The 45,194-nt window shown below is 75.3% G+C and carries 34 protein-coding genes and 1 pseudogene; 16 read left to right on the top strand and 19 right to left on the bottom strand.

The features are described from left to right. Positions 1 to 155: 155 nt before the first annotated feature. Both ACI79V_RS20365 and ACI79V_RS20360 read left to right on the top strand, forming a co-directional pair. Entirely contained in the window at positions 156 to 845 is a 690-nt protein-coding gene (locus ACI79V_RS20365; RefSeq protein ID WP_456892184.1) for an RNA polymerase sigma factor, read from the top strand. Between the two features lie 60 nt (positions 846 to 905). Further along, entirely contained in the window at positions 906 to 1,631 is a 726-nt protein-coding gene (locus ACI79V_RS20360) for an SDR family NAD(P)-dependent oxidoreductase (RefSeq protein WP_456892182.1), read from the top strand. Positions 1,632 to 1,668: 37 nt separating this feature from the next. Here the strand turns inward: ACI79V_RS20360 and ACI79V_RS20355 are convergent, their stop codons facing one another. Continuing rightward, positions 1,669 to 3,936, bottom strand: a complete 2,268-nt coding sequence (locus tag ACI79V_RS20355; protein ID WP_456892180.1) for a LuxR C-terminal-related transcriptional regulator — start codon at positions 3,934 to 3,936, stop codon at positions 1,669 to 1,671. A 163-nt stretch (positions 3,937 to 4,099) separates the two neighbouring features. Here ACI79V_RS20355 and ACI79V_RS20350 point away from each other — a divergent pair, with 163 nt between their 5' ends. Genes ACI79V_RS20350 through ACI79V_RS20335 form a run of 4 tightly spaced genes read left to right on the top strand, consistent with a single transcriptional unit; the run spans position 4,100 to position 8,145 of the window. Then, positions 4,100 to 4,771: a hypothetical protein gene (locus ACI79V_RS20350; protein WP_456892178.1), complete on the top strand. Its 672-nt coding sequence runs from the start codon at positions 4,100 to 4,102 to the stop codon at positions 4,769 to 4,771. Further along, on the top strand, positions 4,768 to 5,589 hold the full coding sequence (locus ACI79V_RS20345; RefSeq protein ID WP_456876932.1) for a glucose 1-dehydrogenase: 822 nt from the start codon (positions 4,768 to 4,770) through the stop codon (positions 5,587 to 5,589). The genes ACI79V_RS20350 and ACI79V_RS20345 overlap by 4 nt, the downstream gene beginning before the upstream one ends. Beyond that, complete coding sequence (locus ACI79V_RS20340; protein WP_456876933.1) at positions 5,586 to 6,518, top strand: cyclase family protein; 933 nt, start codon at positions 5,586 to 5,588, stop codon at positions 6,516 to 6,518. Before ACI79V_RS20345 ends, ACI79V_RS20340 begins: the two co-directional genes overlap by 4 nt. 13 nt (positions 6,519 to 6,531) lie before the next feature. After that, positions 6,532 to 8,145, top strand: coding sequence for a GMC oxidoreductase (locus ACI79V_RS20335; RefSeq protein WP_456892176.1), 1,614 nt, complete (start codon positions 6,532 to 6,534; stop codon positions 8,143 to 8,145). Positions 8,146 to 8,351: 206 nt separating this feature from the next. Here the strand turns inward: ACI79V_RS20335 and ACI79V_RS20330 are convergent, their stop codons facing one another. The 3 genes from ACI79V_RS20330 to ACI79V_RS20320 are packed head-to-tail and all read right to left on the bottom strand — an operon-like array spanning position 8,352 to position 12,753. Continuing rightward, the gene (locus ACI79V_RS20330) at positions 8,352 to 10,067 is read right to left on the bottom strand and encodes an MOSC domain-containing protein (protein WP_456892174.1); all 1,716 of its coding nucleotides are present in this window, start codon (positions 10,065 to 10,067) and stop codon (positions 8,352 to 8,354) included. Positions 10,068 to 10,083: 16 nt separating this feature from the next. Continuing rightward, positions 10,084 to 11,313 (bottom strand): cation:proton antiporter, encoded by a 1,230-nt coding sequence (locus ACI79V_RS20325; protein WP_456876936.1) that lies wholly within the window; start codon positions 11,311 to 11,313, stop codon positions 10,084 to 10,086. 21 nt (positions 11,314 to 11,334) lie between these two features. Beyond that, positions 11,335 to 12,753 (bottom strand): dihydrolipoyl dehydrogenase family protein, encoded by a 1,419-nt coding sequence (locus ACI79V_RS20320; protein ID WP_456892172.1) that lies wholly within the window; start codon positions 12,751 to 12,753, stop codon positions 11,335 to 11,337. Between the two features lie 116 nt (positions 12,754 to 12,869). Here ACI79V_RS20320 and ACI79V_RS20315 point away from each other — a divergent pair, with 116 nt between their 5' ends. Together ACI79V_RS20315 and ACI79V_RS20310 are read left to right on the top strand one after the other, a co-directional pair. Continuing rightward, positions 12,870 to 14,699, top strand: a complete 1,830-nt coding sequence (locus tag ACI79V_RS20315) for a glycoside hydrolase family 15 protein (protein ID WP_456892170.1) — start codon at positions 12,870 to 12,872, stop codon at positions 14,697 to 14,699. A gap of 111 nt (positions 14,700 to 14,810) precedes the next feature. Continuing rightward, a complete protein-coding gene (locus tag ACI79V_RS20310; protein ID WP_456892168.1) occupies positions 14,811 to 15,110 on the top strand; it encodes an anti-sigma factor family protein in 300 nt (99 codons plus the stop codon). A gap of 27 nt (positions 15,111 to 15,137) precedes the next feature. Here ACI79V_RS20310 and ACI79V_RS20305 read toward each other — a convergent pair whose 3' ends face one another. Both ACI79V_RS20305 and ACI79V_RS20300 read right to left on the bottom strand, forming a co-directional pair. After that, positions 15,138 to 17,081: a potassium transporter Kup gene (locus ACI79V_RS20305; protein ID WP_456892166.1), complete on the bottom strand. Its 1,944-nt coding sequence runs from the start codon at positions 17,079 to 17,081 to the stop codon at positions 15,138 to 15,140. 31 nt (positions 17,082 to 17,112) lie between these two features. Further along, positions 17,113 to 17,592, bottom strand: coding sequence for a hypothetical protein (locus tag ACI79V_RS20300; protein WP_456892164.1), 480 nt, complete (start codon positions 17,590 to 17,592; stop codon positions 17,113 to 17,115). 216 nt (positions 17,593 to 17,808) lie between these two features. Here ACI79V_RS20300 and ACI79V_RS20295 point away from each other — a divergent pair, with 216 nt between their 5' ends. Next, on the top strand, positions 17,809 to 19,203 hold the full coding sequence (locus ACI79V_RS20295) for an MFS transporter (protein ID WP_456892162.1): 1,395 nt from the start codon (positions 17,809 to 17,811) through the stop codon (positions 19,201 to 19,203). 81 nt (positions 19,204 to 19,284) lie between these two features. Here ACI79V_RS20295 and purU read toward each other — a convergent pair whose 3' ends face one another. After that, entirely contained in the window at positions 19,285 to 20,133 is an 849-nt protein-coding gene (gene purU / locus ACI79V_RS20290; protein ID WP_456892160.1) for a formyltetrahydrofolate deformylase, read from the bottom strand. Between the two features lie 10 nt (positions 20,134 to 20,143). Continuing rightward, complete coding sequence (locus tag ACI79V_RS20285; protein ID WP_456892158.1) at positions 20,144 to 21,517, bottom strand: L-serine ammonia-lyase; 1,374 nt, start codon at positions 21,515 to 21,517, stop codon at positions 20,144 to 20,146. 141 nt (positions 21,518 to 21,658) lie between these two features. Here ACI79V_RS20285 and ACI79V_RS20280 point away from each other — a divergent pair, with 141 nt between their 5' ends. Then, complete coding sequence (locus ACI79V_RS20280) at positions 21,659 to 22,327, top strand: GntR family transcriptional regulator (RefSeq protein ID WP_456892156.1); 669 nt, start codon at positions 21,659 to 21,661, stop codon at positions 22,325 to 22,327. A gap of 88 nt (positions 22,328 to 22,415) precedes the next feature. On the opposite strand, the gene ACI79V_RS20275 is transcribed toward ACI79V_RS20280, so the two are convergent. Genes ACI79V_RS20275 through ACI79V_RS20250 form a run of 6 tightly spaced genes read right to left on the bottom strand, consistent with a single transcriptional unit; the run spans position 22,416 to position 31,207 of the window. Further along, positions 22,416 to 24,884 carry a GcvT family protein gene (locus ACI79V_RS20275; RefSeq protein WP_456892154.1) on the bottom strand — a complete coding sequence of 823 codons (2,469 nt, stop codon included), beginning with the start codon at positions 24,882 to 24,884 and terminating at the stop codon, positions 22,416 to 22,418. Between the two features lie 4 nt (positions 24,885 to 24,888). Further along, on the bottom strand, positions 24,889 to 25,479 hold the full coding sequence (locus ACI79V_RS20270; protein WP_456892186.1) for a sarcosine oxidase subunit gamma: 591 nt from the start codon (positions 25,477 to 25,479) through the stop codon (positions 24,889 to 24,891). After that, positions 25,472 to 28,342, bottom strand: a complete 2,871-nt coding sequence (locus ACI79V_RS20265) for a 2Fe-2S iron-sulfur cluster-binding protein (RefSeq protein WP_456892152.1) — start codon at positions 28,340 to 28,342, stop codon at positions 25,472 to 25,474. The genes ACI79V_RS20270 and ACI79V_RS20265 overlap by 8 nt, the downstream gene beginning before the upstream one ends. After that, positions 28,339 to 28,617 carry a sarcosine oxidase subunit delta gene (locus tag ACI79V_RS20260; RefSeq protein WP_456892150.1) on the bottom strand — a complete coding sequence of 93 codons (279 nt, stop codon included), beginning with the start codon at positions 28,615 to 28,617 and terminating at the stop codon, positions 28,339 to 28,341. The genes ACI79V_RS20265 and ACI79V_RS20260 overlap by 4 nt, the downstream gene beginning before the upstream one ends. 26 nt (positions 28,618 to 28,643) lie before the next feature. Continuing rightward, complete coding sequence (locus tag ACI79V_RS20255) at positions 28,644 to 29,876, bottom strand: sarcosine oxidase subunit beta family protein (protein ID WP_456892148.1); 1,233 nt, start codon at positions 29,874 to 29,876, stop codon at positions 28,644 to 28,646. Continuing rightward, complete coding sequence (locus tag ACI79V_RS20250; RefSeq protein WP_456892146.1) at positions 29,873 to 31,207, bottom strand: serine hydroxymethyltransferase; 1,335 nt, start codon at positions 31,205 to 31,207, stop codon at positions 29,873 to 29,875. Before ACI79V_RS20250 ends, ACI79V_RS20255 begins: the two co-directional genes overlap by 4 nt. 194 nt (positions 31,208 to 31,401) lie before the next feature. On the opposite strand from ACI79V_RS20250, the gene ACI79V_RS20245 reads away from it, so the two are divergent. Together ACI79V_RS20245 and ACI79V_RS20240 are read left to right on the top strand one after the other, a co-directional pair. Further along, positions 31,402 to 32,493 (top strand): S-(hydroxymethyl)mycothiol dehydrogenase, encoded by a 1,092-nt coding sequence (locus ACI79V_RS20245; protein ID WP_456892144.1) that lies wholly within the window; start codon positions 31,402 to 31,404, stop codon positions 32,491 to 32,493. Beyond that, positions 32,490 to 33,098 (top strand): annotated as a pseudogene (locus tag ACI79V_RS20240) (methylenetetrahydrofolate reductase); the annotation flags it as partial. The gene ACI79V_RS20245 and the pseudogene ACI79V_RS20240, both read left to right, overlap by 4 nt. A gap of 373 nt (positions 33,099 to 33,471) precedes the next feature. Here ACI79V_RS20240 and ACI79V_RS20235 read toward each other — a convergent pair. Together ACI79V_RS20235 and ACI79V_RS20230 are read right to left on the bottom strand one after the other, a co-directional pair. Continuing rightward, positions 33,472 to 34,593, bottom strand: a complete 1,122-nt coding sequence (locus tag ACI79V_RS20235) for an aromatic ring-hydroxylating oxygenase subunit alpha (protein ID WP_456892142.1) — start codon at positions 34,591 to 34,593, stop codon at positions 33,472 to 33,474. Positions 34,594 to 34,784: 191 nt separating this feature from the next. After that, on the bottom strand, positions 34,785 to 35,585 hold the full coding sequence (locus ACI79V_RS20230; protein WP_456892140.1) for an IclR family transcriptional regulator: 801 nt from the start codon (positions 35,583 to 35,585) through the stop codon (positions 34,785 to 34,787). A 127-nt stretch (positions 35,586 to 35,712) separates the two neighbouring features. Between ACI79V_RS20230 and ACI79V_RS20225 the strand changes: the two genes are divergently transcribed. Both ACI79V_RS20225 and ACI79V_RS20220 read left to right on the top strand, forming a co-directional pair. Further along, complete coding sequence (locus ACI79V_RS20225; protein ID WP_456878109.1) at positions 35,713 to 36,033, top strand: bifunctional 3-phenylpropionate/cinnamic acid dioxygenase ferredoxin subunit; 321 nt, start codon at positions 35,713 to 35,715, stop codon at positions 36,031 to 36,033. Continuing rightward, positions 36,030 to 37,202 carry an NAD(P)/FAD-dependent oxidoreductase gene (locus ACI79V_RS20220; protein ID WP_456892138.1) on the top strand — a complete coding sequence of 391 codons (1,173 nt, stop codon included), beginning with the start codon at positions 36,030 to 36,032 and terminating at the stop codon, positions 37,200 to 37,202. The genes ACI79V_RS20225 and ACI79V_RS20220 overlap by 4 nt, the downstream gene beginning before the upstream one ends. A gap of 207 nt (positions 37,203 to 37,409) precedes the next feature. Here ACI79V_RS20220 and ACI79V_RS20215 read toward each other — a convergent pair whose 3' ends face one another. Then, entirely contained in the window at positions 37,410 to 39,380 is a 1,971-nt protein-coding gene (locus tag ACI79V_RS20215) for a BCCT family transporter (protein WP_456892136.1), read from the bottom strand. A gap of 280 nt (positions 39,381 to 39,660) precedes the next feature. On the opposite strand from ACI79V_RS20215, the gene ACI79V_RS20210 reads away from it, so the two are divergent. Further along, positions 39,661 to 42,252, top strand: a complete 2,592-nt coding sequence (locus ACI79V_RS20210; protein WP_456892134.1) for a DUF4062 domain-containing protein — start codon at positions 39,661 to 39,663, stop codon at positions 42,250 to 42,252. Positions 42,253 to 42,258: 6 nt separating this feature from the next. On the opposite strand, the gene ACI79V_RS20205 is transcribed toward ACI79V_RS20210, so the two are convergent. Continuing rightward, entirely contained in the window at positions 42,259 to 42,942 is a 684-nt protein-coding gene (locus tag ACI79V_RS20205) for a CPBP family intramembrane glutamic endopeptidase (RefSeq protein ID WP_456892132.1), read from the bottom strand. A 173-nt stretch (positions 42,943 to 43,115) separates the two neighbouring features. Between ACI79V_RS20205 and ACI79V_RS20200 the strand changes: the two genes are divergently transcribed. After that, a complete protein-coding gene (locus ACI79V_RS20200; protein WP_456877923.1) occupies positions 43,116 to 43,322 on the top strand; it encodes a hypothetical protein in 207 nt (68 codons plus the stop codon). Positions 43,323 to 43,338: 16 nt separating this feature from the next. Here ACI79V_RS20200 and ACI79V_RS20195 read toward each other — a convergent pair. After that, positions 43,339 to 45,194 (bottom strand): LuxR C-terminal-related transcriptional regulator (locus ACI79V_RS20195; RefSeq protein ID WP_456892130.1); only part of this gene is annotated, 1,856 nt, incomplete at its 5' end.

The raw sequence follows: 45,194 nt of genomic DNA, 5'->3' as shown, positions 1-45,194 counted from the left end.
CGCCACCAAACACCACCCACCCCCCCCCCCCCCCCCCCCCCCCCCCCCCCCCCCCCCCCCCCCCCCCCCCCCCCCCCCCCCCCCCCCCCCCGGAGGGGGAGGCCCCCCACCCGCGGCCGCGCCAGGCTGACTCCCGGACAGCCCGGGGAGGGACGATGCCTCAGCTCAGCCGCCAGGCGCTCGCCGACAGCGACACCGCCGACAGGGACACCGGCCGCAGGGACACCGCCGACGCGGAGCTGCTCGCCCGGCTGCGCGCCGGCGACGCCGCCGCGTTCGCCGCCGTCGTCGACGACTGGTCCCCCGTGATGCTGTCGGTCGCCCGCCGCTACGTCCGCGACCGGCACGCCGCGGAGGACGTGGTCCAGGAGACGTGGCTGGCGGTCATCGGCGGGATCGCGCGCTTCGAGGGACGGTCCACGGTCCGCAGCTGGGCGTTCTCCATCCTCATCAACCGGGCCAAGAGCCGGTGGGCGAGGGACGCGCGCGTCGTGGCGTCGGCCGACCTGACCGGCTCCCCGGCGCCGGGACCGACGGTCGACCCGGCCCGCTTCCAGGGGCCCGACGGCGCCTACCCCGGGCACTGGACCTCGACCGGCGCCCCCCGGGCCTGGGAGCAGCCGGAGGACGGGGCGCTCAACCGGGAGGTCGGCGAGCACCTGCGGCGGGCCTTGGCGGGACTGCCCGACCGGCAGCGCCGCGTGGTCGAGATGCGCGACGTGCACGGCCTGTCCGCCGAGGAGACGTGCGCGGCGCTGGAGCTGTCGGCCGCCAACCAGCGGGTCCTGCTGCACCGCGGCCGGGCGGCGCTGCGGTCCGCGCTCGAGGACTACTACCGCGGCTGAGCGCCGGTCCATGCTGGGGGCCGCGGGCGGAGCCTCCGCCGACGAGCTCGGGAGGACACCGTGGACGACCTCGCCGGCACCGTCGCGCTGGTCACCGGGGCGGCCTCGGGCATCGGCCGGGCCGGCGCGGTCGCCTTCGCGCAGGCGGGTGCCGCGGTGGCGCTCCTCGACGTCGACGCCGACGGCCTCGCCGGCACCGCCGACCTGGTCCGCTCGGCGGGTGCCGAGGCCGAGGTGGTCGTCGCCGACGTGACCGACCTGGCCGCCGTGACGCGCACCGTGGACCGCTTCGGCCGGCTGGACGCCGCGCACGACAACGCGGGGGTGGCCGGTCCCTTCGTGCCGCTGGACGAGTACCCGCCGGAGGAGTTCCTGCGGGTCCTGCAGGTCGACCTGGTCGGCGTCCGGCACTGCATGCGCGCCGAGATCGCGCACATGCGCCGCCGGGGCCGCGGCGCCGTCGTCAACACCTCGTCGATGCTCGGGGACGCCGCGATGGCGGACAACGGCGCCTACGTCGCCGCCGAGCACGGGGTCAACGGCCTGACCCGGGCGGCCGCGGTCGAGCTCGCCGGGACCGGCATCCGGGTCGACGCCGTCGCGCCGGGGGTCACCCGGACCAGGATGACCTCCGAGGTCAGCGCCGAGCTGCTGCAGCGGGTCCCGCTGTCCCGGATCGCCGAACCCGGCGAGATCGCCGCGGCCGCGGTGTGGCTGTGCTCGCCGCAGGCCAGCTACGTCACCGGGACCGTCCTGGTCGCCGACGGCGGGTGGCCGGCGGGGTGAGGCCCCGGGGCGACCGCACGCCGCCGGCCCCCGGGGATCAGAGCAGGCCCACGGAGCGGGCCCGCAGCACCGCGTCGTCGCGCGACTCGGCGCCCAGCTTGCGGTAGATCGCCCGCAGGTGCGTCTTCATCGTGTTGGGGCTGACGAACAGCGAGCCGGCCATCTCCCGCTGCGACATCGTGGTGGGGAGCAGCGAGAGGACGGCCAGCTCCCGCTCGGTGAGCGGCTCCACCGGGACCGCGGCGGAGTCCCGGACCCGGCGGGCGCGCTGCTCGCGGCCGAGCCAGTCCCGGACGGTCGGCCCCGGGTCGGCGCAGTCGCGGAGCACCGCCGCGGCCGCGGCCAGCCACCGCTCCCCGTCGCGCCCGGCGTGCCGGGCCGCCTCCGCCGCCGTGACCAGGGCGGCGGCCTGCTCGACGCGCCCCGCACCGCGGGCGGCGAGCCCGGCGGCCGCCTCGGCGGAGACCGCGGCGTCCTCCCACCGGCCACGGACGAGGGCCAGCCGCGCCGCGGCCAGCGCGGGGGACATCGCCACGAAGTGGGCGCCGACGGCGGCGTCCGCGACGACGTCGTCGGCCCGGGCGATCGACTGCTCCGCCGACCCCGGGTCCCCGGTCAGCACCGCGACCAGCGCCTGCGACCCGAGGGCGTAGACCTGCGCGAGCCGGTTGCCGGTGTCCTCCGCGCGGGCCGCCGCCCGGTGCAGCCGCTCCCCCGCCCGCCGCAGGTCGCCCAGCCACAGCGCGCAGACGCCGCCGACGAGGTCCTGCACGGTGTCGAGGAAGGGATCGGCGGGCCGCCCCCGCAGGGCGGCGAGCCGCTCCTCGGCACGCGGCACGTCCCCCGCCTTGAAGGCGTGCAGCGCCCGCAGCACCTCGAGGTGGAGGTCGTCGGCGGGCACGGAGGCCGCCGCCAGCGCCGCGCCGGCCTCGTCGAGCTGCCCGCGGTCCAGGTGCAGCCACACCCGGGCGCCCGTGAGCCCGGCGTCGGCGGCGACCTGCGCGGGCGGCAGGGCGTCCAGCCAGCCCTGGACGGTCCGCAGGTGGCCCAGGTTGAACTGGGCCCGCCACCCCTCGCCGACCAGCCCACCGGCCAGGACGGCGTCCCCGGAGGCGAGGGCGTGCCCGATCGCCTCCTCGGGCTCCCCGTGGTCCCGGAACCACCCGGCCGCCCGGCGGTGCAGCAGGGCGGGGTCCTCGAGGCGGGTGCGCCGCAGCTCGTACTGCAGCAGGTCCCGGAACAGCTGGTGGTAGCGGAACCACCGTCCCTCGTCGTCGAGGGCGCCGAGGAAGAGGTTCGCCCGCGCGATCTCGTCGAGCATCGCGACGGCGTCGTCGCCACCGGTCACGGCGTCGGCCAGCGGCGCGCACAGCCGGGGCAGCACCGACGTGCGCAGGAGGAACTCCCGCAGCCGCGGTGGCAGCGAACCCAGCACCTCCTCGCCGAGGTAGTCGACGACGTGCCGGTCGGCGCCGGTGAACCGGTCGACGAAGTCGGCCCGGGCCTGCCGGTCGGCCCGGTCGGTGAGGCGCAGGGCCGCCAGCTGGAGGCCGGCCGCCCACCCCTCCGTGCGGGCGACCAGCCGCTGCACCTCCCCGGCGGAGAGGCCGGGCACCGCGGCGCGGTCGAGCAGGTCCGCGGCCTCCTCGGCGGTGAACCGCAGGTGCTCGTCCCGGACCTCGGCCAGGTCGCCGGCGACCCGGAGGCGGCTCAGCGGCACGGGCGGGTCGGTCCGGGAGACGACGACCAGGTGGAACGTCGCCGGGGCGTGGTCGAGCAGGGCGGCGACCGAGCGGTGCACCGGCGCGGCGTCGACCAGGTGGTAGTCGTCCAGGACGAGCACCAGGTCCCGGCCGGCGTCGGCCAGCTCGTTGACGAGCACGGGCAGCACGTCGCGCTCGACGTCGGCGCCGGCCGCGTCCAGCCGCCGCAGCGCCGTGGTCCCGACGTGGGCGTCGGCCTGCTGCACGGCGAGGAGGAGGTACCGCCAGAACCGGGTGACGTCGCCGTCCGCGGGATCCAGGGACAGCCAGCCGGCCGGGACGCCGGCCGCGCGCAGCCACTGGGCGACCAGCGTGCTCTTGCCCCACCCGGCCGGGGCGACCACGAGGGTCAGCCGGACGTCCAGGGCCCGCGCGAGCCGCCCGACGAGCCGCGGCCGCTCGACCGGCCGCCTGCCGAGCGCGGGGACGAAGAGCTTGGTGGTGATGACCGGCTCGACGGAGGCGCCCTCCCGTGGCACGGGGAGCAGCACCGGCCCGCCGCGTGCGCGGACCGGCGTCGCCTGCACCGACGAGAGCACCATGACCCGTCCGCTCCTCCCGGTACGAGCCGCTCCGGGCGGCTGTCGTCGGGTCGGGCACAGCCTGGCAGCGGCCCGCCGGGCGCGACAGGGCTCTCCGCCACGGGAACGCGGCCGGGTGCGGTCCCCGGCGTAACGCGGTGGGCGCGGACGGGACCACGGGGGCATGACGACGACCGCGCCGCAGGTCCTGGGGACCACGCGGACGAGCTGGCACCGGCTGGCCGAGCACGTGCTCGCCGCGGGTCAGTTCGCCGCCGCCGGGACGATCCGGCTCCGGCCCCGTCCGGGGGGCTTCACCACCACCGTCGGCATCGGGAACCGGCAGCTCGCCGTCGTGGGCGACGAGCTGCTGGTGGTCCGCGACGGCTCGGTCCGCTCCCGGCCGCTGACCACGCTGGGCGACGCCGCCCGCTTCGCCGGGGTGGAGCTCGGGCTGCGCGGCAGCTACCGGCCGGCCACCGACCCGGACCCGGACGCGCCGCTGCCGGTCGACCCGGCCGCCGCCCGCCGGCTCGCCGACTGGCTCACCCTCGGGCAGGCGTCGCTGCGCCGGTTCGCCGCGCAGCTGGAGCAGCCGGCGGAGCCGGTCCTCTGGCCCGAGCACCTCGACGTCGGCATCACGCTCGGCGCGGTCAACTACGGCTCCTCCCCCGGCGACGACGCCTTCCCGGAGCCCTACCTCTACGTCGGCCCGCACGGGGGACCGCCGGTCCGGGACGCGTACTGGAACGCACCGTTCGGCGCCGCCGCCGGTGCGGACCGGATCACCACCACGCACGACGCCGTCCGCTTCTTCCACCACGGACGGTCACTTCTCTCAGGGAGCGGGACGTGAAGGGTCTGCAGGGCAAGAAGGCACTGGTCACCGGCGGCAGCTCCGGCATCGGGCAGGCGATCGCCATCCGGCTCGGCGAGGAGGGCGTCGACGTCGCGATCAACTACGTCGGCCCGCCCGACGGCGCCGAGGAGACCAGGGAGGCCATCGAGCACGGCGTCGAGATCTGCATGAAGCAGATGTCCGCCGCCGGGACACACCCGATCCTGGTCGCGGCCGACGTGTCGCAGGAGGACCAGGTCGCCGCGATGTTCGAGCGGGTCCACGACGAGTACGGCCGGATCGACTACCTGGTCAACAACGCCGGCATCCAGGTCGCCGCCGACACCGACGAGCTCCCGGTCGCCGCCTTCGACAAGGTCCTCGCGGTCAACCTGCGCGGCGCGTTCCTGTGCGCGCAGCAGGCGATCCGCTCCTGGCTGTCGACCGGCACCGGCGGCAGCATCGTGAACGTCTCCAGCGTCCACCAGGTCATCCCCAAGCCCCGGTTCGTCGGCTACTCCGTCTCCAAGGGCGGCATGCAGAACCTCACCCGGACCCTCGCCCTCGAGTACGCCGGCCGGGGCATCCGGGTCAACGGCATCGGACCCGGGGCGACGGTCACCCCGATCAACCGGTCCTGGATCGACGACCCGGTCAAGCGGGAGATGGTGGAGAGCCACATCCCGATGCGCCGCGCCGGCGGCGCCGAGGAGATGGCCGCGGCCACCGCGTTCCTCTGCTCGGACGAGGCCGCCTACGTCACCGGCCAGACCCTGTTCGTCGACGGCGGGCTCACCCTCTACCCGTCGTTCGAGACCACCTGGTCGTCGGAGTGACGGCGCTGCACGACCGGCCGTCGGTCGACGAGCGGACGGCCGGGTGGTTCCCGTCCCGCTGGGGACCCGACGACGCCGCGGGGGCGCTCAACGAGATCACCCCGGAGACGGTGCTGGCCGCGGTCTCCCTGGTGCGGACCGGGCAGGTGCACGACCTCGCCCACGTGCTGCACGCCGACGTCCCCGCCTTCCCCGGGCGCACCTTCCGGTCCTACCTGACGACCAACTACCACCACGTCAACCGCCGGCGCCCGGACGGCGGCCCCGAGGGCTGGGGGCGCAACGCGGTCAACTGGATCGTCGAGCAGGTCACCGCGACCCAGCAGATGGGCACCCACCTCGACGCGCTCAACCACCTGCAGGCCGGTGACCGCACGTACAACGGCCACCGGCTGGCCGACATCGCCGAGGACTGGGGCACCAACCGGCTCGGCGTCGACACGCTCCCGCAGGTCGTCACCCGCGGGCTGCTGCTCGACGTCGCCGCGGTGCGCGGGGTCGACCGGCTCGGGCCCGGCGACGTCGTCACGGTCGCCGACGCCGAGGCCGCGCTGGAGGGCCGGACGCTGCGCCCCGGGGACGGGGTGCTGTTCCACACCGGCTGGGGCGGCTGGTGGGGCGTGGACGACGACCGCTACGCGGCCGGTGAGCCCGGCCCCGGCACGGAACTGGCCGAGTGGCTCGCCGCCTCCCGGGTGGCCCTGACCGGCTGCGACACCTGGAGCTACGGGCCGGTGCCGGCCGAGGACCCGGCCGAGCCGTTCGTGGTCCCCCAGACCCTCAACGTCCGGCACGGCGTCGTCGTGCTGGAGAACCTGCGGCTGGCCGAGGCCGCCGCCGCGGGGCTGCGCGAGTTCCTGCTCGTCGTCAGCCACGCCAAGCTGCGCGGCGCCACCGGCGCCTGGGTCACCCCGCTCGCGATCACCTGAGGAGAGGTCCGCCATGAGCGAGCACGCCGACGTCGTCGTCATCGGGTCGGGCGCCGGCGGTGGTGCCGTCGCCTGGGCCCTGGCCCCCACCGGGAAGCGGGTGCTGCTGCTGGAGCGGGGCGACTGGCTGCGCCGCGAGCCGCAGAACTGGGACCCGCAGGCGCTGTGGGCCGACAAGCGCTACGCCAACAGCGGCCAGTGGACCGACGGCGCCGACGGCCGGCGGTTCACCCCCAAGCAGCACTACTACGTCGGCGGCAACACCAAGTTCTACGGCGCCGTCCTCTACCGCTTCCGGGAGCGGGACTTCCGCGCGGTCCAGCACGTGGACGGCGTCTCTCCCGCCTGGCCGATCTCCTACGCCGACCTCGCGCCCTGGTACGACCGCGCCGAGGCGCTGTACCAGGTCCACGGCACGCGGGGCGAGGACCCGGACGAGCCGCCGGCCACCGGCCCCTACCCGTGGCCGGCGATCAGTGACGAGCCCCGGATCGCGCAGCTGCGCGCCGACCTGACGGGCGCGGGCCTGCACCCGTTCTCGCTGCCCAACGGGATCCTGCTCGACGAGGCCCGCCCGGAGCTGTCGGCCTGCATCCGCTGCGCGACCTGCGACGGCTTCCCCTGCCTGGTGAAGGGCAAGGCCGACGCGCAGGTCATGACCGTGGAGCCGGCGCTGCGGTACCCGAACGTGGAGCTGCGGACCCGCGCGCGGGTGGTCCGGCTGGACACCGACCCCTCCGGGCGCAGCGTCTCGCGGGTGGTCGTCGAGCGGGACGGGCAGCGCGAGGAGTACACCGCCGACGTCGTCGTGCTGGCCGCCGGAGCGATCAACTCGGCCGCCCTGCTGCTGGCCTCGGCGAGCGACCGGCACCCGGCCGGTCTGGGCAACGGCTCCGGGCACGTGGGCCGGCACCTGATGCTGCACAACAACTCGGGGCTGGTGGCGTTCTCCAAGACCCCCAACCCGACCCGGTTCCAGAAGACGCTCGGGGTCAACGACTTCTACTGGTCCGACCCCCTCGACCCGGACTGGGAGTACCCGGTCGGCTCCATCCAGATGAACGGCAAGAGCGACGCCGTCCTCATCGGCTTCGACGTCCCCGACGCCCGGGACCCGGCCGACCTCGCGCGCCACTCGATCGACTTCTGGCTGACGACCGAGGACCTCCCGCTCGACGAGAACCGGGTGACCGTGGACGCCGACGGCGGGATCCGGCTGTTCTACCGCCGCACCAACGCCGCCGAGGTGGCCCGGCTGCGGATGCGCCTCATGGGCCTGCTGGACTCCATCCGCTGCGAGCAGGACGTGTACGAGAACCGGCAGTACGCCGGCGGCCAGCTCGGCATCGGCGGCGTGGCCCACCAGAACGGCACCATCCGCTTCGGCCCCGACCCGGCCACGGCGCCGCTGGACCTGGACTGCCGGATGCACGAGGTGGACAACCTCTACGTCGCCGACTCGAGCTTCTTCGTGTCCAGCACCGCGGTGAACCCGACGCTGACGATCATCGCCAACGCGCTGCGGGTGGCCGACGTGATCGCCGACCGGCTCGGGGTCCAGGCCGCCGCCCCCGCCGGCCTGCCGGCACCGCGGGCGGCGGGTCCGGCCGTCACCACGGTCCGCTGACCTGCCCGGGACCGAGCCCGGCACGAGATCGGCGGTCTCGTGGTGATCAGCTGCTGATGATCACGAGACCGCCGATCTCGCGGTCCGCTACCGCCCGCCGTGGCCGGACCGCGGGCGTGCGTGGGGTCGGTCAGGCAGCTCAGAGCTCAGTGAGCAGCCATTGGCGCTACAAAGGCACCTCCGGGAGCCCCGCCAGGGAGCGCACCTCACAGGTCGAGGGTGACCGCCGTCGTGGGCCGGGCGCAGCAGACCAGGACCAGCTCGCCACCCGGCGCCTCGAGCGGCTCGGGGTCGTAGGCCACCGCGCCGTCGACCAGCGGGGTCTCGCAGCTGTGGCAGACGCCGGTGCGGCACGACCAGCGCACCGGCACGTCGCACGCCTCGGCCAGCTCGAGCAGGCTGTCCCACCTCGACGGGTCGAACGCCGTGGTGACCCCGGCCCGGGCGAAGGTCACCGCCGGCCCGTCCGACGCGGGGGGCTGCGGTGGGTGGGCCGGCGTCCCGCCCGCCGCCGTGACCGCCCCGAAGGACTCCACGTGGACGGCGGACGCCGGCACCCCCAGGGCGTCGAGCATCCGCCGCACGTCCGCGGCGAACCCGCCCGGTCCGCAGACGTAGGCCGAGCAGGAGGCGTCCACGCCGAGGTCGGCGAGGGCCTCGAGGGTCAGCCGGCCGGCCGCGTCTGCCTGCGCCGCGGCGCCCGGCGCCGTGTACCGCACGTGCCGCACCGCCGCGGGCATCCGCGCCAGCGCCGCGTCGGCCTCCGCGGCGAGGGAGTGCTCCGCCGCTGAGCGGGCGACGTGCACCCAGACCAGCCGCCGCTCCGGGCGGGTCGCGGCCTGGGCGAGCAGGCAGCCGAGCACCGGCGTGACCCCGATGCCGGCGCTGACGAGCACCGCCGGCTCGGGGGCGTGCGGGTCGAAGCCGAGGTCGCCCCGCGGAGCGGCGACCTCCACCCGGGCGCCGGCGGTCAGCGCGTGCACCAGACCGCTCCCCCGGCCCTCGCGCTTGACCGAGACCCGCAGCCGCGGCCCGGCCGGCACGGAGAGCGAGTAGCTGCGGACCACCGGCCCGCCGGCGTCGGCCAGGCGCAGGGACACGTACTGGCCGGGCAGCCAGGAGGGCGCCGCGCCGCTGTCCCCGGGAGCGAGGTGGACGGAGACGACGTGCGCCGACTCGCGGACCACCCGCGTCACGGTGAACGGGCGGAACCCCGGGTACGCGGGATCGGTGGCGGCCTGTGGCGCCAGGCCCGGGTTGCCCGGCCGGTCGCCCGCCGCCAGCAGCTGCCGGAAGGACTCCTTCCAGCCCTCCGACAGTGCGGGAACCCCCAGGGCCGCGCGCAGCGTGGCCTCGTCCCGCGCCGGCGTGTACAGCAGCTGCGAGACGCGGCGCACGGTCAGGCCCGCGGGGTCGCGGCGGACGACGTGGACCGGGTCGCCCGCACCGATCTCGCCCTCCCGCAGCACCCGCAGGTAGAAGCCGGGGCGGCCGTGCGCGGTCAGCAGCGCCGGCATCCGCGGCTCGCCGAGGCGGATCCCGACCTTGTGGCAGGTGACCCGCGGCTGGGTGACCTCGAGGAGCGCGCCGCCGATCGCCAGCCGGTCGCCGACGCAGACCTCGTCGTCGGCCAGCCCCTCGACGGTGAGGTTCTCGCCGAACGTCCCCGGGTCGGGCAGCCGCCGGCCGAGGTGGCGCTCCCAGTACGCGTAGGACTCGCGCTGGTAGACGAAGACGGCGCGGTGCTCGCCGCCGTGGCCCACGGGGTCGGCCTGCGCGTCCCCGTCGACGTTGAGCCGGCGCACCCACCGGCGGCCGGCCACAGGGGTCTTCCAGATCGCGGTCTCGACCTGCCGGCCCCGCCAGGCCACCGTGCGGGGGCGGCCCACGGACACCGCGACCAGGCGCCCGGGCGACGTCACGAGCACCTCCGGACGGTCACGCGCCGCCGGTCCGGGCCGCCGGGGCCGGACGCGGCCCGGGGACGGCGGGGGCGGGCGGACGGCCCAGGATGCCCAGCGCCGCCGCGGGGAAGACCAGCACCGACAGCAGCCCGGCGAACACCAGCGCCGCGGCCGTGGTCGCGGGCAGCCGGCCGGTGGCGGTGCCGATCTGCGCGGCGGTGACCAGCAGCGGCAGCGAGGTGGCCTGCAGCAGGCCGGCCGCGACGGCCCCGGCCCGTCCCAGGGAACGGCGGTAGAGCACCGCCGGCAGCCCGCGGACGACGAGCAGCGCGGCCAGCAGCACCGGCACCTGCAGCAGCGCCGACGGCTCCGCGAGCAGGCCGCGCAGGTCCAGCTGCACCCCGCTGCTCACGAAGAACACCGGGACGAGGAAGCCGTAGCCGATGGCCTCGAGCTTGGCGCGGAACCGGGGGTGGGTGGCGGAGTCGCGGTCGACCAGGCCCACCAGCGCGCCGGCGAGGAAGGCGCCGAGGATGGTCTCCAGGCCCAGCCGCTCGGCGAGCGCCACGAACGCGACCAGCAGCAGCACGACCAGCCGGACCCGGATCTCGGCCGTGGTGTCCTGCAGCCGGACGAGCACGTCGCCCAGCCGCATCGACATCCGCACGCGGTCGGCACCGACGGCGAGGGCCGCCACCAGCAGCCCGAAGCCGACCAGGAACAGCGCCGTCGTGCCGGCACCGCCGCCGGAGGTGGAGAACAGCAGGGACAGCAGCACGATGGCGGCGAAGTCCGAGACCGACGCCGCCGCGATGGTCGTCTGCCCGACGGGGTCGCCCACCCGGCCGGCGTCCTTGAGCACCGGCACGACCAGCCCGAGCGACGTCGCGGTGAGGGCGACGGCGAGGAACAGCGGTGCCGACGTCCAGCCGGCCGCCTGGGCCCCGAGGCCGACGAGCACGGCGAGGGCGAGGCTGACGCCGTACCCGAGGCCGGCGAGCCCGAGCAGCCGCCCGCGCAGCCCGCGCAGGTCGATCTCCAGCCCGGCGAGCATGAGCAGGAACGCCAGCCCGACCAGGGCCAGCACCTGCACGGGCAGGTCCACCTCGACCCACCCGAGCACCGAGGGACCGAGCACCACGCCGGCGACGATCTCGAGGACGACCGAGGGGACGCGCAGCCGGGGCGCCCAGCCGAGGGCCAGCGGCACGAGCGCCGCGACGGCCGCGACGACCAGCAGGTTGGTGAACGAGACGTCGGGCACGGGGACCTCCACGCAGAAGGGTCAGACGTCGGCGGCGTCGAGGGCGTGCAGCCAGACCTCGGCGACCGTGGGGAACGCCGGCACGGCGTGCCGCAGCTCGGTCAGTGGCACCCGCCCGGCGATCGCGACCACCGCCGAGTGCAGCAGTTCCTGGACGCCGCTGCCGGTGATCGTGGCGCCCACCAGCACACCGGAGGCCTCGTCGACGACCAGCCGCGTCGTGCCCTCCTGCGCGTCGCCGAGCACGTAGGAGCCGGGGACGTCGCCGGTGCCGACGTCGAGGACGCGGACGGCGACGCCCCGCCGGCGCGCCTCCGCCGCGGTCAGCCCCACCGCGCACACCTGCGGGTCGGTGAAGGTCACCCGGGTCACGGCGTCCCGGCTGGCCCGGTCGCGGACGTCCCGCCCGGTGATCACGTCGGCGGCGATCCGGGCCTGGTACTTGCCCATGTGGGTGAGCGGCGCCAGGCCGGTGCAGTCGCCGACGGCGTACAGCCAGCCGCCGGGGACACCGGTGGCGCGGAGCCGGTCGTCGACGGGCACCGGCCGCCCGGGCGTCAGGCCCACGCCGTCCAGCCCGAGGTCGTCGGTGCGCGGCCGGCGGCCGGCGGCCACCAGCACCTCGTCCGCGGTCACCTCGTCGCCGGTGTCGAGCACCGCACGGACCGGCCCGTCGGTGCCCTCGCGCCGGATCGCGGCCAGCCGGGTGCCCAGCCGCACCGCGACGCCCTCCCGCTCGAGGGCCGCCCGCACCTGCTCGCCGGCGAAGGGCTCCTCGCGGGGCAGCAGGGCCGGGCCGGCCTCGACCACGGTCACCTCCGCGGCACCCAGCCGGGAGAACGCCTGGGCCAGCTCCAGCCCGACGGCGCCGCCGCCGAGCACGAGCAGCCGCTCGGGGACCTCCTTCGCGGCCGTGGCGGACCGGTTGTCCCAGGGCCGCACCTCGGCCAGCCCCGGCACGGGCGGCAGCACCGGAGCGCTGCCCGTGGCCAGCACGACGGCGCGGCGGGCGGTCAGCCGCGGGCCGCCGTCGACCTGCACCCGGCGCTCCCCGGCGAGCCGGCCGGTCCCGCGCAGCAGCCGGACGCCGTGGTCGGCCAGCCAGCGCTCCTGCCCGGCGTCCATCCAGTCGGAGGTCATGTAGTCGCGGCGGGCGAGCGCGGCCGCGACGTCGACCCGGCCGGTCACCGCCGCGGCGGCGCCTGGCACCCGGGCCGCGGCGGCGAGCACGTCCCCGGGCCGGAGCAGCGTCTTGCTCGGGATGCAGCCCCAGTAGGAGCACTCCCCGCCGACCAGCTCGGCCTCGACCAGCACCGTCTCCAGGCCCCGGCCGGCGCACCGGCCCGCGGCCACCTCCCCCGCCGGGCCTCCCCCGACGACGACGACGTCGACCTCGAGCGCTGTCTCGACGCCGGGCGGTGCGGGACGGATCTCGGACATCGGGCCTCCTCGGGACTCGCTGCCGTCGTCCGCCTCCCCTCGCCCGGCGTTACGCGTAACGGCCCGCCGGTCCGCGGCGACTGCACCGGTGAGACCGCCGACCCCGGGAGACCCCCATGAGCTCCACCCCCATCGCCGACCACGCGTTCCTGTCCGACCGGCACTCCTGCGCGCTCGTCGACCGCGCGGGCTCGGTCGTCTGGCTGTGCTTCCCCCGCTTCGACGGCCCGTCGGTGTTCGCCGCGCTGCTCGACGACGACGCAGGCCACTGGTCGGTGCAGCCGGAGGCGGAGTGGACCGCGACCCGCCGCTACGTCGGGCGCTCGCTGGCGCTGGAGACGACGTTCCACACGGCCGGCGGCGAGCTGCAGGTCACCGACGCCCTCGGCCTCGGCCCGGACAACCACGGGCACCGGCTGGGCACCGACGTCCCGCACGTCCTGGTCCGCCGGATCGCGTGCACCTCGGGCGAGGTCGACGTGCTGGTCGACTACCGGCCGCGGCCGGAGTACGGGCTGATCGTGCCGCTGCTGTCCCCGCTGGACGGCGGGGTCGCCGCCCGGGGCGGTGCGGACTGGCTGGTGCTGACCCTGCCCGGCGAGGTCGACCTGCAGGACGGGCGAGCCCGCGCGCGGCTGCGCCTGCGGGCCGGGGACGTCGTCCACCTGGCACTGCAGCGCAGCACCCTCGGCGACGCCGTCTCGGCGCACGTCTGGTCCCAGGGCGAGCTGGCGGACCTGCTCGACCGCACGCTGGCCTCGTGGGAGTCCTGGTGCGACCTGCACCAGTCGTACGAGGGCCCCTGGGCCGACCTGGTCCACCTCAGCGGCCGGGTGCTGCAGGGGCTGTCCTACCAGCCCAGCGGCGCGGTCGTCGCCGCCGGTACGACGTCCCTGCCCGAGGGGGTCGGCGGCGAGCGGAACTGGGACTACCGCTACGCCTGGGTGCGCGACGCCAGCTTCACCATGGAGGCGCTGTGGGTCGCGGCCTGCCCCGACGAGGCGGAGGACTTCTTCGCCTTCATGACCACGGCGGGCGCCGGCGGCATCGGCCCCGAGATGTCGCTGCAGATCATGTTCGGCGTCGGCGGTGAGCACGACCTCAGCGAGCGGACCCTCGGGCACCTGCGCGGCTGGCGGGACAGCCGGCCGGTCCGGGTGGGCAACGGCGCCTGGGACCAGCGGCAGGTCGACGTCTACGGGGAGCTGCTGGGCGCAGCCGCCCGGCTGGCCGACCAGCTGCCCGCCCTCGACGAGGAGACCCGCTGGTTCCTCGCCGCCTGCGCCGACACCGCCGCCGTCCGCTGGCGGGACCGGGACCAGGGGATCTGGGAGGTGCGCGGCGAGCCGCAGCACTTCCTCTACTCCAAGGTCATGTGCTGGGTCGCCCTGGACCGGGCGATCGCCCTCGCCCCGCAGCTGCGCTGCGAGCACCGCGTCGACGAGTGGGCCAAGGTCCGCGAGGAGATCGCCGACACCGTGCTGCAGCAGGGCTGGAACGAGGAGGCCGGCGCGTTCACCCAGGCCTTCGGGTCGACCGCGCTGGACGCCTCCAACCTGATGCTGCCCATCGTCGGGTTCCTCCCCGCCGACGACCCCCGCATGCTGGCCACGATCGACGCGATCGCCGAGCGGCTGACCGACGACCGGGGCCTGGTGTACCGCTACCGCACCGAGGAGGGGGTCGACGGGCTGGCCGGGGAGGAGGGCACGTTCCTGCTGTGCACCTTCTGGCTGGCCCAGGCGCTGGCGCTCTCCGGGCAGGTGGACCGGGCCCGCGAGGTGTTCGAGCGGGCCGCGGCGTTCGTCAACGACCTCGGGCTGCTGTCGGAGGAGGTCGACCCGGTCAGCGGTGAGCTGCTCGGCAACGTCCCCCAGGCGTTCAGCCACATCGGCCTGGTCAACGCCGCCTGGGCGATCGACCAGGCGGAACGGGCCCGGCGGTGAGCGCCCCGCATCGGACCCCGCCGACCGGGGCATCCTCCTGGGCCGGGAGTGCACCCGGCCACGGGCGCTGATCGACGGCGCGGGCCGGTGCGCCGAGAGGAGGAGAGCGCCATGGCCGAGCTGCCGAGCCCTCGCCCCGCAGGTGGGGACCCCGCGCTGGAGGTCGCCTGCCAGGAGTTCGTCGAGCTGGTCACCGAGTACCTCGAGGGGTCCCTCGCCGAGGACGTCGAGCGGGCGGTCGCGGCCCACCTGGAGCTGTGCGAGGCGTGCGCGGTCTACCTGGAGCAGATGCGCCGGACGTCGGCAGCGCTGCGGGCCACCGACACCCCGGCGCTGCCCGAGGCCGCCCGTCTCCGGCTGCTCGAGGTGTTCCGGACCCTCCACGCCCGGGACGGGGACGGCGGCCACTGACCGGCCGCGGCGAGGTTCTGGGCGGGATCACAGGTCGATCTCGGCTCCCGTGACGACGGTCCGGGGGGCGGGCAGGGACAGGTACTCGCTGTGCCCCACCGAGCCGTGGGCCAGCGCGACGAACAGGCGGGTCCGCCAGGCGCTCATCCCCGACCGCCGGGTGGGCCGCAGCACCGGCCGGGTCACGAACCAGGTCACCGTGTCCGGGTCGCCGTCCCCTCCGGGTACCGCCCCGCGGAGGGCGGCCGCGAGGTCCGGCGGGTCGAGGAAGCCGAACTCGACGGTGACGTGCACGAAGCCGTCGCCGGCCGGGCCGAGGGGCTCCACCGTCACCCGCCGGTCCTCGGGGACGTGCGGCACGGTCGCCGTCCGGCCGGAGACGACCACGACCCGTTCGTGCAGGACGGAGAAGCGGTCGACCGTGGTCCGCAGCGCGAGCGGGGCGGTGTCCCCGGAGGCGTGCGGGTAGATCCCGGCGCCGGGGACGCGGGGCACCCCCGCGGCCCGCACCTCGTCGAGGAACCGGCGCAGCGGCCCCTCGGACTCCCTCCGCCGGGCCACCAGCAGCTCGTGTCCGCGGTGCCAGGTGGTCATGACCGTGAAGACCGTGGCCGCGAGCAGGAGGGTCAGCCACCCGCCGTGGGCGACCTTGGGCAGGGTGGCGGCCGAGTAGGTGAGCTCGACGGCCCCCAGGACACCGCCGAGGAGCAGCAGCCGACGCCCCGACCAGCCCCACCGCAGCCGGGCGACCGCGAGCAGCAGCGCGGTGGTGACGAGGAAGGTGGCGGTCACCGCGACGCCGTAGGCGGTGGCCAGCCGGGCCGAGGAGCCGAAGCCGAGCACCACGACGAGCACGGCGACGAACAGCACCCGGTTCACCACCGGCACGTACACCTGACCGGCCTCCCGTGCGGAGGTGTGCCGGATGCGCAGCCGCGGCAGGAAGCCCAGCTGCACGGCCTGGCGGGACACCGAGAAGGCGCCGGCGAGCACGGCCTGCGACGCGATCACGGTGGCGGCGGTGGCGAGCACGACCACCGGCACGTGCGCCCAGGACGGGTAGAGCAGGAAGAACGGCTCCCGCCGGGCGGCCGGGTCCCGGGCGACCAGCGCCGCCTGCCCCAGGTAGTTGAGGACGAGCGCCGGGAAGACCAGCAACGACCAGGCCAGCCGGATCGGCCGCCGGCCGAAGTGGCCCATGTCGGCGTAGAGGGCCTCCGCACCCGTGACCGCCAGCACCACCGCCCCCATCGCGGCTAGGGCGACGGCGGGCCGGTCGGCGGCGAGGAGCACGGCGTAGGAGGGCGACAGTCCGCGGAGCACCCCCGGCGTGCTGAGCACCTGCGCCAGTCCGGCCGCGCCGAGGACGGCGAACCACACCAGCATGACCGGACCGAAGACCCTGCCGACCCGGCTGGTGCCCCAGCGCTGCACCGCGAAGAGCGCGGTCAGCACCGCGACGGCCAGGGGGAGGACGACGCCGGAGAGCCCCGGCGACACGACCTCCAGGCCCTCGACGGCCGAGAGCACCGAGATCGCCGGCGTGATGACGCTGTCCCCGAAGAACAGCGAGGTCCCCAGGACGCCCAGGACCACCGCCAGGCCCGCACGCCGGCCCGGGCCCGCGCGCAGCGACCGGGAGACCAGGGCCGCGAGGGCCAGGACGCCGCCCTCGCCGTCGTTGTCGGCCCGCAGGACGAACACCACGTACTTGACGGTCACGGTGATCGTGAGCGACCAGAACACCAGGGACGCGACGCCGAGCACGTCATCCGCGGTGGTCCGCACCGCACCGCCGTCGACGGCGAACACCGTCTCCACCGCGTAGAGCGGGCTGGTGCCGATGTCGCCGTACACGACCCCGAGCGCCCCCAGCACGAGTGCCGGCCGGTGCGGTGCGGCGTCCGCGCGCGACGCCCGTGCCGGTGTCCCGTCCGGTCGCACGCCGGCAGGCGGTACGGATCGGGCCACCGGCGCGGCTCCTCTCGCTGACGGGCCGCGCTCAGGTGCGCATGCCCTCGTCCGGCGTCGAGAAGAGGGCCGCGGCGTTGTCGTCGAGCAGCGCGAAACCGTCGACCATCTGAGCGGCGACCCGCCACCCGGGACCGGACGGGTCCGCGCGGAAGAGCCAGGTGTGGAAGGCCTGGCCGGTGAACTCCTCGCTCACCGCGGCACCGGGGTCCCGGCGGCGGAGGGAGAAGCGCAGCCGCGTGCGGGCCCGGATCACGTCCTCGGCCGTCTTCTCCACGTCCATCAGCTGCAGGATCTCGTGCGACTCGTCGAAGAAGACCGCGCGGGTGCTCAGGAAGTCGGCCAGCCCGTCCGGGCCGCGCCACGTGAACCCGCCGACGAACCCGGTCTCGAAGTCCTGGGTCAGCACCTCCGCGAGCATCTGCTCCGCGGGCACGTGGGCCTGCAGCAGCCGGAAGTAGTCCTCGATCGCGGTCAGCACGAGCGGCTCGAGGGCCTGGGGAGCTGCCACGGGCGCCTCCCGGTGCGGAGTGGGACGCGGGTCCCTGGGTCCGGCCCGGGCATCGTCCCACGGGACGCCCCGCCGGTGACCGACCGCGCGCACGGCGGACGGCACGCGCGCCGGGGTGCCCGTCCCCGGCCGGCGTCCGGTCGCGCCGAGGGTCCTTGAGGGGGTGCCGTCGCGCTGCGAGACTCCTCGCGCCCGATGAGGGAAGTGGTGGTGCACGTGCCCACGCCCGCGAGTCTCCGGTCGGCGATCCCCTTCCTGCCCGTGGGTGGGGCGCTGTTCTGCATCCAGCTCGACTTCTTCTCGCTGAGCCTCGCGCTGCCCACGATCGCGGCGGACCTCGGGTCGACCACGACGGACCTGCAGTGGCTGCTGAGCGGCTACATGATCGCCCTGGGCTCGCTGCTGATCCCCGCGGGCCGGGCCGGTGACGTGCTGGGACGGCGCCGGGTGCTGCTGGCCGGCGTCGCGGTCTTCGGGGCGACCTCGCTGGTCTGCGGCCTCGTGTCGTCCGTGCCGCTGCTGCTCGCCGCCCGGGTGGCCCAGGGGATCGGCGCGGCGATGATCCTGCCGACGGCGTTCGCCCTGGTGACGAACGCGACGACCGAGGCGGAGCGGCCGCGGGTCACCGGTGCCCTGCTCGGGGTCGCCGGGGTCGGGACGGCGCTCGGGCCGGTCGTCGGCGGGGTGCTGGCCTCGACCGTGAGCTGGCGGTGGGTGTTCCTGCTCAACGTCCCGCTCGCCGCGCTGGCGGTGGCGGGCGGGCGGCGGCTGCAGGAGTCCCGCGACGAGACCGGGCCCCGCACGCTGCGCGGCCTGGACTGGTGGGGCGTGCTGACGGTGGTGGCCGGCCTCGCCCTGGTCAGCATCGCGATCGACGACGGCGGCGTCGAGGGCTGGGCGAGTCGGGCGACGCTGGTCCCCCTGGGCGTCGGCGTCGCGCTGCTGGTGGTGTTCGGGCTGGTCGAGACGCGGGCCCGGGCACCGCTGGTCCGCCCGTCCCTGCTGCACGACCGGCTCTTCGTGCTGCTCACGGTCGCCGGCACGGTCGCGAACATCGGGGCCTGCGTCTACGTCGTCCTGGCCACCCTCGAGCTGCAGGAGGTGCGGGGGCTGTCCGCGGCCACGGCCGGGATGCTCTTCTTCGTCTCCTCGGCCGGGCTGGCGCTGTGCGGGCCGCTGTCCGGGCGGTTGTCGGCCCGCCATCCCGCGGGGCTGGTCATGGGCGCGGCGGTCCTGCTGTCCGCGCCCGCACTGGCCCTGCTGTCGCTGGCCGGCCCGTTGCCGCCGTACGTCGCCGCGATGGGGCTGTGCGGCATCACCTCCGGCATGGGCTACGCCCTGAGCCAGCTCGCCGTGCAGAACGTCCTGCCCGCGGCCCGCTCGGCCGAGGGTACCAGCGTGCTGCTCACCGTCCTGATCTGCATCGGCGGTGTGGGCGTGGTCGCCGCCACCGCGGTCGTGGAGGCGGTGGGCGGTGGCCGGCCGACCCCGGGCGGGATCGACCTGGTGCTCCGCGTCGTGGCCGCCCTGCTCCTCGTCGCGGGGGTCGCCACGCTCGCCGTCGAGTCCCGTCGGCTGCGGACCGCGGGGTCGGTGGCGTCGCCGGCCTGAGGACGACGCGGGCCCCGAGCGGGCCCGCGGTGCGCCGTCAGGCGCCCCGGACCCGGGGGCGGGTGCGGTCCGGGCTCGGGGTCAGCGGAAGACGACGGTGCTGTGGCCGTTGAGCAGCACCCGCCGCTCGCTGTGCCAGCGCACGGCCCGGGAGAGCGCGAGCGCCTCGGCGTCCTGGCCGACCGTGGCCAGGGCGCGCGGGTCGTGGGTGTGGTCGATCCGGATGACCTCCTGCTCGATGATCGGCCCCTCGTCCAGGTCGGGGGTCACGTAGTGGGCGGTCGCCCCGACGAGCTTGACGCCGCGGTCGAAGGCCTGGTGGTAGGGCTTGGCGCCCTTGAAGCCCGGCAGGAACGAGTGGTGGATGTTGATCGCCCGGCCGTGCAGGGCCGCGCAGGTCTCGTCGGAGAGCACCTGCATGTACCGGGCGAGCACCACGAGGTCGACCGCGTGCTCGTCGACCAGCTCGAGCAGCCGGGCCTCGGCCTCCCGCTTCGTCGCCGGCGTCACGGGCACGTGGACGAACGGCAGGCCGGCCGCCTCGGCCATCGGGCGCAGGTCCTCGTGGTTGGAGACGACGGCGACGAGGTCGGCACCGAGGCTGCCCGCGCGCCAGCGGAAGACCAGGTCGTTGAGGCAGTGCCCCAGCCGGGACACCATGACGAGCACCCGCTGCGGCTGGTCGCCGGTGACCTGGTAGGTCATGCCGAACTCGTCGGCCACCGCCCGGAAGTCCGCCGCCAGGCGGTCGGCGTCGGTCTGCTCCGCGCACACGAACGCGGTCCGCAGGAACAGCTGACCGCGGACGGCGTCGTCGAACTGCTGGTGCTCGACGATGTCGCAGCCGCGCTGGAAGAGGAACGCGGTGACCGCGTGGACGATGCCCGGGCGCTCCTGGCAGCTCAGCGTGAGGGTGAAGGGGTGCGACACGGGTGCCTCCTCAGCACTCGACGACGTTGAGGGCCAGCCCGCCCCGGGCGGTCTCCTTGTACTTGTCCTTCATGTCGGCGCCGGTCTCGCGCATCGTCTTGATGGCCTTGTCCAGCGAGACGTGGTGCCGGCCGTCCCCGCGGACGGCCATGCGCGCCGCGGTGATCGCCTTGACCGACCCCACCGCGTTGCGCTCGATGCACGGGATCTGCACCAGCCCGCCGACGGGGTCGCAGGTGAGCCCGAGGTTGTGCTCGATCCCGATCTCGGCGGCGTTCTCCACCTGTTCGGGCGTGCCACCGAGGACCTCGGCGAGGCCCGCGGCCGCCATGGAGCAGGCCGAGCCCACCTCTCCCTGGCACCCCACCTCGGCTCCCGAGATCGAGGCGTTCTCCTTGAACAGCAGCCCGATCGCCGTGGCGGTGAGCAGGAACCGGACCACGCCGTCCTCGGAGTAGGAGTCGAGGAAGTCGCGGTAGTAGTGCAGCACCGCGGGCACGATCCCGGCGGCGCCGTTGGTCGGGGCGGTGACCACTCGCCCTCCCGCGGCGTTCTCCTCGTTGACCGCGAGGGCGTAGAGCGTCACCCACTCCATCGCCCGCAGGGCGTCGGAGTCGTCGCGGTGCTCCTCCAGCTGAGCCCGCAGCGCCGCCGCCCGGCGCCGGACCCGCAGACCGCCGGGCAGGACGCCGGTGGCCCGCGTCCCCCGCTCGACGCACTCCTGCATCACCGACCAGACGTGCAGCAGGCCCGCGCGGACCTCGGCCTCAGTGCGCCAGGACAGCTCGTTGGCCAGCACCAGGTCGCTGATCCGCAGGCCGGTCTCCCGGGCGTGGGCCAGCAGCTCCTCGCCCGTGCGGAACGGGTACCGCACCGGCGTGCCGTCCTCGACGAGCACCGGGTCGCCGGCCTCGTCCTCGTCGAGGACGAAACCGCCGCCGACGGAGTAGTACGTGCGCCGGCTCAGCTCCGTCCCGTCGGCGCCCAGCGCCAGGAAGAGCATGCCGTTGCTGTGGAACTCCAGCCGCCTGCGCCGGTGCAGGACGACGTCGTCGTCGACGGAGAACTCGACGAGGTGCTCGCCGGCGAGCCGCAGCTTGCCGTCGTGGCGGACGGCCTCGACCCGCGGCCGGGCCGCGAGCGGGTCGACGGTCTCGGGGTCCTCGCCCTCGAGGCCCAGCACGACGGCCGGCACGCTGCCGTGGCCGTGGCCGGTGGCGCCGAGCGAGCCGAACAGCTCGCAGCGCACCCGGACCACCCGGCCGAGCACCCCCTGGTGCCGCAGCCCGGCGGCGAAGGAGCCGGCGGCCCGCATCGGCCCGACGGTGTGCGAGCTGGACGGGCCGATCCCGACCTTGAAGAGGTCGAAGGCGCTGATGGTCACCCGGGCCCCCCTCCCACCCGCCGCGGCGACGACCGCCCGGCGACGGAGGTACACAGTTGGTATATCAGTCAGTAGGATGACGGTATGTCGATCCCTCTGACGAGGCAAGACCCGCAGGCGGTCAACGCCTACGATCTGCGCGTGACCGTCGCTCCGCTGGACCTGGACCAGCCGGCCGCCTCGTCCCTGGCGGACCGGGCCTACGTGGCGATCCGGGACCGGCTGATCATGCTCGACATCCGGCCGGGCGACCCGATCGACGACGACGACCTGGCCCAGGACCTGGGCGTCGGCCGCACCCCGGTCCGCGAGGCGCTCAAGCGGCTGGAGGGCGACCGGCTCGTCGTGTCCTACCCGCGGCGGGGCACGTTCGCCACCGGCATGGACATCTCGGACCTGGCGCACATCTCCGACATCCGCGCCCAGCTCGAGCCCCTGGCGGCCCGCCGGGCCGCCGAGCGCGCCACCCGGACGCCACGCCCCGACCTCGAGGACCTGGCCGCGCACATCGAGCAGCTCGACGTCACCCGGGTCGACCGGACCGAGCTCATGCGCTGGGACCTCGCGGTGCACCGGGCCATCTACCGGGCGGCCGGCAACCCCCACCTCGAGGACGTCCTGATCCGCTACGACAACCTGGCGACGCGGATCTTCTGCCACTTCCTCGACCGCCTGCCCACGGTCGACGAGCACGTCCGGGAGCACGTGGAGCTGCTCCGGGCGATCGCCGCCGGCGACACCGACCGGGCCGACGACCTCGCCCGCGAGCACGTGCTCGGCTTCGAGACGGCGATCCGCGCGGTCATCTGAGAGGCCCCCCCTTCAGGGGCCCACGCCGCACTCCGTCCGGCGCGGGCCCCTGAGGGGGGCCGTTCCAGCACGTCACCTGGGTCCTCCATCAGCCTCGGATGCGGGTCATCTCGGGGTCGACGAGCGGCTCGGCGGCGACGGTGGCGGGGATGCGGGTGCCGAAGTACTCGATCTCGACAGCCGTCCCGACGGTCGCCGAGGCGGGCAGCCAGGCGTAGGCGATCGGCCGGCCGACGGTGTGCCCGAAGGCCGCGCTGGTCACGTGGCCGGCCGGGCGGCCGTCGACGAACACCGGCTCGGAGCCGAGGACGACGCTGCGGCCGTCGTCGATCGTCAGGCAGGACAGCCGGCGGCGCACCGTGTCGTCGCCCTTCCCGGCGAGGGCCCGCCGTCCCACGAAGTCGTGCTGCTTCTGTCGGCGGACCGCGAACCCGAGACCGGCCTCGTAGGGGTCGTGCTCGGTGGTCATGTCGTGGCCCCAGGCGCGGTAGCCCTTCTCCAGCCGGAGGCTGGCGAAGGCCGCGCGGCCCGCGGCGACCACGCCGAGGTCCTGGCCGGCGCGCCACAGCACGTCCCACAGCCGCCGGCCGTCGTCGGCGGAGGCGTAGAGCTCCCAGCCCAGTTCGCCGACGTAGGACAGCCGCATCGCCGTCACCGGCACTCCCCCGATCCGCGCCCGCGTGGCGCGGAAGTACCGCAGCCCGTCGTTCGAGAAGTCGTCCGAGCTGACCCGCTGGACCAGGTCGCGGGCCCGCGGGCCCCACAGGCCGATGCAGCAGGTGCCGCCGGTGACGTCCCGGACCTGCACGCTGCCGTCGTCCGGCGCCTCGCGCAGCAGGTGGTCGTGGTCGAGGGGACCGTTGGCGCCGACCTGGAACAGCTGCTCGCCGAGCCGGGCGACGGTGAGGTCGCTGCGGATGCCGCCGGCCTCGTCGAGGGCCAGCGTGTAGGTGACCGACCCGACGGACTTGTCCGTCTCGCCGGTCGTCAGCCGCTGCAGCAGGGCGAGGGCGCCGGGGCCGCTGACCTCCAGCCGCTTGAGCGGCGTCATGTCGTACAGCGCCACGGCCGTGCGGGTCCGCCACGCCTCCGCCGCCGCGATCGGCGACCAGAACCGTCCCGCCCAGGCGTCGCGCTCCGGCGGCACCCACTCCGCGGGCAGCCGGTCCACCAGGTGCGCGTTGGCCTCGTACCAGTGCGGCCGCTCCCAGCCGGCGGCCTCGAGGAACACCGCGCCGAGCTCCTGCTGCCGGGCGTGGAAGGGGCTGACCCGCAGGTCGCGCGGGGACAGCCGCGGCTGCAGCGGGTGGACCACGTCGTAGACCTCGACGAAGTTCTGCTGCGAGGTCTCGCGGACGTACTCCGGCGCGAGCTGGACGTCCTCGAAGCGGTGCACGTCGCAGCCGTGCAGGTCGAGCTCCGAGTGGCCGTCGACGAGCAGCTGGGCCACCGACCGGGCGACACCGGCCGAGTGCGTCACCCAGACCGCCTCGGCGATCCAGAAGCCCGCCACGTCCCGCGACTCGCCGATCAGCGGGCCGCCGTCCGGGGTGAACGAGAAGACGCCGTTGAAGCCCGAGTCGATCTTCGTGGCCCGCAGCGAGGGCAGCAGCAGCCGGCTCTGCTCCCACGCCGGTGCGAAGTCCTCCTCGGTGAAGGGCAGCATCGAGGGCATCGCCGACTCCCGCACGCCGTCGCCCTGGGGGAGCTCGCCCAGGTCGACGGGCATCGGCCGGTGGGCGTAGGACCCGATGCCGAGGCGGTCGACGCGCTCGCGGTAGTAGAGGTCCTGGTCCTGGTGGCGCAGGATCGGCAGGCTCGCCTCGCCGAGCTCGTCGTTGCGGCCGACCAGCTCGGGCACCTGGCCGGTCCAGACGAACTGGTGGGCCAGCGGCAGCAGGGGCACGTCCATGCCGACCATGGCGCCGAGCTCCTGGCCCCAGAAGCCGGCGCAGGAGACGACGATGTCGGCAGGGAGAACGCCGTCCGGGGTGCGGACGCCGGTCACCCGGCCACCGGTCTGCTCGATCCCGGTCACCCGGGTGGACCCCTGGAAGCGGGCGCCCCGCGCCTCGGCGCGGCGGGCCAGGGCGACGACCGCCCGCGACGCCTTGGCCAGGCCGTCGCTGGGGATGTGCAGGCCGCCGAGGATGCGGTCGCGGTCGACCAGCGGGTGCAGCCGGAGGCACTCGTCCACCTCGACCACCTGCGCCTCGACGCCCCAGGAGGTGGCCCAGCCCTGCTTGCGGTGCAGGTCGGCGAGCCGCTCCGGCGTGGTGGCGACCTCGAGGCCGCCGACCTGGTTGAAGCACCAGGCGCCGTCGACGTCCATGCCCAGGAACTTCTCGACCGTGTAGCTCGCGAAGGCGGTCATCGTCTTCGAGGCGTTGGTCTGGAAGACCAGCCCGGGCGCGTGCGACGTGGAGCCCCCGGTGAGCGGGAGGGGTCCCTGGTCGACCACGGTGACGCGGTCCCAGCCGCGGGCGGTCAGCTCGTCGGCCAGGTTGGCCCCGACGATGCCCGCTCCGATGACGACCACACGAGGCGTGGTGGACATGGCTCTACTCCTGACCGGCGGTGGTGGGGGTGAACTCGAGGGCCGCGTCGAGCAGCCAGTCGGCGAGGTAGCCGGCGAACGAGGACCGGACGAGGACGAGGTGGTCGTCGCCGGCGTCGGAGAGGGTGAGCAGCACGACCCCGGCCTGGCCGAGCGTGGTCTGCGCGCTGCGGCCACGCCCGGAGACCCGCGGGTGCAGGTCGATCGAGCAGCCCCTGGCGAGCACGTCCCGCACCCGCGCACCGGTCAGCCGGAGGCCGATCCGCTGGGCGGAGACGTCCGTCGCGGACCCGCCCAGCGGGACCACGGCGGCACGGACGCGGGCCTCGAGCTCCTCCGGGGTCTCCGTGGTGCTCGTCAGCAGCCACTCGTCGGGGCCGAGCCAGACGGCCCGTCCCGAGCCGGCGGGCACCCAGGTGTTCGGCGCCGTCGGCAGGTCCACGCCCAGCGCCGCGGCGGCCTCGGTGCCCACCGCGGGCAGCCGGACGTCGACCGTCGCGACGTACGGCTCGACGGCGATGCCGACGTCGGCGGGCAGCCGCGCGAACCGGGTGGTCCACGCCTCGAGCGGGTGGGTGCGCAGCAGCTCAGCCATCACGACGGGCTCCTTCGGGGTCGACCAGCACCGACCCGGTGACCTCGACCGGGACGAGGGCGCCGTCGACGGGCACGTGGACGGTGTCGCCGACGCGGGACCGGCCGCCCTTGACCAGGGCGAGGGCGAACGGGCGTCCGAGCTCGGCGCTGCGGTAGCTGGAGGTGACGTGCCCGAGCATCGGGACCGGCGGGGGCGGCAGCTGGCCGTCGGCGCGGAACTCGACGATCTGCGACCCCTCGGGCAGCACGGTCTGCCGGTCCACGGGCAGCAGGCCGACCAGCTGCTTGCGCAGCGGGTCGGAGTTGGCCGGGCGGGCGAAGGAGCGCTTGCCGACGAAGTCCGGCTTCTTCTTCGACACGGCCCACGCCATGCCGAGGTCGTGGGGGGTGACGGTGCCGTCGGTGTCCTGCCCGATGATCGGGTAGCCCTTCTCCGCGCGGAGCACGTGCATCGTCTCCGTGCCGTACGGCGTGATGCCGAACGGGCGGCCGGCCTCGAGCAGCCGCTGCCACACCGCGACGGCGTACCAGGGGCTCACGTAGACCTCGAAGGCGAGCTCGCCGGAGAAGCTGATCCGGGCCAGCCGGACCGGCACCCCCTCGAGGGTGGCGTCCCGCCAGGTCATGAACGGGAACGCCTCGTTCGAGACGTCGACGTCGGGGAAGACTGCGCCGACCACGTCGCGGGAGCGGGGGCCCACGACGGGGAAGGTGGCCCACTGCTCGGTGACCGACGTGCAGTGCACCCGCAGGTCGGGCCACTCGGTCTGGAGCCACTCCTCCATCCAGTCGAGGACCTTCGCCGCGCCGCCGGTCGTGGTGAGGACGAGGAAGCGGTCCTCGGCCAGCCGCAGCACCGTGCCGTCGTCGATGACCATGCCGTCGACGCCGCACATGACGCCGTAGCGGACCGAGCCGACCTTCAGGCTGCTCATCAGGTTCGTGTAGAGCCGGTCGAGGAGGACGGCGGCGTCGGGGCCCTGGACGTCGATCGTGCCGAGGGTGGAGCCGTCGAGGATGCCGACGCCGGTCCGGGCCGCGGCGCACTCGCGGAGGACCGCGGCCTCCATGTCCTCGCCGGGCCGCGGGTAGTACCGGGGCCGCTTCCACTGGCCGACGTCCTCGAGGACCGCGCCGGCCGCGACGTGCCAGTCGTGCAGCGCGGTGACCCGCTCGGGGTCGAAGAGCCGGCCACGGTCGCGGCCGGCCAGCGCGGCGAAGGCGACCGGGGTGTAGGGCGGCCGGAACGTCGTGGTGCCGGTGTCCTGCACCGGGATGCCCAGCAGCTCGGCGGTGATGCCCGAGGTGAGGACGCCGGAGGTCTTGCCCTGGTCGTGCGCCGTCCCGATCGTCGTGTAGCGCTTGACGTGCTCGATGGAGCGCAGGCCGGCACCGACCGCGCGGGCGATGTCGGCGACCGTCGCGTCGCGCTGCAGGTCGACGAACGAGGTGCTGCCCGCGGCGCCGGAGGTGTCGGGGACCCGCCACAGCACCAGGGGCGCCGCCGGCGCGACGGGCTCCGGGGCGGTGGGCAGCCGGTCCTCGGCCGCGGGCGCGATGGCCAGGGCGGTCAGTGCCGCCCGGGCCACCCGCTGCCCGTCGGCCAGGCACCCGGCCAGGTCGGACACGCCGGCCGCCGAGCCGGCGACCGAGAGGCCGTCGAGGTCCTCCCCGGGGACGAACGCGCCGAGCGCCTCGTCGTAGCGCAGCCGGCCGCGGGCCTGGCTGAACAGGTGCACCGCCGGGTTCCAGCCGCCGCTGACCAGGAGCAGGTCACAGGCGACGGCGGAGGAGGCGCCGACCTCCCCGTCGGCGAACGGGGCGACGAGGGCGTGGGTGACCCGCTCCTCGCCACGGGTGCCGGTGACGACGGCGCCGGGCAGGACGCGGATGCCGGCCTGCTCGCACTCCTCGCGCCGGCGCGGCGAGCCCTCCGGCCGGGCGTCGACCACCGCCTGCACCCGCACGCCGGCGCGGGAGAGGTCGAGGGCGGCGTCGTAGGCGCTGTCGTTGGTGGTGAAGACGACGGCCTCGCGGCCGGGCAGCACGCCGTACCGGTGCAGGAACGTCCGGGCGGCGCCGGCGAGCATGGTCCCCGGGCGGTCGTTGTCCGCGAACACGACCGGACGCTCGTGGGCCCCGGTCGCCACGACGACGGCGCGGGCCCGGAAGCGCCACACCCGCTGCCGGGACAGGTGCCGCGGTGCGGCCGCCCCGAGGTGGTCGGTGCGCCGCTCGAGCGCCAGGACGAAGCCGTCGTCGTAGCTGCCGAAGGCGGTGGTGCGCTGCAGGTGCAGCACCTCCGGGTGCGCGGCCAGCTCCGCGACCGCGCCCGCCACCCAGTCCGGCGCCGGGGCGCCGTCGAGCCGGTCGGTGCCCGACAGCAGCGAGCCGCCGGCCTCGGAGTGCTCGTCGACGAGCGCGACCCTCGCCCCCGCACGGGCGGCGCTGAGCGCCGCGGCCAGCCCCGCCGGACCGGCCCCCACGACCAGCACGTCGACGTGGTGGTGCACGGCGTCGTACCGGGCGGAGTCGGGGACGTCGGCGAGACGTCCCTGTCCCGGCAGGCCGGAGGCGGCCAGCCCGTCGAAGAGCTCGACGGTGGTGGCCAGCAGCATGGGCTCGGGGAAGGGCTCCTCGATCTGGACGAGTCCGCCCGGGTCCTCGGCCCAGGCCGCGGCGATGCCGCGCGGCCGGCCGAGCTTGACGCTGGTGGCGACCCGGTGGCGGCCGGAGGCGAGCAGGGCCGAGGCCAGCGTGTCGCCGGGGTGGCCGGTGAGGGTCTCCCCGTCGAAGGTGAACTCGAGGGTGGTGGTGCGGTCGATGCGGCCGCCGTCGGCCGTCCGGGAGCTGCTCGTCACGGGGTCACCGGCTTCGGGTCGTCGAGGCGGTCCACGCGCTCGAAGCGGTAGGTGGCGGTGTCGCGGACGGCGGTGAACCAGCGGCGGCAGCCGGCGCTGTGGTGCCAGCGCTCGGTGAAGCGGCCCCGGGGGTTGTCGCGGAAGAAGACGTAGTGCGCCCACTCCTCGTCGGAGAGCGCGCCCGGGTCGTCCGGGTACGGGACGGAGGCCTGGCCGCCGTAGGAGAACTCGGCCTCCTCGCGGGGGCCGCACCACGGGCACGGGATGAGTTGCACGGAGAGCTCCTGGGTGGGGAACGACGTCAGTGGGCGACGGCGGCCGCGCCGTGCTCGTCGACGAGCGCGCCGGTGACGAAGCGGTCGAGGCTGAACGGCGCCACGGTCGGGTGCGGCTCGTCGTGGGCGACGGTGTGCGCCAGGGCCCAGCCGATGCCGGGCGTGGCCTTGAACCCGCCGGTGCCCCAGCCGCAGTTGAGGTAGACGTTGTCGTACGGGGTCCGCCCGACGATCGGCGAGGCGTCGGGGCTGACGTCGACGATGCCGGCCCAGCTGCGCAGCAGGTGCGCCCGGGCGAACACCGGGAAGAGCTCGACGGCGGCGGCCATCTGGCGCTCGATGACGTGGAAGGCGCCGCGCTGGCCGTAGCCGTTGTAGGAGTCGACGCCGGCGCCCATGACCAGCTCGCCCTTGTGCGCCTGGGAGACGTAGACGTGGACGGCGTTGGACATGACCACGGTGGGGTGCACCGGCTCGAGCAGCTCGGAGACCAGGGCCTGCAGCGGGTGGCTCTGGATCGGCACCCGGATGCCCAGCAGATCGGTGAGCACGGAGGTGTGCCCCGCCGCGCAGAGGACGACCCGGCCGGCGGCGATCGTGCCGCGGGTGGTCTGCACCCCGGTGACCCGGTCGCCGTCGGTGCGGAAGCCGGTGACCTCGCAGTCCTGGACCAGGTCGATCCCGGCCTGGTCGGCGCGCCGGGCGAAGCCCCAGGCCACGTAGTCGTGCTTGGCGATGCCGGCGCGTGGCTGGTAGGTGGCCCCCATGACCGGGTAGCGGATGTCGGGCGAGGTGTTGACGACCGGGCAGACCTTGCGGACCTCGTCGGGCTCGAGCCACTCGGCGTCGATGCCGTTGAGCTTGTTGGCCTCCACCCGGCGCACGCTGTCGCGGACGTCCTGCAGCGTGTGGGCGAGGTTGAGCACGCCGCGCTGGCTGAACAGGATCGGGTAGCCGAGGTCCTCCTCGAGTCCCTCCCACAGCCTCAGGGCGTGCTCGTAGATCGCCGAGCTCTCGTCCCACAGGTAGTTGGACCGGATGATCGTGGTGTTGCGGGCCATGTTGCCGCCCGCCAGCCAGCCCTTCTCCAGGACCGCGACGTCGGTGATGCCGTGGTTCTTCGCCAGGTAGTGGGCGGTGGCCAGGCCGTGCCCGCCGCCGCCGACGATGACGACGTCGTACGAGCGCTTCGGCTCGGGGTTCCGCCAGAGGGCGTCGGGGTGCTCGGGCAGGTCCGCGCCGGGGGTGCGGGGGCTCATCGGGCGACCTCCGTCAGGTCGGGGTAGAGCGGGTGGCGGCCGGCCAGCCGGGTGACCCGCCCGCGGAGCCCGGCCAGCTGGGCCTCGTCCACCTCGGGCCGCAGCGCGGTGGCGATGACGTCGGCGACCTCGGCGAAGTCGTCGACCTCGAAGCCGCGCGCCGCCAGGGCGGGGGTGCCGATGCGGACACCGGAGCTGACCATCGGCGGGCGGGGGTCGAACGGCACCGCGTTGCGGTTGACGGTGATCCCGATCGCGTGCAGCCGGTCCTCGGCCTGCCGGCCGTCGAGCTCCGAGGCGCGCAGGTCCACCAGGACCAGGTGGACGTCGGTGCCGCCGCTGACCACGTCGACGCCCGCCGCGCGCGAGTCGGGCGCCAGCAGCCGGTCGGCCAGGATCCGGGCGCCGGCGAGCGTGCGCTCCTGCCGCTCCCGGAAGGCGGGTTCGCCGGCCAGCTTGAAGGCGACGGCCTTGGCCGCGATCACGTGCTCCAGGGGCCCGCCCTGCTGGCCGGGGAAGACCGACGAGTTGAACTTCTTCGCCAGGTCGGCGGTGGCCAGGATGACGCCGCCGCGCGGGCCGCCGAGGGTCTTGTGGGTGGTCGAGGTGACCACGTGGGCGTGCGGGACGGGCGACGGGTGCAGCCCGGCGGCCACCAGCCCCGCGAAGTGGGCCATGTCGACCATCAGGTGGGCGCCGACCTCGTCGGCGATCCGCCGGAACTCCGCGAAGTCCAGCTGCCGCGAGTAGGCCGACCAGCCCGCGACGATCAGCCGGGGCCGCCGCTCGTGGGCCAGCCGCTCGACCTCGGCCATGTCGACGCGGTGGTCGTCCGGCCGCACGTGGTAGGCCGCGACGTCGTAGAGCTTCCCGGAGAAGTTGAGCCGCATCCCGTGGGTCAGGTGGCCGCCGTGCGCGAGGTCCAGGCCCAGGATGGTGTCGCCGGGCTGCAGGAGAGCCGACATCGCCGCGGCGTTGGCCTGCGCACCCGAGTGTGGCTGCACGTTGGCGTACTGGGCGCCGAACAGCGCCTTCAGCCGGTCGATGGCCAGCTGCTCGACGACGTCGACGTGCTCGCAGCCGCCGTAGTACCGCCGGCCGGGGTATCCCTCGGCGTACTTGTTGGTCAGCACCGAGCCCTGGGCCTCCATCACAGCGACCGGGGCGCAGTTCTCGCTGGCGATCATCTCCAGCGTGGTCTGCTGCCGGGTCAGCTCGGCGGAGATCGCGTCGGCGACCTCGGGGTCGGTGTCGGCCAGCGACCGGTCGAGGACGCGGTCGGGACGAGCCCGGGCCGGGGCCGGTGGCGCTCCGTCCAGCTGGACGACCATGCCGGGTCCCTCCTGTCATGAGATGGAGCCGAGGACTGGTATATCAGTCGTGCAACACCGTAGGGTGACCGCCGGACGGGGTCAAGAGGCGCCCGGGGACGACCTCCCCGGCCCGCCCCGCCCGCCTCCGCGGCGCGCTCCGCAGGGCAGCCCCGCGTCCGGTCCGTACGTCCCCCGAGAGGAGATCCGCCGTCATGGCCTACGAGGTGAGGGGCGTCGTCGCCCGCAGCAAGGGCGCTCCGGTGAGCGTCGAGACGATCGTGGTGCCCGATCCCGGCCCCGGGGAGGCGGTGGTCGACGTGCAGGCCTGCGGGGTCTGCGCGACCGACCTGCACTACCGCGACGGCACCATCACCGACGAGTACCCGTTCCTGCTCGGCCACGAGGCCGCCGGGACCGTCGCGGCCGTCGGCGAGGGCGTCACCGACGTCGCGGTCGGGGACTACGTGGTGCTCAACTGGCGCGCGGTGTGCGGGCAGTGCCGCGCGTGCCTCAGGGGCGAGCCGCAGTACTGCTTCGACACGCACAACGCCGCGCACAAGATGACGTTGACCGACGGCACCGAGCTCTCCCCCGCACTCGGCATCGGCGCCTTCGTGGAGAAGACCTTGGTGCACTCCGGCCAGTGCACCAAGGTCGACCCGGCCGCCCCCGCCACCGCGGCGGGGCTGCTCGGCTGCGGCGTGATGGCCGGCGCCGGCGCCGCGATGAACACCGGCGCGGTCCGGCGCGGCGAGAGCGTGGCGGTGTTCGGCTGTGGCGGCGTCGGCGACGCGGCGATCGCCGGGGCGAGGCTGGCCGGGGCGACGACGATCGTCGCCGTCGACGTCGAGGACCGGAAGCTGGAGTGGGCGAAGCAGTTCGGCGCCACGCACACGGTCAACTCACGCGCGACCGACCCGGTCGAGGCGATCCGGGCCCTCACCGGCGGGTTCGGGGTCGACGTCGCGATCGACGCGGTCGGCCGCCCCGAGGTGTTCGAGCAGGCCTTCTACGCCCGCGACCTCGCCGGCCGCGTGGTCATGGTCGGCGTGCCGGCCCCCGACATGCGCATCGAGCTCCCCGCCATCGAGGTCTTCGGCCGCGGCGGCGCCATCAGGTCCTCCTGGTACGGCGACTGCCTGCCCAGCCGTGACTTCCCGCTGCTGGTCGACCTGTACCTGCAGGGGCGGTTCCCGCTCGACCGCTTCGTCACCGACGTCATCGGCCTGGACGACGTCGAGGCGGCGTTCGACGACCTGCGCCGGGGCGAGGTGCTGCGCTCGGTCGTGGTGCTCGACAAGTGAGCGTCCGGGCGGACACCGGCCCGGGCTCCCCCGGGCCGGTGCTGCGGCGACCCCGCGGCGCGCTGCAGCGGGCGCTGCGGGAGGCCGGCTACGAGGTCCTGCCGCTGCGCGGGGCCGAGGAGCAGGTCGTCGAGCACGTCCCGCGGACCGTGCCGCTCACGGTGACGGTCACCGAGGCGCGGGGCCTGACGCCCACGCTGGAGCTGGCCGAGCGCCTGTCCGGCCACGGCTTTGGCGTCACGCCGCACCTGGCCGCGCGGCTGGTCCACGGCCCGTCGCACCTCGCCGACGTCGTCGCCCGCCTGCACGCCGCCGGCGTCGAGGGCGTGTTCGTCGTCGGGGGCGACGCCGCCGAGCCGGTGGGCCCGTTCCCGGACGCGCTCTCCCTGCTCGAGGAGCTGGAGGGCCTCGGCCACCGCTTCCGGCACGTGGGGATCGGCGGGTATCCCGAGGGGCACGGGCACATCGGCCGGGAGGTCGTCGAGCGCGCCCTGGAGCGGAAGGCCCGGCACGCGACCCACGTGGTCTCGCAGCTGTGCTTCTCCGCGGCGACGACGGCGGCCTGGGCGCGCCGCGTCGCGCAGCGCGGTGTCGACCTGCCGATCCGCGTCGGCATCCCCGGAGCGGTGACGCGCCAGAAGCTGGTCCGCATCTCGGCCGGGCTCGGCCTGGGGCAGTCGGCCCGCTTCCTGTCGAAGCAGCACGGCCTCCTCTGGCGCTTCCTCCTCCCCCACGGGTACCGGCCCGACCGGCTCGTCGAACGCCTGGCACCCGCCCTCGGCGGCCCCGGGCACCGCCTGCAGGGCCTCCACGTGTCGACCTTCAACGAGGTGGCGCGGACCGAGGCGTGGCGTCAGGAGTGGCTGGCGCGCCTGTCGGACGCCGGGGACGGCCGGGGACGGCTGAGCGGTACGCCCGCGGACGGCAACGGGGCCGGGAGGACGACGTCCTCCCGGCCCCGTTGCCGTGTGTGCCGGCTCAGTCCGACAGGCGCTGGGTCAGCCACTCGTGGAAGACGCCGATGTGGTGCTCGGAGGGCACCAGCACGCCGCCGTTCGCGTAGGCGCGGGAGGACATGGCCGGCTGGGTCCGCTCGCAGGCGGCGAAGTCCTGCTCGTTGACCCGGTGGAACAGCTCCACCGACCGGGTCACGTCCCTGCCCGACTCGACCACCTCGTGGGAGTAGAGCCAGTCGCACTCCACGATCGTCCGGTCGGCCGCGACGGGGAACATGCGGTGGAAGATGACGTGGTCGGGCACCAGGTTGACGAAGACCGTCGGCCGGACCGTGATGGCGAAGTAGCGGCGGTCCTGCTCCTCCTCGACGCCGGGGAGCCGGTCGAAGCCCGCGCTGCCGTCGACGGTGAAGCCCTCGACGTCGTCCCCGAACTGCGCGCCGTGCCCGACGAAGTACTGCGCCGCGTACCCGTCGGCGAACTCGGGCAGCACCTCGGTGAGCTCGGGGTGGATCGTCGCGCAGTGGTAGCACTCCATGAAGTTCTCGATGATGAGCTTCCAGTTCGCCTTGACGTCGTAGGTGATGCGGCGTCCCACGGACAGCGAGTCCAGGTCGTAGCTCTCGATCACCGCCTCGCTCCCCAGCCGCTCGACGACGTCGGCCACGACCCCGTCCTCGAACGACGGCGGTTCGTCCGCGAGGCAGACCCACGCGTAGCCCAGCCACTCGCGCAGCGCCACCGGCACCAGGCCGTACCGGACCCGGTCGACGTCGGGCATCTTCGTGAGGTTGGGAGCGGCGACCAGCTTGCCCTCGAGGTCGTAGGTCCAGGCGTGGTACGGGCACTGGAAGGCCCGCTTGACCGCGCCGGAGTCCTCCGTGCAGATCTGCGCGCCCCGGTGCCGGCAGATGTTGAGGAACGCCCGCAGCCGGCCGTCCCGGCTGCGGACCACGAGCACGCTCTCCCTCCCCACCTGGACCTTGCGGAAGGACCCCGGGGTCGGGAGGTCGCTCGAGCGCACGGCGCAGAACCACATGTCCTCGAAGACACGGGACTGCTCGAGCGCGAAGACGGCCGGGTCGGTGTAGTAGTGGCCCGGCAACGTGGAGATGAGGCTCGCGGGCAGGTCGGTGGTGGTCATACGGCACCTCGGGGTTCCGTCGGGCGATGCGATGTGGAGGACACGCCAGATGTCGCACGACGCGGTGTCTGCGACGAACCACGGCCGTCGCCCACCGGCGAGCTCAGGACGACCGTTCGTTGCACATTAATCAGCGGGTCGCGTCATGCGCAACAGCCCGCCGAGAGGCTGCCCGCCGCCGCAGCGGATGGTCAGCGGGGCGGACCGAAGAAGCCCAGTCGCCGGCTCAGCTCGTCGGCGCCCGCCACCACCCGCCGACCCAGCCGCGGGAAGTCCTCGGGGTGCATCCGGAAGGACGGTCCCGAGACGCTGAGCGCCGCGACCACGTCCCCGTCCGCACCCCGCACGGGCGCGGCGACGGCGTTGAGCCCGATCTCGTACTCCTCGACCGTGCTGCCCCACCCCTGCTCGACGACCCGGTCGAGGTCCTGCCGCAGCGCCTCGGGGTCGGTGACCGTGGCGGGGGTGTAGCGCGGCAGGTCGCGGGAGAGCACGTCCTTGCGGACGGCGTCCGGGGCGTGCGCCAGGAGCACCTTGCCGCTCGACGTCGCGTGCAGCGGGGTGCCCTGCCCCACCCAGTTGTGCGTGCTGAGCGCCGCCGGCCCGCGCGCCTGGCTGACGTTCACCGCCCGGTCGCCGTCGAGGATGGCGATGTTGACGGTCTCCTCGAGGTCGGCGGCCAGCGCCTGGCAGATCGGCCGCCCCTCCCGGGCGATGTCCAGTTGCGCGGCGGCCGCACCGGCCAGGCGCACCAGACCGAAGCCCAGCCGGTACTTGCCACGATCGGCCAACTGCTCGACGAAGCCCCGGCTCTCCAGTGCCGCCACCAGGCGGAAGGCCGTCGACTTGTGCACGCCGAGCTCGGCGGCCACCTCGGTGACACCGGCCTCACCCTGGGCCGCGAGGATCTCGAGCACGCTCAGGGCCCGGTCCACGGACTGGACGACGGCGGCCTGACCTCGCTCTGCGCTCTCTTCCTGCGGCCCGCTCACGACCCCAGCGTAGGTGGCGGACGGCGGGGTCGGTCCCGCTCTTGACGCCGTCACCCGGGCGGGTCATGCTGTTGCGTCAGAGGCACATCGTTGCGCAACACGCAACAACGACCGACGTGGAGTACCGATGATCCCGGTCTGCCCGACGACCGCGTTGCCGCCCGGTGAGGCGACCCGAGTGGAGGCCGAGGAGCCCATCGCGGTCTTCAACGTCGACGGCGAGTTCCTCGCGATCGACGACACGTGCACCCACCAGGACGCCTCGCTGGCCGACGGCTGGCTCGAGGGCTGCGCCGTGGAGTGCCCCCTGCACGCCTCCTGCTTCGACCTGCGCACCGGGCAGGTGTCGGGCCCGCCGGCCAAGACACCGGTCCGCACCCACCGGGTCGTCGTGCGGGACGGCATGGTCTACGTGCAGCCGGGAGTCGCCGTGGAGGGCGCCGCATGACCTCCACCATCGCCGTCGTCGGGGCCTCGCTGGCCGGCCTCTCGGCCGCGCGGGCACTGCGCGAGCAGGCCTACGACGGACGCGTCGTGGTGGTCGGCGACGAGGTGCACCCGCCCTACGACCGCCCGCCCCTGTCGAAGGACTTCCTGGTCGGGGTGTCGTCCGTGGACGACATCGCCCTGGGGACACCCGACGACGAGGACCTCGGCCTCGAGTGGCGGCTGGGTACCACGGCGGTGGGCCTCGACCCCGCCACCCGCTCGGTGCTGCTGGACGACGGCAGCGAGGTCCGCGCCGACGGCGTCGTCCTCGCCACCGGTGCCCGCGCCCGACGCCTCCCCGGCAGCGAGGGACTCGGCGGCGTGCACGTGCTGCGCTCGCTGGACGACGCCGTCGCCCTGCGGCAGGACCTGCTCGCCGGCGGACGGCTCGTCGTGGTCGGTGCCGGGTTCATCGGGGCCGAGGTCGCCTCCACCGCCCGCTCGCTCGGGCTGGAGGTGACCGTCGTCGAGACCCAGCCCATCCCGCTGGCCGGCCCGCTGGGCGCCGACATGGGCGCGGTCTGCGCCGGGTTGCACGCCGACCACGGCACGCGCCTCCTGGTCGGCGCCGGGGTCGCCGGGCTGGTCGGCACCGGCCGGGTGCAGGCCGTCGAGCTCACCGACGGCACCCGCCTGCCCGCCGACGTGGTGGTCGTGGGGATCGGCGCCGTCCCGAACACCGAGTGGCTGGCCGGCTCGGGCGTGGCTCTCGGCGCCGGCGTCCTCACCGACGCCCGCGGCGCCACCAGCCTCCCCGGCGTGGTCGCGGCCGGCGACTGCGCCGCGACGTGGTCGGCTCCCGCGGGGCGGCACGTCCGGGTCGAGCACTGGACCAACGCGCTAGAGCAGCCGGCCACCGCGGCCGCCACCCTGCTCGGCACCGGCGTGCCGGTGCCGGCGCCGGTGCCCTACTTCTGGTCCGACCAGTACGGCGCCCGCATCCAGTTCGCCGGCTCGCACCGCCCGGGCGACGTCGCCCGCGTCGTGGAGGGCGACTGCGCCGACCGCTGCTTCCTCGCGGTCTACGAGCGCGACGGCCACCCCGTCGCCGTCCTCGGGATGAACCAGCCCCGCCTGTTCACCCGCTGGCGCCGCCGGCTGCGCTCGGCCGTGCCGACCGCGTCCTGACCCCCGCGGCCGGGCCCACCGGCGCAGCCTCGGGCCGCCGTCACCTGGTGACGGCGGCCCGCTCGCGTGTCCCGGGTCCCCGCCGTGGCGCCGAGCGGTCCTGCAGGCGTCCCGGGCACGGCGGTGTCCCGGGCACGGCGAAGCCTCCCGGCAGCGGGGCGACCAGGTGTCGTCCGGCTGCCGGGAGGCTCGCGCCGTCCCCGGCCCCTAGTCGCGCGGTTCGAGCGGACGTCCGACGGCCTCCGCCCGGGGCTGGCTCCGCGCGGGGACGGCCGGATCGTCCGCCGACGCCACGAAGTTGCCCCGGGGGCCTGCCGGCGGCCGGTCACCCCGCTCCGCGGGCGCCGGGGACGACTGGACCCCCGCGCCGGCGGCGTCCGGAGCGGCCCGTCCCGGTTCCACCACCAGGACGAAGGCGTCGCCGTGCCGGGTGATGCCCTCGACCACGGCCTTCTCGATGGCGAGGTTGGCGAAGTTCCCGCGCAGCACGATGGGGTCGCGCCGGAGGTCCTTGACCAGGCTCACCGCCATCAGCGCCATCACCAGCGCGAAGGGCAGCGCCGCGATGATCGTCAGGTTCTGCAGGCCGGTCAGGGCGGCGCCGTCCTCGCCCAGGAGCAGCATGATCGCCGCCACCGAACCCATGACCACGCCCCAGAAGACGACGACCCAGCGGCTGGGCTCCAGCGTGCCGCGCTGCGACAGCGATCCCATGACGATCGAGGCGGCGTCCGCACCGGACACGAAGAAGATCGCCACCAGGACCATCACCAGCACGGTCGCGGCGGTGGACAGCGGGTACTGCTCCAGGACCGTGAACAGCTGCCCCTCCGTGGTGCCCTGGCCGGCGACGTCGACGCCGCTGCGCTGGGCGGCGATCCCGGCGCCGCCGAACACGGCGAACCACAGCAGGCTGACCAGGCTGGGGACGAGCAGCACGCCCGTGACGAACTGCCGGATGGTCCGGCCCCGGCTGATGCGCGCGATGAACAGCCCGACGAAGGGGGTCCAGCTGATCCACCAGGCCCAGTAGAAGACCGTCCAGCCGCGCAGCCAGGTGGCCATGGCGTCGCCGCCGGTGGCCTCGGTGCGCGCGGCCATCTCGCCGAGGTCGGAGAAGTAGCTGCCGACCGCGTCGGGGATCAGGTTCAGGATGAAGATCGTCGGGCCGGCGACGAAGACGAACAGCGCGAGCACCAGGGCCAGGACCATGTTGGTGTTGGACAGCCACTGGATCCCGCGCGCGATGCCGGAGACGGCCGAGACGACGAAGGCGGCGGTCAGGATCGCGATGATCCCCACCAGGACGCCGTTGCCGACGTCCCCGGCCCAGCCGAGGATCTCGACGCCGCTGCCGATCTGCAGGGCACCGAGGCCGAGGGACGCCGCGGATCCGAACAGCGTCGCGAAGATGGCCAGGACGTCGATGGTCCGGCCGACCGGGCCGCTGGCGCGCCGCTCCCCGAGCAGCGGGATGAACGCCGAGCTGATCAGCTGACGGCGGCCCCGCCGGAACGTGCCGTAGGCGATGGCCAGTCCGACGACGGCGTACATCGCCCACGGGTGCAGCGTCCAGTGGAACAGCGTGGTCGCCATGGCCGTCTGGATCGCCTCGGACGTCTCGGGCTCGGTCGTCAGCGGCGGCGGGGCGACGTAGTGCGACAGCGGCTCGGCGACGCCGAAGAACATCAGCCCGATGCCCATGCCGGCGCTGAACATCATCGCGATCCACGAGATCGTGCGGAACTGCGGCCGCTCGTCGTCGCGCCCGAGCGGGATCCGCCCGTACCTGCCCGCCGCCAGCCAGATCACGTACACGACGAAGGCCGAGGCCAGGAGCACGAACAGCCAGCCGAGGTTGCCGGTGATCCAGCCGAGGGCCGAGCTGCTCGCGGTGCCGAGTCCGGTGGGCGTGGCGAAGCCCCAGACGACGAAGCCCAGCGCCATGGCCGCGGCGATGGCGAAGAGGACCCGGTCCACCGCCCAGTGGCGGTCGGCGACACAGGGAGGCGGCTCCGCGATCGCGGGGTGCGTCCCGGTCACGGTCACGTCGGTGGCGTGGACGGTGGGGCGCTCCTCCCCGGCCGGGGCGCCGCCGACGGGCGCCGGGTCGGCCGCGACGGTCTGCGGGGTGCCGGGGCGGTGGGAGGGCGGAGCGGACTCGTGCGGTTTCTCCATGACGTTCCCCAATCATTGTTGCGTCATCCGAGACCGACTTCGGATGAGGGAACCAGAGGGCTGCGCGGTGAACAAGGGTCGAACGTGACTCTTTACACAGTCCCAGCATCGGCTGACGGTGCGTCACACGGGCGTCACGAGGACTGCACGTCCCACGCGCCGATCCGCGGACCGGTCCTCGAGCCCCTACCGGTCGCACGCGGAGATCGCGACCCTGTCCCCACGGGGCCCTGCAGCCCGACCGCCGGACGTCGACGGCGGCCCTCCCCGAGGAGGACGCATGACGGTGACCGAACAGGACACGGCCGCGATCCGGACCCCGGACCAGCGGTTGCGCGTCTTCGTGAGCTCCACGCTGACCGAGCTCGCCGAGGAGCGCGCGGCCGTCGCGCGGGCCATCACGGCGCTCCGCCTCACGCCGGTCATGTTCGAGCTCGGCGCCCGGCCGCACCCGCCCCGCGAGCTGTACCGCGCCTACCTGGCCCAGTCGGACGTCTTCATCGGCCTGTACTGGCAGCGGTACGGCTGGATCGGACCCGACATGGACGTCTCGGGCCTGGAGGACGAGTTCCGGCTGTCCGGCTCGATCCCCCGGCTGCTCTACGTCAAGGAGCCGGCACCCGAGCGGGAACCCCGGCTGGCGGCCATGCTCGCCGGGCTCCAGTCGGAGGGCACCGACTCCTACCGCCCGTTCCGCACCCCGCGGGAGCTGACGCGGCTGGTCCGGGACGACCTCGCCCTGCTCCTCAGTGAGCGATTTGCGACCGCGGGCCGGGCCGACCGCGCTCCGGCGTCCCCCGCGCCCCGGGCCGCCGACCGGCCGGTCACGCGGACCCTGCCGCTGGCGTCGACGTCGCTGATCGGGCGCGAGCAGGACATCGACGCCGTCGCGGGCCTGCTGCAGTCCCCCGGGGCGCGGCTGGTCACCCTGACCGGGCCCGGCGGCGTCGGCAAGACGCGGCTGGCGATCGCCGTGGCGGAACGGGTCCAGGCCCGCTACCCACGCGGCGCGGTGTTCGTCCCGCTGGCCTCCGTCGACGACCCCGCGCTGGTGCTGCCGCGGGTCGCCGCCGTCCTCGGCGCCGCGCTCGACGGTGCCCGCCCGCCGCTGGACGTCCTGGCCGAGCACCTCGCGGACACCCCGACGCTGCTCGTGCTCGACAACCTCGAACAGGTCGTGGCGGTCGCCGCCGAGCTCGACGCCCTGCTGGCCCGCTGCGCCGGGCTCGTGGTCCTCGGCACCAGCCGCACCGCCCTCCGGCTGCGGGCCGAGCGGGAGTACCCGGTGGGGACGCTCACCGTGCCGGCGTTCCCGTCCCCACCGGCGGTGGACCGGCTGGCCGCACTGCCCGCCGTCCGGCTGTTCGTCGACCGGGCGCAGGCCGTCCGCTACGACTTCGCGCTGACCGAGGAGAACGCGCCGGCCGTGGCGGAGATCTGCCGGCGCCTCGACGGCCTGCCGCTGGCCATCGAGCTCGCGGCGGCGCGCACCCGGTTGCTGACCCCCGACGCGCTGCTCGCACGGCTCGGCCGGCGGCTCGACGCCCTGGGGTCGGGTCCGGTCGACCTGCCCGAGCGCCAGCGCACCCTGCGCGCGACCGTCGAGTGGAGCGTCGGGCTGCTGACCGACGCCGAGCAGCGGATGCTGGCGACGCTGTCGGTCTTCGCCGGGGGGTGGAGCGCCGAGGCCGCCGCGCACGTCGCCGCCCTCCCGGAGGACGAGACGCTGGACCTGCTCGACGCGCTCGCCCGGCACAGCCTCGTGACCATCGACGTCACCGGCACCGGTCCCCGGTTCCGCATGCTGGCGGCGGTTCAGGAGCTCGCCGCCGAGCGCCTGGCCGGCAGCCCGGAGCGGGACGACGTCGAGCGGCGCCACGCCGAGTACTTCGGCGCGCTGGTGGAGAACGCCGACTGGCCCGCCGAGCGGCAGCAGGAGTGGGCCGCCCGGCTGCGCACCGAGGAGGAGGACCTGCGGGTCGCCATCCGCTGGTTCCTCGCGCACGACATCGCGCCGCTCCCGCACGTCTTCCGCATCCTCTGGCTGTTCTGGCAGATGCGCGGGCGCATGCCGGAGGGCCGGGCGTGGATCGACCAGGTCCAGCAGCGCGCCGACGCACTGGACGACCGGGCGCGGGCCGAGCTGCTGCTCACCTCGGCCGTCACCGCGGTCGAGGTCGGCGACGACGACGGCGCGCTGACCGCCGTCGACGGGCTCCGGGCGCTGGAGGGCCGTTTCGACGACCCCTACCTGGTGGACGCCGCCCAACTGGCCGTCTCGTGGATCCTGCCGATCGTCGGCGACCTCGACGGTGCGCTGCGGACCGCGTCGCGGGCCCTCGAGGGCCTGCGCCGGGAGAACGAGCCGTTCGCGGCGTTCGCCGCCCTGACCGTCGGGATGGTGGAGATGGCGCTCGGCGAGGACGTGGCCGCCCGGGCCCACCTGGAGGAGGTCGACGAGCACGGCGGCCAGCTCGGCAACGACTGGCTCCGGGCGACGACCCGGACCCAGCTCGCCGCCCTCGCGGTCCGGTCGGGCCGGCTGGAGGAGGCGCAGGCGCTCCTCGCCGGGTCGGTGGACGGGAGCGAGGACATCGAGGTGAGCACCCTGACCCTCACCTTCGCCCTCGTCTCGGCCGCCCGGCTCGCGCTCGCCCACGGGGACGCCCGGCGCGCCGCGACCGCGCTCGGTGCGGCCGACGGGCTGCGGCGGCGCGCGGGCCTGCGGGCGTGGCCGTCCGCGCGGGGGGAGGAGGCGGAGCTGACCGGCCGCGTGGCCGGCGCCGTCGCCGCCGAGGACTACGCGGCCGCCTTCACCGCCGGGACCGGGCTCGACCACCGCGGGGCGGTCGCCCTCGTCCGCGGCCCGTAGGCCGGGTCAGCCCGAGCGGAGGGCGGTGACCGCGGCCAGCGTCCCCAGCGTGTTCGTTGCCAGGTGCAGCAGCGCCGGGGCCAGCAGGCTGCCGCTGCGCACCCGCAGCCAGGTGAACAGCAGGCCCGCGACGGCGGTGCCGGCGCAGGCGAGGGCCACGGCCGCGGCCCGGGCGGCCGGGCCCTCCACGAGGTCGTTGGCGGCGAGGGCGCCGAGCGTCGGCCGGACGTGCCACAGCCCGAAGACGACGGCCGAGACGACCGCGGCCGCGCGCAGGGGGAGGACCCGGGCGAGGACGGCCAGCAGCACGCCGCGGAAGGCCACCTCCTCCCACAGCACGGTGCCCAGGGGGATGCGGACGAGCACGTCGCCGGCGATCTCACCCGGCCCGAGATCGGCGACGCGGGCGTCGGCGAGCAGCGGGCGGAGGACCGGCAGCGCGAGCGCGAACGCGTAGCCGGCCGCGACCACGGCGAAGGCGGCGCCGCCCCACCGCAGCCCGGCCGGGACGCAGCGGCGGGCCAGGCCCAGGTCCGCCCACGAGGACCCGGTCGCGCGCGCGGCGAGCAGCAGCACACCGGCGGCCGCGACGTTCACCGCCACGTAGGCCCCGCGGCCGCCGGGCACCCGGGGGACGACGACGTTGTTCCACAGCACCAGCACCACGACCAGCGCCGCGGCGAACGGCACGCCGCCCCACCAGGTCCGGGACCGCCACGCGCCCCCCCTGCCCGCCGTCACAGCCGGGTCCTACCCGCCGGGGAGCCCCACCCGGCACGGTCGGCATCCCATCCCCAACGGAGGACGTGCCACCCGGTCCGCCCGGCGACGATGCCGGGTGGTCGAGGTCAGGAGGTCGGGCCGTGTCCTCACGACGGTACGAGTTCCGGGTGGCGGGCCTGGTGTCCGACCACACCCGGGGGGCGTTCCCGGACCTGGAGGTCCTGGACGCCCCGCCGGAGACGATCATCCACGGGCAGGTGGCCGACGCGGCGGAGCTGCACGGCATCCTCGCCCGGTTGCAGGACCTCGGGCTGCGCGTCGTGTCGCTGCACGAGGTCCCCGGCTGACGTCCCCGGCCCCGGGTCAGCTCCCGGCGCCGTCCTCGGGCCTCGGCTCGACGAGCACCCCGCGCCTCCGTGCGCTGTCCACCGCGGCCCGGCGCGAGTTCACGCCGAGCTTGCCGTAGATCGCCCGGACGTGGGTCTTCACGGTGCTGTGGGAGACCGTCAGGTCGCTGGCGATCTCCTCGAACGAGCGCTGGCTGGGCAGCAGCCGCAGCACCGCCCGCTCCCGGTCGGTCAGCGCCACCGGGCGCCCGCCGACGCCGAGCGCGGTCCGGGCGGCGAGCACCCGGTGCGCGGTCGGGTCGGCGCTCCCGAAGCTGCCGAGGTGGCGGGTCAGCAGCTCGACCACCTCGTCGGGCGCGAGCGCCAGTGGCCGCGGCGCGTCCATCGCCTCGGTCAGCGCCAGGGCCCGCTCCAGGCTGCTGCGCGCCCGGGACGGGTGGCCCTGCAGCACCGCGAGCCGGCAGTCCAGGACCCAGCCGGCCAGGAGCGCCCACGGGACAGTGACGGCGAGCGACCGGTCCAGCACCGGCTGCAGGGTCTCGACGGCCGACCGATGCCGGCCCAGGGCGACCAGGCGGAGCGCCCGCATGAGGGCCACGTCGCCGGTGTTCCCGAGCGTCGACTCGGCCCACTCCAGCGCGGCGCGGGCGGGCTCGGGGTGGCCCGCCCGGGTGGCCGTCCCGTGCTCGAGCAGCGCGACCAGGGCGGCCGCGCTCGCCGCCAGCGGGTGACCGGCCACCGCCGTCCGCGCCCGCCGCATCCCGTCGAGGCCGTCGGCCTCGCGCCCGAGATCGGCCGAGGCGGCCCCGTGCAGCGCCCGGACCGTGACCGCCACCGGGTTGGACGGGGGCGGTGGCTCCCGCTCGTGGAAGGCGAGCGCCGGGGCCAGCAGGTCCAGGCACCGCTCCGGCTCCACCCGCAGCAGCGCCGCGTACGCGCGCATCGAGGCCGTGAAGGCGGCTCCGGCCGTGGCGCCCCAGTCGGTCCCCCGGGCGCCGACGTCGGCCTCCTCGGCGAGGGCGGACATCCGCCGGAAGTCCCCCCGGACGCCGGCGACGGCCCCCAGGACCGTGCGGCTCCGGGCCACCAGGTACCGCTGGCCCAGCTGCTGCGCCCGGACCAGTGCCGCCCCGGCGATGGTCTCCGCCTCGCCCCGACGGTCGGCCGCCAGCAGCGCCAGCGCCCGGTCGAGGGCCGCCGTCACCGCCAGGCCGGGGGCGTCCGCGGCCGTCGGGGTGAGCGCGTCGGTCGCCGTCACCATGTCGGCCGGGTTCCCGGCCATGTTCACCCGCCGGGCGCGGACCAGGGCGCGCAGCTCCACGAGCTCCTCCCCGGGCTCGGCCGGCCAAGCGGCCGCCGCCCGGGCGAGGTGGCCGTCGGCCGCGACCAGCGCCCCGGCCTCGACGTCGACCAGCCCGGCGAGCAGCTCCAGCCAGGGGTCCTCCCCCACCGCGGCACCGATCCAGGTCAGCGCCTCGCGCATCGCCCGGTAGTGGCCGTCGGTGACCAGCCGGCCGGTGTTCTCGCGCAGCAGCAGCGCCACGGCCGCGGGGTCGCCCCCCTGCCGCGCGTGGGTGAGCGCCTCGACGACCCCGCCCCGGGACGCGTACCACCCCGCCGCCCGCCGGTGCAGGTCGAGCACCAGGTCGGGCCGGCGGCGCGTCAGGTCGGCGAGCAGGTGCGAGCGCAGCAGCGGGTGCACCCGGTACCAGAGGCGGCCCTGGCCGGAGCTCAGGACCAGCGAGGTGTCGCGCTCCATCGCGTCGAGGACCTCCGCCGCGTCCGGCCGGCCGGCCACCCCCACCGCCACCCGTGGGGACAGCTGGTGGCCCACGCTCCGCGCCCGGTGCAGGTAGTTCACGTAGGCCGGGC

The organism is Geodermatophilus sp. SYSU D00700 (genome assembly GCF_054050255.1).
The sequence above is the reverse complement of the archived record's forward strand: the minus strand, read 5'-3'. Positions and strand labels throughout refer to the sequence as shown.

What these genes read in the sequence shown, in the direction of transcription:
- ACI79V_RS20365 (WP_456892184.1), top strand. Translation starts at nt 156, where the DNA reads ATGCCTCAGCTCAGCCGCCAGGCGCTCGCCGACAGCGACACCGCCGAC.
- ACI79V_RS20355 (WP_456892180.1), bottom strand. Translation starts at nt 3,936, where the DNA reads ATGGTGCTCTCGTCGGTGCAGGCGACGCCGGTCCGCGCACGCGGCGGG.
- ACI79V_RS20350 (WP_456892178.1), top strand. Translation starts at nt 4,100, where the DNA reads ATGACGACGACCGCGCCGCAGGTCCTGGGGACCACGCGGACGAGCTGG.
- ACI79V_RS20335 (WP_456892176.1), top strand. Translation starts at nt 6,532, where the DNA reads ATGAGCGAGCACGCCGACGTCGTCGTCATCGGGTCGGGCGCCGGCGGT.
- ACI79V_RS20320 (WP_456892172.1), bottom strand. Translation starts at nt 12,753, where the DNA reads ATGTCCGAGATCCGTCCCGCACCGCCCGGCGTCGAGACAGCGCTCGAG.
- ACI79V_RS20315 (WP_456892170.1), top strand. Translation starts at nt 12,870, where the DNA reads ATGAGCTCCACCCCCATCGCCGACCACGCGTTCCTGTCCGACCGGCAC.
- ACI79V_RS20310 (WP_456892168.1), top strand. Translation starts at nt 14,811, where the DNA reads ATGGCCGAGCTGCCGAGCCCTCGCCCCGCAGGTGGGGACCCCGCGCTG.
- ACI79V_RS20275 (WP_456892154.1), bottom strand. Translation starts at nt 24,884, where the DNA reads ATGTCCACCACGCCTCGTGTGGTCGTCATCGGAGCGGGCATCGTCGGG.
- ACI79V_RS20270 (WP_456892186.1), bottom strand. Translation starts at nt 25,479, where the DNA reads ATGGCTGAGCTGCTGCGCACCCACCCGCTCGAGGCGTGGACCACCCGG.
- ACI79V_RS20255 (WP_456892148.1), bottom strand. Translation starts at nt 29,876, where the DNA reads ATGAGCCCCCGCACCCCCGGCGCGGACCTGCCCGAGCACCCCGACGCC.
- ACI79V_RS20250 (WP_456892146.1), bottom strand. Translation starts at nt 31,207, where the DNA reads ATGGTCGTCCAGCTGGACGGAGCGCCACCGGCCCCGGCCCGGGCTCGT.
- ACI79V_RS20245 (WP_456892144.1), top strand. Translation starts at nt 31,402, where the DNA reads ATGGCCTACGAGGTGAGGGGCGTCGTCGCCCGCAGCAAGGGCGCTCCG.
- ACI79V_RS20235 (WP_456892142.1), bottom strand. Translation starts at nt 34,593, where the DNA reads ATGACCACCACCGACCTGCCCGCGAGCCTCATCTCCACGTTGCCGGGC.
- ACI79V_RS20225 (WP_456878109.1), top strand. Translation starts at nt 35,713, where the DNA reads ATGATCCCGGTCTGCCCGACGACCGCGTTGCCGCCCGGTGAGGCGACC.
- ACI79V_RS20220 (WP_456892138.1), top strand. Translation starts at nt 36,030, where the DNA reads ATGACCTCCACCATCGCCGTCGTCGGGGCCTCGCTGGCCGGCCTCTCG.
- ACI79V_RS20215 (WP_456892136.1), bottom strand. Translation starts at nt 39,380, where the DNA reads ATGGAGAAACCGCACGAGTCCGCTCCGCCCTCCCACCGCCCCGGCACC.
- ACI79V_RS20210 (WP_456892134.1), top strand. Translation starts at nt 39,661, where the DNA reads ATGACGGTGACCGAACAGGACACGGCCGCGATCCGGACCCCGGACCAG.